General features: G+C 65.6%; 51 protein-coding genes (1 of these 51 running past the window's edge). 24 read left to right on the top strand and 27 right to left on the bottom strand.

The window, feature by feature from the left end:
* On the bottom strand, positions 1-1,919 hold the 5' portion of the coding sequence (gene pbpC / locus B5M41_RS23730; protein ID WP_134650868.1) for a penicillin-binding protein 1C. It extends 166 nt beyond the left edge of the window; 1,919 of the gene's 2,085 nt are visible here — the first part of the coding sequence; its start codon is at positions 1,917-1,919; its stop codon lies beyond the left edge, outside the window.
* A gap of 14 nt (positions 1,920-1,933) precedes the next feature.
* A complete protein-coding gene (locus B5M41_RS23725) occupies positions 1,934-7,384 on the bottom strand; it encodes an alpha-2-macroglobulin family protein (protein ID WP_134650890.1) in 5,451 nt (1,816 codons plus the stop codon).
* A 563-nt stretch (positions 7,385-7,947) separates the two neighbouring features.
* On the opposite strand from B5M41_RS23725, the gene B5M41_RS23720 reads away from it, so the two are divergent.
* On the top strand, positions 7,948-9,114 hold the full coding sequence (locus tag B5M41_RS23720; RefSeq protein WP_134650867.1) for a pyridoxal phosphate-dependent aminotransferase: 1,167 nt from the start codon (positions 7,948-7,950) through the stop codon (positions 9,112-9,114).
* 6 nt (positions 9,115-9,120) lie between these two features.
* Here B5M41_RS23720 and B5M41_RS23715 read toward each other — a convergent pair whose 3' ends face one another.
* Positions 9,121-9,648, bottom strand: coding sequence for an AAA family ATPase (locus tag B5M41_RS23715; protein ID WP_134650866.1), 528 nt, complete (start codon positions 9,646-9,648; stop codon positions 9,121-9,123).
* Positions 9,649-9,752: 104 nt separating this feature from the next.
* Between B5M41_RS23715 and galE the strand changes: the two genes are divergently transcribed.
* Positions 9,753-10,745, top strand: a complete 993-nt coding sequence (gene galE / locus B5M41_RS23710) for a UDP-glucose 4-epimerase GalE (protein ID WP_134650865.1) — start codon at positions 9,753-9,755, stop codon at positions 10,743-10,745.
* Between the two features lie 11 nt (positions 10,746-10,756).
* Here the strand turns inward: galE and B5M41_RS23705 are convergent, their stop codons facing one another.
* The 8 genes from B5M41_RS23705 to B5M41_RS23670 form a co-directional block, all read right to left on the bottom strand.
* A complete protein-coding gene (locus B5M41_RS23705; protein WP_134650864.1) occupies positions 10,757-11,056 on the bottom strand; it encodes a chorismate mutase family protein in 300 nt (99 codons plus the stop codon).
* 324 nt (positions 11,057-11,380) lie between these two features.
* A complete protein-coding gene (gene cydB, locus B5M41_RS23700; RefSeq protein WP_134650863.1) occupies positions 11,381-12,385 on the bottom strand; it encodes a cytochrome d ubiquinol oxidase subunit II in 1,005 nt (334 codons plus the stop codon).
* Positions 12,375-13,793 (bottom strand): cytochrome ubiquinol oxidase subunit I, encoded by a 1,419-nt coding sequence (locus B5M41_RS23695; protein WP_134650862.1) that lies wholly within the window; start codon positions 13,791-13,793, stop codon positions 12,375-12,377. The genes cydB and B5M41_RS23695 overlap by 11 nt, the downstream gene beginning before the upstream one ends.
* A gap of 233 nt (positions 13,794-14,026) precedes the next feature.
* Entirely contained in the window at positions 14,027-15,196 is a 1,170-nt protein-coding gene (locus B5M41_RS23690; RefSeq protein WP_134650861.1) for a M20 aminoacylase family protein, read from the bottom strand.
* 13 nt (positions 15,197-15,209) lie between these two features.
* A complete protein-coding gene (locus B5M41_RS23685) occupies positions 15,210-16,028 on the bottom strand; it encodes an ABC transporter permease (protein WP_134650860.1) in 819 nt (272 codons plus the stop codon).
* Positions 16,025-16,756, bottom strand: a complete 732-nt coding sequence (locus B5M41_RS23680) for an ABC transporter permease (RefSeq protein WP_134650859.1) — start codon at positions 16,754-16,756, stop codon at positions 16,025-16,027. The genes B5M41_RS23685 and B5M41_RS23680 overlap by 4 nt, the downstream gene beginning before the upstream one ends.
* A 70-nt stretch (positions 16,757-16,826) precedes the next feature.
* Positions 16,827-17,609 carry a transporter substrate-binding domain-containing protein gene (locus B5M41_RS23675; RefSeq protein ID WP_134650858.1) on the bottom strand — a complete coding sequence of 261 codons (783 nt, stop codon included), beginning with the start codon at positions 17,607-17,609 and terminating at the stop codon, positions 16,827-16,829.
* 28 nt (positions 17,610-17,637) lie between these two features.
* Positions 17,638-18,411 carry an ABC transporter ATP-binding protein gene (locus B5M41_RS23670; protein WP_134650857.1) on the bottom strand — a complete coding sequence of 258 codons (774 nt, stop codon included), beginning with the start codon at positions 18,409-18,411 and terminating at the stop codon, positions 17,638-17,640.
* A 213-nt stretch (positions 18,412-18,624) separates the two neighbouring features.
* Between B5M41_RS23670 and B5M41_RS23665 the strand changes: the two genes are divergently transcribed.
* The 4 genes from B5M41_RS23665 (at position 18,625) to B5M41_RS23650 (ending at position 23,048) form a co-directional block, all read left to right on the top strand.
* On the top strand, positions 18,625-19,503 hold the full coding sequence (locus B5M41_RS23665; protein ID WP_134650856.1) for a dimethylarginine dimethylaminohydrolase family protein: 879 nt from the start codon (positions 18,625-18,627) through the stop codon (positions 19,501-19,503).
* Positions 19,504-19,590: 87 nt separating this feature from the next.
* Entirely contained in the window at positions 19,591-20,226 is a 636-nt protein-coding gene (locus B5M41_RS23660; protein WP_134650855.1) for a TetR family transcriptional regulator C-terminal domain-containing protein, read from the top strand.
* 27 nt (positions 20,227-20,253) lie between these two features.
* Positions 20,254-21,444 carry a pyridoxal phosphate-dependent aminotransferase gene (locus B5M41_RS23655; RefSeq protein WP_134650854.1) on the top strand — a complete coding sequence of 397 codons (1,191 nt, stop codon included), beginning with the start codon at positions 20,254-20,256 and terminating at the stop codon, positions 21,442-21,444.
* Positions 21,441-23,048 carry a 5-guanidino-2-oxopentanoate decarboxylase gene (locus B5M41_RS23650; RefSeq protein WP_134650853.1) on the top strand — a complete coding sequence of 536 codons (1,608 nt, stop codon included), beginning with the start codon at positions 21,441-21,443 and terminating at the stop codon, positions 23,046-23,048. Before B5M41_RS23655 ends, B5M41_RS23650 begins: the two co-directional genes overlap by 4 nt.
* Positions 23,049-23,102: 54 nt before the next feature.
* Here the strand turns inward: B5M41_RS23650 and mscL are convergent, their stop codons facing one another.
* A complete protein-coding gene (mscL, locus tag B5M41_RS23645) occupies positions 23,103-23,549 on the bottom strand; it encodes a large conductance mechanosensitive channel protein MscL (RefSeq protein WP_134650852.1) in 447 nt (148 codons plus the stop codon).
* A gap of 220 nt (positions 23,550-23,769) precedes the next feature.
* Here mscL and B5M41_RS23640 point away from each other — a divergent pair, with 220 nt between their 5' ends.
* A complete protein-coding gene (locus B5M41_RS23640) occupies positions 23,770-27,270 on the top strand; it encodes a hybrid sensor histidine kinase/response regulator (protein ID WP_134650851.1) in 3,501 nt (1,166 codons plus the stop codon).
* Positions 27,271-27,272: 2 nt separating this feature from the next.
* Here the strand turns inward: B5M41_RS23640 and B5M41_RS23635 are convergent, their stop codons facing one another.
* Both B5M41_RS23635 and B5M41_RS23630 read right to left on the bottom strand, forming a co-directional pair.
* Complete coding sequence (locus B5M41_RS23635) at positions 27,273-27,926, bottom strand: response regulator transcription factor (RefSeq protein WP_134650850.1); 654 nt, start codon at positions 27,924-27,926, stop codon at positions 27,273-27,275.
* 68 nt (positions 27,927-27,994) lie between these two features.
* Complete coding sequence (locus B5M41_RS23630; protein ID WP_134650849.1) at positions 27,995-28,423, bottom strand: hypothetical protein; 429 nt, start codon at positions 28,421-28,423, stop codon at positions 27,995-27,997.
* A 106-nt stretch (positions 28,424-28,529) separates the two neighbouring features.
* Here B5M41_RS23630 and B5M41_RS23625 point away from each other — a divergent pair, with 106 nt between their 5' ends.
* The 3 genes from B5M41_RS23625 to B5M41_RS23615 all read left to right on the top strand — a co-directional run bounded on the left by B5M41_RS23625 (position 28,530) and on the right by B5M41_RS23615 (position 30,278).
* A complete protein-coding gene (locus B5M41_RS23625) occupies positions 28,530-28,877 on the top strand; it encodes a DUF952 domain-containing protein (protein WP_134650848.1) in 348 nt (115 codons plus the stop codon).
* Entirely contained in the window at positions 28,877-29,962 is a 1,086-nt protein-coding gene (locus B5M41_RS23620) for a quinone-dependent dihydroorotate dehydrogenase (RefSeq protein ID WP_134650847.1), read from the top strand. The genes B5M41_RS23625 and B5M41_RS23620 overlap by 1 nt, the downstream gene beginning before the upstream one ends.
* Positions 29,963-30,098: 136 nt before the next feature.
* A complete protein-coding gene (locus B5M41_RS23615) occupies positions 30,099-30,278 on the top strand; it encodes a DUF2934 domain-containing protein (RefSeq protein WP_134650846.1) in 180 nt (59 codons plus the stop codon).
* A 15-nt stretch (positions 30,279-30,293) separates the two neighbouring features.
* Here B5M41_RS23615 and B5M41_RS23610 read toward each other — a convergent pair whose 3' ends face one another.
* From B5M41_RS23610 to B5M41_RS23590, 5 genes are all read right to left on the bottom strand, one after another.
* A complete protein-coding gene (locus B5M41_RS23610) occupies positions 30,294-30,476 on the bottom strand; it encodes a hypothetical protein (protein WP_134650845.1) in 183 nt (60 codons plus the stop codon).
* The gene (locus B5M41_RS23605) at positions 30,473-30,709 is read right to left on the bottom strand and encodes a hypothetical protein (protein ID WP_230640316.1); all 237 of its coding nucleotides are present in this window, start codon (positions 30,707-30,709) and stop codon (positions 30,473-30,475) included. The genes B5M41_RS23610 and B5M41_RS23605 overlap by 4 nt, the downstream gene beginning before the upstream one ends.
* Before the next feature lie 108 nt (positions 30,710-30,817).
* Entirely contained in the window at positions 30,818-32,179 is a 1,362-nt protein-coding gene (locus tag B5M41_RS23600) for an MATE family efflux transporter (protein WP_134650844.1), read from the bottom strand.
* A gap of 27 nt (positions 32,180-32,206) precedes the next feature.
* Positions 32,207-32,695, bottom strand: coding sequence for a CAP domain-containing protein (locus tag B5M41_RS23595; RefSeq protein WP_134650843.1), 489 nt, complete (start codon positions 32,693-32,695; stop codon positions 32,207-32,209).
* Between the two features lie 2 nt (positions 32,696-32,697).
* Entirely contained in the window at positions 32,698-32,964 is a 267-nt protein-coding gene (locus B5M41_RS23590; RefSeq protein ID WP_134650842.1) for a DUF6460 domain-containing protein, read from the bottom strand.
* A 144-nt stretch (positions 32,965-33,108) separates the two neighbouring features.
* Here B5M41_RS23590 and B5M41_RS23585 point away from each other — a divergent pair, with 144 nt between their 5' ends.
* Both B5M41_RS23585 and B5M41_RS23580 read left to right on the top strand, forming a co-directional pair.
* Positions 33,109-34,050: a methyltransferase domain-containing protein gene (locus tag B5M41_RS23585; RefSeq protein ID WP_134650841.1), complete on the top strand. Its 942-nt coding sequence runs from the start codon at positions 33,109-33,111 to the stop codon at positions 34,048-34,050.
* A 55-nt stretch (positions 34,051-34,105) separates the two neighbouring features.
* Positions 34,106-34,741: a YitT family protein gene (locus B5M41_RS23580; RefSeq protein WP_134650840.1), complete on the top strand. Its 636-nt coding sequence runs from the start codon at positions 34,106-34,108 to the stop codon at positions 34,739-34,741.
* A 4-nt stretch (positions 34,742-34,745) separates the two neighbouring features.
* Here the strand turns inward: B5M41_RS23580 and B5M41_RS23575 are convergent, their stop codons facing one another.
* Positions 34,746-35,210 (bottom strand): carboxymuconolactone decarboxylase family protein, encoded by a 465-nt coding sequence (locus tag B5M41_RS23575; RefSeq protein WP_134650839.1) that lies wholly within the window; start codon positions 35,208-35,210, stop codon positions 34,746-34,748.
* 22 nt (positions 35,211-35,232) lie between these two features.
* Entirely contained in the window at positions 35,233-35,730 is a 498-nt protein-coding gene (locus B5M41_RS23570; RefSeq protein ID WP_134650838.1) for an RrF2 family transcriptional regulator, read from the bottom strand.
* 108 nt (positions 35,731-35,838) lie between these two features.
* Between B5M41_RS23570 and B5M41_RS23565 the strand changes: the two genes are divergently transcribed.
* Both B5M41_RS23565 and pdeM read left to right on the top strand, forming a co-directional pair.
* Positions 35,839-38,361, top strand: a complete 2,523-nt coding sequence (locus B5M41_RS23565; RefSeq protein WP_134650837.1) for a ligase-associated DNA damage response DEXH box helicase — start codon at positions 35,839-35,841, stop codon at positions 38,359-38,361.
* 13 nt (positions 38,362-38,374) lie between these two features.
* Entirely contained in the window at positions 38,375-39,100 is a 726-nt protein-coding gene (pdeM, locus tag B5M41_RS23560; RefSeq protein ID WP_134650836.1) for a ligase-associated DNA damage response endonuclease PdeM, read from the top strand.
* Between the two features lie 11 nt (positions 39,101-39,111).
* On the opposite strand, the gene B5M41_RS23555 is transcribed toward pdeM, so the two are convergent.
* Positions 39,112-40,335 (bottom strand): PQQ-dependent sugar dehydrogenase, encoded by a 1,224-nt coding sequence (locus B5M41_RS23555; protein WP_134650835.1) that lies wholly within the window; start codon positions 40,333-40,335, stop codon positions 39,112-39,114.
* Between the two features lie 228 nt (positions 40,336-40,563).
* Here B5M41_RS23555 and B5M41_RS23550 point away from each other — a divergent pair, with 228 nt between their 5' ends.
* Positions 40,564-41,004 (top strand): universal stress protein, encoded by a 441-nt coding sequence (locus tag B5M41_RS23550; protein ID WP_134650834.1) that lies wholly within the window; start codon positions 40,564-40,566, stop codon positions 41,002-41,004.
* 4 nt (positions 41,005-41,008) lie between these two features.
* Here B5M41_RS23550 and B5M41_RS23545 read toward each other — a convergent pair whose 3' ends face one another.
* From B5M41_RS23545 to B5M41_RS23535, 3 genes are all read right to left on the bottom strand, one after another.
* Entirely contained in the window at positions 41,009-41,800 is a 792-nt protein-coding gene (locus B5M41_RS23545) for a TIGR02186 family protein (RefSeq protein WP_134650833.1), read from the bottom strand.
* Entirely contained in the window at positions 41,797-42,723 is a 927-nt protein-coding gene (locus B5M41_RS23540) for a sulfite exporter TauE/SafE family protein (protein ID WP_134650832.1), read from the bottom strand. Before B5M41_RS23540 ends, B5M41_RS23545 begins: the two co-directional genes overlap by 4 nt.
* 458 nt (positions 42,724-43,181) lie before the next feature.
* Positions 43,182-47,060, bottom strand: coding sequence for a peptidoglycan-binding protein (locus tag B5M41_RS23535; protein WP_134650831.1), 3,879 nt, complete (start codon positions 47,058-47,060; stop codon positions 43,182-43,184).
* A 468-nt stretch (positions 47,061-47,528) separates the two neighbouring features.
* On the opposite strand from B5M41_RS23535, the gene B5M41_RS23530 reads away from it, so the two are divergent.
* From B5M41_RS23530 to B5M41_RS23490, 9 genes are all read left to right on the top strand, one after another.
* A complete protein-coding gene (locus B5M41_RS23530) occupies positions 47,529-49,325 on the top strand; it encodes an acyl-CoA dehydrogenase C-terminal domain-containing protein (protein ID WP_134650830.1) in 1,797 nt (598 codons plus the stop codon).
* A 59-nt stretch (positions 49,326-49,384) separates the two neighbouring features.
* Positions 49,385-49,642: an AbrB/MazE/SpoVT family DNA-binding domain-containing protein gene (locus B5M41_RS23525; protein WP_134650829.1), complete on the top strand. Its 258-nt coding sequence runs from the start codon at positions 49,385-49,387 to the stop codon at positions 49,640-49,642.
* Positions 49,642-49,971: a type II toxin-antitoxin system PemK/MazF family toxin gene (locus B5M41_RS23520; RefSeq protein ID WP_134650828.1), complete on the top strand. Its 330-nt coding sequence runs from the start codon at positions 49,642-49,644 to the stop codon at positions 49,969-49,971. Before B5M41_RS23525 ends, B5M41_RS23520 begins: the two co-directional genes overlap by 1 nt.
* 33 nt (positions 49,972-50,004) lie before the next feature.
* Positions 50,005-51,213, top strand: a complete 1,209-nt coding sequence (locus B5M41_RS23515; protein WP_134650827.1) for an acetyl-CoA C-acetyltransferase — start codon at positions 50,005-50,007, stop codon at positions 51,211-51,213.
* Positions 51,214-51,364: 151 nt separating this feature from the next.
* A complete protein-coding gene (locus B5M41_RS23510) occupies positions 51,365-53,575 on the top strand; it encodes an FAD-dependent oxidoreductase (protein ID WP_134650826.1) in 2,211 nt (736 codons plus the stop codon).
* A 335-nt stretch (positions 53,576-53,910) separates the two neighbouring features.
* Positions 53,911-54,120 carry a cold-shock protein gene (locus B5M41_RS23505; protein ID WP_134650825.1) on the top strand — a complete coding sequence of 70 codons (210 nt, stop codon included), beginning with the start codon at positions 53,911-53,913 and terminating at the stop codon, positions 54,118-54,120.
* Positions 54,121-54,249: 129 nt separating this feature from the next.
* Entirely contained in the window at positions 54,250-54,540 is a 291-nt protein-coding gene (locus B5M41_RS23500; protein WP_134650824.1) for a cold-shock protein, read from the top strand.
* A gap of 64 nt (positions 54,541-54,604) precedes the next feature.
* Positions 54,605-54,844 (top strand): 30S ribosomal protein S21, encoded by a 240-nt coding sequence (gene rpsU, locus B5M41_RS23495; RefSeq protein ID WP_134650823.1) that lies wholly within the window; start codon positions 54,605-54,607, stop codon positions 54,842-54,844.
* An 84-nt stretch (positions 54,845-54,928) separates the two neighbouring features.
* Positions 54,929-55,153, top strand: coding sequence for a hypothetical protein (locus tag B5M41_RS23490; protein ID WP_167719318.1), 225 nt, complete (start codon positions 54,929-54,931; stop codon positions 55,151-55,153).
* 9 nt (positions 55,154-55,162) lie between these two features.
* Here B5M41_RS23490 and B5M41_RS23485 read toward each other — a convergent pair whose 3' ends face one another.
* Together B5M41_RS23485 and B5M41_RS23480 are read right to left on the bottom strand one after the other, a co-directional pair.
* The gene (locus tag B5M41_RS23485; protein WP_230640315.1) at positions 55,163-55,588 is read right to left on the bottom strand and encodes a sulfocyanin-like copper-binding protein; all 426 of its coding nucleotides are present in this window, start codon (positions 55,586-55,588) and stop codon (positions 55,163-55,165) included.
* A 70-nt stretch (positions 55,589-55,658) separates the two neighbouring features.
* Positions 55,659-56,087: a VOC family protein gene (locus tag B5M41_RS23480; RefSeq protein ID WP_134650822.1), complete on the bottom strand. Its 429-nt coding sequence runs from the start codon at positions 56,085-56,087 to the stop codon at positions 55,659-55,661.
* Positions 56,088-56,873: the final 786 nt, after the last annotated feature.

The raw sequence follows: 56,873 nt of genomic DNA, 5'->3' as shown, positions 1-56,873 counted from the left end.
AGTTTCAGCACGAGCGGGGCGATGTCGGCGCCCGTCGTGGCGCCGAGTTCGACATGCGCGCCTTCCGGCGGATAGACGATCTGCGGGGCCGGCTCGCGCGCCACGGTCGCGACGAGGCCGTTTGCCGTCGTCGAGAAACGGCGCAGGCTCGCGGGAAGCTCGGACTGGGCGATGCGCACCGCGCCGGAGGGCGCGCGCGGCAGGGGCGTGATGGCAAGGCCCGAGCGGGAAAAGGCCTCGAAGAGGATGGGCGCCGCAGCGCCGTAGCCGGTCAGGCCGGGCACCGCGCCGTTGTCGGCCCGGCCGACCCAGACGCCGAGCACATGGCGGCCGTCATAGCCGACGGACCAGGCATCGCGGTAGCCATAGCTCGTGCCGGTCTTGTAGGCGATGCCGAGACGGCGGCTGCCGGCGGGCGGCGTGACGGCCGAAAGCACATCCGAAACCTGCCAGACGGCCACGGGATCGAGCAGCGGATCGCCGTTGATCACCGCGGCCTCGCCGGTGATGCCGTCGCCGAGCTGCACGGGCATGCCGCGGTTGGCCAGCGCCGCGTAGAGCTGCGTGAGATCGCGCAGCGTGATGCCGAGGCCGCCCAGGCCGATGGCAAGCCCCGGCGTCTCGCCCGGCGGCAGGACCGGCCGCACCTCGGCGCGCCGGAAACGCACCATCATGCGCGTCGGACCGACCGCCTCGAGCAGGCGGACGGCCGGCACATTGAGCGACATCTGCAGCGCCTTGCGCACGCTGACGTCGCCCTGGTAGGTCATGTCGAAATTGCGCGGGCGATAGCCGGAAAAATCGGAGGGGCGGTCCTCGACGATGGTTTCCTGCGCGACGAGCCCCTCTTCGAAGGCAAGGCCGTAGATGAAGGGCTTGAGGGCCGAGCCCGGCGAGCGGCGGATGCGCGTCATGTCGATCCAGCCGGCGCGGCTGCCATCGAAATAATCCGCCGAGCCCACCTCGCCGAGGATTTCGCCGGTGCGGGCATCGGCCATGACCATGGCGATGGAGACCTTCGGCCCAAGGCGTTCGGCCGCCTCGCGCGCGACGGTCTCCAGGCCGTCCTGCACGGTGCGATCGAGCGTCGTGCGGTGCTCCGTCGCCTTCGGCTCCTTGCGCAAGGCAAGCTCCGACAGGTGCGCGGCGAAGGCGGGAAGCTGGCGGCGTCGGTCCGGCACGGCCTCGCCGCCTGCGCGCTCCGCCTCCCCCTCGCCGATCAGCTCGGACACCGCCATGCGGTCCAGCACGCGGGCGCGTGCCGCTTCGGCCGCGGCGCGATGCCGGTCCGGGCGGCGCTTTTCCGGCAATTGCGGCAGGGCGACGAGCAGCGCGGCTTCGGCGACGGACAGGCGCTTCGGCTCCTTGCCGAACCAGGCGAGGCTTGCCGCGCGCACGCCCTCCAGGTTGCCGCCATAGGGCGCGAGCGTCAGGTAGAGATCCAGGATCTCGGCCTTGGACAGCCGCCGCTCGAGCTGGATGGCGCGCGCCATCTGGCGCAACTTGGCGAGCAGCGAGCGGTTTTCGCGCGGCTCGATCAGGCGCGCGACCTGCATGGAAAGCGTGGAGGCGCCCGAGACGATGCGGCCATTGGTGAGGAACTGCCCGGCCGCGCGCAGCAGGGCCAGCGGATCGACGCCGGAATGCGCGGCGAACCGGCGGTCCTCATAGGCGACGAGCATGCGCAGGAACTGCGGATCGACATCGGCGGCCGTGGTCTTCAGCCGCCAATGCCCCTCGGGCGTGGCGAAGGCGCGCAGCAGGCGGCCGTCCCGGTCGAGCACCTCCTTCGACACGATGCCGGCGACATCGACCGGTGGCGGATAGGCACGGTCCGCATAATCCAGCCCCGCGGCAAGCGCGGCGATTGCCGCCGCCCCGCCGAGGGAGCCGATCAGGAGCTTGCGCCAGAGCGCCATCGGCCCGCCCTCTCCTACTCGGCCTTGACGACCTGCATGCGGCCGGTCGCGGTGCGGGCGGAGTATTGCGGACGGTACATGTCCTCCACCTGTGCAGCCGGCAGGTCATAGGTGCCGGGTGTCACGGCGCGCACGACATAGGCGACCGTCACGTCGCGGTTGTTGCCCTCGCTGCGGTTGAAGGCCGCGACGAAGCGGTCGTAGCGGAACTCCGTATGCGCCGTCTCGGTCTCGCCGAGCCAGTCGAAATTGGCGAGCTTCGCACTGTCGACCAGGCTCGGATTGTCGATCTCGAAACCCGCCGGCAGCAGGTCCGTGATGATGATGCGCGATGCCCAGTCGTTGTGCTCGGTCACCTTGAGCACGACGACGTAGCGTTCGTTCTGCCGGGCCTCCGTGATGTTGGCCTCCTCGCCGTCGAGCGTGTAGTAGGTTCGCTCGATGGCGAAGCCGTCGCCGCCTGCCGGCAGCGGATCGGCCGGGGCCGCCACCGTCGTCAGCATGGCCGAGACCGGCTCGCCGGTGCGGTTGGCGACGGTCAGCGGATTTTCCAGCAGCGACTTGCTCGTCATCTGCGCGGCATAGCCGCCGGCGTGTTCGGCGCCGTTGATTTCGAGCTTCAGGTTCTTGTCGGCGTCCTTCACGGAGCGCGCGGCAAGCAGCATCCAGGTCTGCTCCTGCGTGCTGGTCCAGCGCTTGTTTTCCCACTGCGTGCCGACCTGCTTGACCAGTTCGGGAATGATCGTCGGCACGGGACGGGCTTCGGCGGCCAGCGCCAGGATTGCCGCGCCGTCACGCAGCGACGAACCGTAGTCGCTGCGCGAGAGGCTTGCATTCATGATGCTGTCGCGGGACAGGCCGAGCGCATTGGAGAAGAGCGCCATGGACCGCTGCGCATCGCCGTAGAGGCCGAGCGCACCGGCAAGCTGCGCACGGGCGAGCGGCGAGGTGAACTCGGACAGCTTCGTATCGGCGTAGTAGCGCAGGTCGCTGATCGCGGCCTTGCGGTTGCGGGCGAGCACATAGAGCGCATAGGCGATCTCGCTGCCCTGGTTGGAGACATTGACGTCATAGGACAGCGCGTTCTGCAGGTTGGAGAGCGCCTGCAGCATGGCCTGTTCCGGCACGTCGAACTTCTGTTCGCGGGCCCGCGTCAGGAAGTCGGTGACGAAGGCATCGAGCCACAGGTCGCCATAGCCCGGCGACCACAGGCCGAAGCTGCCCGAGGAGGACTGGTTGGCGAGCACGCGGTAGATCGCCTCCTGCACGCGCTTCTGCGTTTCGGTATCCTCCGGCAGGCCGGACTGCTTGGACAGTTCGCTCAGATAGAGCAGCGGCAGCGCGCGGCTCGTCGTCTGCTCCGTGCAGCCATAGGGGTAGCGATCGAGCGACATCAGCAGGGCCGGAATGTCGAAGGCGGCGGCCCGCGACACGCTGAGGCTGACCGAGGCGCCGCCGAGCTGGCTGTCGGCTAGCAGCTGGTCGTCGATGGTCAGGCTGCCATTGGCGGCGATCTCGATGGGCCGGCGCGTGGTAATCGGCATGGCCGCCGGACGCACGGGCACGTTCAGCGCCTGCTCGAGCGACAGGCCGTTGCCGTCGGTGAGCGTCACGGTGACGAGGCCATCGCCGATCTCGCCGCCAATGAGCGGCAGGGTGAGCGCGGTCTTGGCGCCGGGTTCCAGCGTCAACGTCTGGCCCGCACCGGTCTGCTCGACCATGACGGAGGCGTTGTGCGTGATCGCGACCTTGTAGTCGCCGGCCGGCGCATCGGTGTTGACGATGTCGAGCCTCAGGTCCGAACGGTCCCCGGGTGCGAGGAACTTCGGCAGGCTCGCCGTCACCACGATCGGATCGCGGATGACGACGTCCTTGGACGCGCTGCCGACACCGGTCTTCGTCCAGGCGACGGCCATGATGCGGGCCGTGCCGTTGAACTGCGGAATGTCGAAGCTGACCTTGACGTTGCCGTCCGCATCGAGCTTTACGGGACCTGCGAAGAAGGCCACGAGCTTTTCCGTCGGCGGGTTGCCCTGAAGGGCGCCCTCGCCGCCGTCGCCGCCGGTGCGCAGGCGCCCGGTGGCGCCGAGCGAACCGTCGATCAGGCGGCCATAGAGGTCGCGGATTTCCATGCCGAGGCGGCGCTGGCCGAAATACCAGCCAGCCGGATCGGGCGCTTCGTAGCGCGTGAGGTTGAGGATGCCGACATCGACGGCGGCGACCGTGACATAGGCCTCTTCATCCGCACCGGCACCGGCGACCTTCAGCGAAATGTCGAGCGGCTGGCGCGGCAGCGTCTTTTCCGGCACGTCGAGCGAGACGTCGAGCTTGCGATCGGCCGGATCGACCTTCAGCCAGGTGACGCCGATGGCGCGCATGGGCATGCGGCTTTCCTGGTCGGAGCCTGGACGGAAGAGCGTTGCGGTGATGTAGGAGCCCGGCCCCCACGCCTCGGTGACGGGGATGTCCACCTCGCCGCCCTCGGCGCCGATTTCCGCGGTCTGCGTGGAAATCAGGCTTTCGGCCCCCACGGTGATGAGAAGCTGGCCGGCATGGCGCGGCGAGACTTTCAGCTTGGCCGTGTCCCCGACCGCATAATTTTCCTTGTCGAGCGAAATTTCCAGCGCGTCGGGCGTTTCCGTCGACGTGGCGGCGACATACCAGCCGGCATCGAACTCCACGCTCGTCGCCGGGCCATCCGGCTCGGGGCTTTCTACTTCCAGGCGATAGCGGCCCCAGGTGACCGGCACGGAAATCCTGCCGCCGTCGGCGGCGACATCGAGCGTGCCGTTGGCGATCTGCTTCGTCGAGAGAACGGGCTCGTAGCGCCACGAGCTGCCATCGCGGTACCACTGGTAATCCCGTTCGACGGACAGCAGCTTCCAGGGCAGGCCCTGCATCGCTTCGCGGGTGCCCTCCGGCGTCACCGCCACGACGGTGAAGTTCGCGACGCTGTTTTCCGAAAGCTCGCCCTGGAATTCCGGCTTCACGCCGATCATCGGGCCGGACGCCTTGACCGGCAGGGTGAGGCTGCGCTCGACGGCGCGGCCGCCGGCTTCGTTCATGCGCAGCGTCACGAGCGCTTCGAGGCGCTGGGTGGTCGAGGGCAGGTCGTTGACGAGCACGTCGAACGTCGTCTGTCCCGCCTCGTCGAGCACGCCGAGCCCTTCGAGCGGAATGCGGCTTTCCTCGATCGCCTCTTCATCCGCAAGGCCGAAGACATAGCCGGGATAGGCCGGGTCCTCGCGGGTCGGCTTCAGCGCGACATCGCCCTCGATTTCCAGGCCTGCGCCGGGCGCGCCATAGAGGTAACGGCCTTCGACGGAGACGGGCGCGGCAATGCCGGCCTCGATTTCCTTGGCCTCGCTCGTCATGTCGAATTCGATACGATCGGGCACGAAGTCGTCGACGAGGAACTGCTTTTCGGCAATCGCCGTGCCCTTGGGGTCGGTGAAGACCTGCATGGTCCAGGTGCCGCGCATGCTGTTGGCCTGGAGCGCCAGATCGATGGCATGGCCACCGAGAGCCGCGCCGTCGGAGACCATGCGGCGGTCTTCCACCCCGTCCGGACGGTTGAAGACGAAGGTCAGCGGCAGTTTCTCGACGGCGTTCGCCTCGATGTCGCGGGCAAGCGCGGAGGCGTGCACCGTCTCGCCGGCACGGTAGATGCCGCGCTCGGTCCAGGCCAGCACGTCAATGGCGCCCGGAGCGGGGCGGCCGGTCACGCCACGGTCCGACAGGTCGAAGCCGGCGCGCGTCATGTCGAGGAAGACGAAGTCGTCCTCACCCTTCCTGGCGAAGATGACAGCGGGCGTGTTGGCCGCCGTGCCGCGCATCAGGCCGGCGGTGAAGGTGGCGCGACCGTCGCTGTCCGTCGTTGCCGTGCCGAGGATCTCGTTGTTCTTGGCGATCAGTTGCAGTTCGACGCCTTCCAGCGGGCCTGCACTGTCGAGCGAGCGGGCGAAGACGTTGAGGCCGTCGGTGCCGGCATAGGTCGTCAGGCCGACATCGGAAATGACGAACCACTGGGTGGCCTTCGCATCCCATTCGTTGCTGCGGCCGTTGGAGGCGGCGGCGGTCAGCACATAGACGCCCGGCTTGCGCTCAGGCAGCGCCTCGTCGACCGGGAAGCTGGTGACGACGTCCTTGTTGAGCTCCGGCGAGATATCGATCTTGCCCTGCCAGACGAGTTCGCCGCTCTGGCTCTCGATGTTGCTGGCGGAATAGCCGTCGAGCTGGGTGAGGAAGCGGCTTTCGGCAAGCAGGCCGGCAATGGCGCGGTCACCGACGCGGTAGAGCTTCAGGTCGGCGCTGTCGGTGTTGACCGAAACGATCGGAATGCCGCGGCGCACGCTGCCGGGCAGCACGAAACCGTCGCCGGTGAAGCGCACCATGGCGGCGCGGTCCTGCACGTAGATGTCGAGATCGACGGCCGCGGCCAGCGGCTCGTCCACGGCGGACGGCAGGCCCGGGCGGAACGCGATCTTGTAGCGCTGGCCGTGCGTGAGGCCCTCGATGCAGATCTGCCGGTCCTTGGCTTCGACGGCCTTGGGTGCCGCGCCGTCGAGCGTGACGAAGGAGGCATAGTCCGCGCCGGACTTGACCAGCGGTTCGGAGAACTCGACGCAGGCGCGCGGCGTCGCGCTGTCGGAATCGATCGTGTGGTTGACCACGCGGAAGCCCTGGCGCGCGCGCAGGCCGAGATAGGCCGAACGGATCGCCACGTCGTCCTTCAGGTCGAGGCTCGCCTTGTAGGCGTTGATGCCGGCGCGGTAGCTGCCGGATTTGTCGAGCGTGTCGGCGAGCACGGCCAGCGCGCGGGCGCGCGTCTCCGTCGTGCGCGAGAGCTGGTAGGCGTTGATCGCCGCAAGCGCGCCCTGCCCCGCGAGGTAGCTGTTGTTGTTGGCGCGGCCCATGGATTCGGCGGTTTCGATCCACAGGAAGAAATCATCCGGGGCGAGCGACAGCGCGCCCTTGTAGGCGGCCAGCGCCTCGTCGAAACGGCTCGACGCCGTCTCGATGCGGCCGAGCGAGGCCAGGCTTTCGGCACCCTGCCCTTCCTGCCCGCTTGCGAGCGCGAGATTGTCGCGGAACGCGCGGGCGTCGGCCGCCATATATTCGCTGATGAAGGAAAGGGCCGGCGGCGCGCCGATATCGGCGGCATCGTCGGCCTTGACGATCTTGCCGGCAATGGCGCCCTGGAAGTGGTTGAGCTGATTGAAATCGCTCTTCATGAAGCACCACTTCACCTTGGGATTGTAGGTGAAGGCGCGGCAGGACAGGTCGTCGACGCAAGCCGTCTTGCACTGGTCCAGCGTCACATCCTGCACGGTGCGCAGGTCGAAGCCGAAATAATCGCTGTTTTCCGTCGTCACGATGGTGCGTGTTTCCGCGGCATGGGCCGGGATGGATGGTGACGCTACGGCGGAGAAAAGAAGTGCCGAGAAACCGAAGATTGCGCGCATAGACATCAAGTCCTCCTACCGCTGCCCGTCTCGCTGCCGCCACTGTCGTGGAGCGTGCCCCGGCTTGTCAATCGAAAGACGACGACATCGGGGGCAATCACCCACAGCTCGCACTGAGACCACGAGGAAGACGTTTGGCATGCACACTTCCATCGCCCCGAAAGACGAATTTTTTCACGGCCTGGAATTTTAACCTTTTGTTAACCATATAGGCACAGACTTCACATCACCGACGGACCGGACCCTGTCATACCGCTGTTACAGCGAGCCGATAGACCTGCCGTCAGACACGAAAGTCGTGTTTCGCAACGCCGTGACCACGGATGTACTGGCACTGCGCGAAGCACTTCCCCGGCCCGGCCGGGATGAGGAAGCGAGGGGCCACCCTCGCTTTTTTCATGTCTACGACACGGCGGAAGGGCCCTGCCCCGCGCGGCCGTCCCATCACCGAATTCGATGCATGTGTCAAAGAAACGCGCGTGAATGGTGCTGCAAAACCGGTTAGAGCTTGGTGACCTTGCCCCGAAGGGCACGTCTTGTCGCGATTTTCCGGAGAGATTTGCATGACCATCGCCGAAAGCCTCAGCCCCCGTTCGCTGCGTGCGCCGGAGAGCGGCATCGTCGAAGTCGTGAATTATGCGCGCGGCCGCGAGGGGCTGATCCCGCTCTGGGTGGGCGAAGGGGACCTGCCGACGCCGGATTTCATTGCCCGCGCGGCCTCCGATGCCCTGATGCGCGGCGAGACCTTCTACACCTGGCAGCGCGGCATTCCCGAACTCCGGGCAGCCCTGTCGCGCTATTATGCCCGGCGCTTCGGCATCTCGCTGCCGGCCGAGCACTTCTATGTCGTCGGCTCCGGCATGCAGGCCATCAAGCTCGCCATCGAAGCGCTGGTCTCTCCCGGCGACGACATGGTCTACCTCACGCCGGCCTGGCCGAATTTCGCGGCGGCGGCCGAGCTTTCCGGCGCCAATCCCATCGCGGTGCCGCTCGATTTCGCAAACGGCCGCTGGCAGATCGATCTGGCCCGCGTGGAGGCCGCCATCACGCCGAAAACCCGCGTGCTCTTCATCAACACGCCATCCAATCCGACCGGCTGGACCGCAACGCGCGAGGACCTTTCGGACCTGCTTGCGATGGCCCGCCGCCATGGCCTGTGGATCATGGCCGACGAGATCTACGCGCTCTACCACTATGCCGGCGGCCGCGCGCCCTCCTTCCTCGACGTCATGGAAGAGGGCGACCGCGTCATCTTCGTCAACTCCTTCTCGAAGAACTGGTCGATGACCGGCTGGCGCGTCGGCTGGATCGTCGCGCCACCGGAAATGGGCCAGGTCATCGAGAACCTCGTCCAGTATTCCACCTCGGGCGTGCCGCAATTCCTGCAACAGGGCGCCATTACCGCGCTCGACGAGGGCGATGCCTTCGTGCAGGCCAATATCGACAAGGCGGCGAAGAACCGCGACACCTTCTGCGACGCGCTGATCGCGACCAACCGGGTGGAAACGCTGAAGCCCGACGGGGCGCTCTATGCCTTCCTGAAGATCGACGGCGTCACGGATTCGCGGCGTGCCGCCCTCGATATCGTCGACCGCACCAATGTCGGCCTCGCCCCGGGCACCGCCTTCGGGCCGGGCGGCGAATTGTTCATGCGCGCCTGCTTCCTGCGCGACCCCAAAGACATCCTGGAAGCAGCCGACCGGCTGGCACGGTACATCGCGGCAAGCTGACGGCCCTCACAGCCGGGCAAGCACGAAATCCGCCCGCGCCTCCACCGGAACCTTCGGCAGCACGACCGTTTCGTATCCGAGGCGCGGATAGGCCTGTTCCAGCTGCGCATATTCCTCCAGCGCGGCATCGAAGCCGTGCCGGCGCTCCGCATCCCCGGCATAGATTTCCGGCCATGGCGGCGTGAGGAACACCTTGCGGTGATAGCGGTGGGCAGCGGCTACGCTGTCCAGAACCCGCTCGCCGCCGTGTGCCTCCAGCGCGCAGGCCGCATCGATGAGCCCGCGGTCGAAGAAGACGAGGCCGGGATGGTCCTGCATGCGGGCCCGGTCCGCCAGCGCGAGATCGATGGCACGGCGGGCAAAGGCGGCCATGTCGCGCCACGGCAGGGCGCTGCCGCCCGCCGCCAGTTCCGCCTGCACGATCCGGCGGCCGGGTTCCTCGACCGTGGCATGGCCGCGCCGGCGCAATTCGTCGAGCAGGGTCGATTTTCCGCCGCCGGAGCAGCCGGACAGCACGATGAAGCGATCGGACATGCTGCATCCCTCATATTGGTGTGCCGGCACCGTACAATAAGCGGTTGCGTCTTCCGGGCTGGCAGAGTGATATGCCTGAAATTCAGGCGATTCGGAGATTTTCCATGGCGGTTCTTGTCACAGGCGGCGCGGGCTATATCGGCAGCCATATGGTCTGGGCGCTGGTGGATGCAGGCGAAGACGTCGTGGTGCTGGACCGCCTGTCCACGGGCTTCCGCTGGGCGGTGGCGCCCGAGGCGCGGTTCTACGAGGGCGACATCGCCGATGCCGCGCTGCTCGCCACGATCTTCGCCGAAAACAGCATCGACGCCATCATCCACTTCGCCGGCTCGATCATCGTGCCGGAATCGGTCGCCGATCCGCTCTCCTACTACGAAAACAACACCGTCAAGTCACGCGCCTTGATCGCCGCCGCCGTCGCGGCGAAGGTGCCCTATTTCGTCTTCTCGTCCACGGCCGCCGTCTACGGCACGCCCGACGGCACCGAACCCGTGCTTGAAAGTGCGGCCCTGCGCCCGGAATCGCCCTACGGCTCCTCCAAGCTGATGACGGAGATCATGCTGCGCGACACCGCCGCCGCCCATGACTTCACCTATACGGCGCTGCGCTACTTCAACGTGGCCGGTGCCGATCCGCGTGGCCGCACCGGCCAGTCGACGGCGGGCGCGACGCATCTCATCAAGGTGGCGAGCGAAGCCGCACTCGGCAAGCGCGACGGCATGGATGTCTACGGTACGGACTACCCGACCCCCGACGGCACCTGCATCCGTGACTACATCCACGTCTCCGATCTTGCCAATGCGCATCTGAAGGCCCTGCAGCGCATGCGCGCCGGCGGCGGCTCGATCGTCGCCAATTGCGGCTATGGGCGCGGCTTCTCCGTGCTGGAAGTGCTGGAGCAGGTGAAAGCCGTCTCCGGCAAGGATTTTCCCGTCCGCATCGCCGGCCGCCGCCCGGGCGACGCGGTTCTGATCGTCGCCAATCCTTCGGTCGCGATGAAGGAACTCGGCTGGACGCCGCAATATGACGACCTGCCCTTCATCGTGCGGACCGCGCTCGAATGGGAAGACCATCTGGGCAAGCGCAACCAGCGCTGACCCGCGGCACTTCAGCCCTCGCCGAGTTGCGCCTTCTCATAGGCGATGGCGTGCTCGATGAGTTGTGCCCAGATCTCCTCGTAGAAATCGCCGTCGAGGCCATGGGCCTGCGCGTTGCGGTTGGCATTGTCGCGCACTTCCTTCACGCGCGCCGGGACATCGGCGGGAATGCCAAGGCCCGCCTTGATCTCAGCGGCGCGGCGGATGAAGCTCCAGCGTTCCTCGAAAAGCGCCATCAGGGCTTTGTCGACCCGATCGATGTTTTCCCGGATTTCCGCCATCGTCGTGCAGTCTGCCGCAGTCTTCGCCATTCCGGTCTCCTTCATGAGCACCCGGATAGCAGAGGAACGTTTGGGGGGAAAGGCATCTGTCGGTGACGGGACACAAGGCCACATGCAGGCCCGGGGCGTGAGCGGAAGGAGGGTGCGGTCCTGTCTTCTGCTGGCGGGCCTGCATGCTGGCCGACGCGGAACCTAAAGCGGCAAGCTGGCGTCAGGCTGGAGCGATTGACGTTACGTGAAGTCAGGTTCCGATCGCCAGCTTGATGACGAAACCGACGGCGGTGACCGTCAGGACGCCGGCCATCCACAGCGCCACGAACCACAGCAGTTTGCGGCCGAGCGAGCGTTCCGCCATCAATGATACCCCTCCTCCGGATCGACCTTTCCGCGGAACACCCAGTAGGCATAAACGGTGTAGCCGAGGATCATCGGTACGAGCACCAGCGCGCCGACGATGAGGAAGGCAAGGCTCTCATGCGGTGCCGCCGCCTCCCAGATCGTCAGCGAGGCCGGCACGATATAGGGATAGAAGCTGATGCCGATGCCGGCGAAGCCGAGCACGAAGAGACCGAGCGCCGCCACGAACGGCCAGGCATCGTGCAGGGTCTTCAAGCCGTAGACGAGCAGCGCGAAGCATCCCAGCACGAGTGCGGGCACGAGCACGCTGAAGATGACGGTCGGCCAGCCGAACCACCGCTCGAAATAGAGCGGCTCGGTAAACGGCGTCCAGAGGCTGAAGATGCCCATGGCGGCGAGCGTGCCGATGCCCGCCCGCATGGCATAATGACGGGCGCGGGCGGCGAGATCGCCGCTCGTCTTCATCACCAGCCAGGTGGCGCCGAGCAGCGCATAACCGACAAGCAGCGCGAGGCCCGTCGCGATGGAGAACGGCGTGAGCCAGTCCCACCAGCCGCCGGCATAGGCGCGGTTCTCGACGTCGATGCCCTGCACCAGCGCCCCGAGCGCCACGCCTTGCGTGAACGAGGCGACCATCGAGCCGCCGGCAAAGGCGAAGTCCCACAGGAATTCGCCACGCCGCGTGCGCCAGCGGTATTCGAATGCGACGCCCCGGAAGATCAGACCGAGCAGCATGAGGATGAGCGGCATGTAGAGCGCCGGCAGGATGGTGGCATAGGCCAGCGGAAAGACCGCCATCAGCCCGCCCCCGCCGAGCACGAGCCACGTCTCGTTGCCATCCCACACGGGCGCGACCGAATTCATCATGACGTCGCGGTCATGCTTTTCCTTGAAGAAGGGAAACAGGATGCCGACCCCGAGGTCGAAACCGTCGAGAATGACATAGGCAAGCACCGCGAAGGCGATGATCGCCGCCCAGAGGAAGGGAAGGTCAAGCGCCATGGTGCTGGCTCCCGGGTTTGGTGGCAATGGCAGGGGCCGGCGTGATGCCGGCGGAGCGTATCGGCCCCTCCCCGAGGTCTGGCATCGGATCGCGCGGCAGGCGGCCCATCAGGCGCAGGATATAGAAGGTGCCGGCACCGAAGATCAGGAAATAGACCACGATGAAGGCGATCAGCGATGTCGCGACGGCGGGTGCCGCGATGGGCGCCACCGACTGCGAGGTCAGCAGATGGCCATAGACGGTATAGGGTTGCCGGCCGACCTCGGTCGTCACCCAGCCGGCGAGCACGGCGACGAAGCCGGCCGGTCCCATCAAAACGGCGGCGCGGTGCAGCCAGCGGTTCTCGCCAAGCGTGCCGCGCCAGCGACACCACAGCGACCAGAGGCCGAGGCCGAGCATGGCGAAACCGATCCCCACCATGATCCGGAAGGCCCAGAAAACGATGCCGACCGGCGGATGAAGCTCGCGCGGCACCGTATCGAGGCCGGCAAGCGGCGCGTTCAGGTCATGCTTGAGAATGAGGCTCGACAGTTTGGGGATTTCGACGGCGTAATCCACCCGCTGCTCGGCGGAATTCGGAATGCCGAACAGGATGAGCGGCGCGCCGTCGGGATGGCTCTGGTAATGCCCTTCCATCGCCATGACCTTGGCAGGCTGGTGCTCGAGCGTGTTGAGGCCGTGCATGTCGCCGGCAAAGATCTGGATCGGCGCGACGATCGCCGCCATCCACATGGCCATGGAGAACATCTTGCGGGCGCGCTTGGGGGCGTCGCCACGCAGCAGGTGAAAGGCGCCGACGCCGCCGACCACGAGGGCCGTCGTCAGGTAGGCGGCCAGCACCATGTGCACCAGCCGGTAGGGGAAGGAAGGATTGAAGATCACCGCCCACCAGTCGACAGGCACGAACTGGCCGGCGTCGTTGACGGAAAAGCCCGCAGGCGTCTGCATCCAGGAATTGGCCGCGAGAATCCATGTCGCCGAGATCAGCGTGCCGACGGCGACCATGAGCGTGGCGAAGAAATGCAGCTTCGGACCGACGCGATTGAGCCCGAACAGCATGATGCCGAGGAAGCCTGCCTCCAGGAAGAAGGCCGTCAGCACCTCATAGCCCATCAGCGGCCCGATGACGGGGCCGGCCTTGTCGGAGAAGACGCTCCAGTTCGTGCCGAACTGATAGGACATGACGATGCCGGACACGACGCCCATGCCGAAGGCGAGCGCAAAGATCGTCTTCCAGAAATTGAAGAGCGCGAAATAGACCTCGTCCTTCGTCCAGAGCCACAACCCTTCCAGCACGGCCAGGTAGCTTGCAAGCCCGATGGAGAACGCCGGGAAGATGATGTGGAAGGACACCGTGAAGGCAAACTGAAACCGTGCAAGCAGCGTTGCGTCCAGGGATTCAAACATCGGGCCGGCCTTTCTGAAGACGTCGCAACGCTTCGGGCGCTGCGTCTCTTCAAGGATGTTCCCCTGCCTGGCAAAGGTCAATTCCGCCCGCCTGCCCGCATTGCCGCACCGCGACAATCACACGCGTGCGGCATTTCGCACCGCCACGAACCCTTCCTTCAAACGCACGAAGTGCCAAATGTTTCCGTAAGGTGCTACGAACGTTGCAGGCCGATCGGCCGGGGATTACCTGATCACGCCGGGCGAAGATAATGCTCCGCCAGTTCCGTCCAGAAGGCGGCGCCGACGGGCAGCAGGTCGTCGTTGAAGTTATAGGCGGGATGGTGGAGCGAATGGTCGTTCTCGCCGCTCTTGCCGCCGAGGAAGAAATAGGTGCCCGGGCGTTCCTTCAGCATATAGGCGAAATCCTCGCTGCCCATGAAGGGGCGCTCGAGATCGACGACCTTGTCGGCGCCGGCAAAGCGGATGGCAAGGTTCCGCACCAGATCCGTCTCCGCCTTGTGGTTGATGGTCGCATCGTAGAAGCGCTGGTAATTCACCGTCGCCGTCATGCCGTAGCTTTCCGCCTGCCCACCGGCGACGAGACGGATGCGGCGCTCAAGCTCGTCGCGCACATCGGCATCGAAGGAGCGGATGCCGACCACGATCTCGGCGCGGCTGGGAATGATGTTGCTTGCCGAACCCGAATGGAACGAACCGACCGTGACCACCGTCGGATCGATCGGGTGGATGTTGCGCGACACGATGGTCTGGAGCGCCATGACGATGGAGGCGCCGCAGACGATGGGATCGAGCGTTTCCTGCGGTTCCGCGCCGTGGCCGCCGCGCCCGTTGACGGTGATGCGCGCCTCGTCCACCGCCGCCATGATCGGGCCTTCGCGCAGCGCGAACTGGCCGAAGGGAAGGCCCGGTTCGTTGTGAAGGGCAAAGACAGCATCGCAGGGGAAGCGGTCGAACAGCCCCTCTTCCACCATGATCTTCGCGCCGCCGAAATTCTCCTCTGCCGGCTGGAAGATGAGATGCACGGTGCCGTCGAAATTGCGCCGCTCGGCAATGGCCTTCGCCGCGCCGAGCAACATGGCCGTGTGGCCGTCGTGCCCGCAGGCATGCATCTTACCCGGCGTCTTGCTGGCATAGGGAAGGCCGGTTTCCTCCAGGATCGGCAGGGCGTCGATATCGGCGCGAATGCCGATCGACTTGCGGCTCGTGCCGTTGGTGAGCGTTGCCACGAGGCCCGTCCTGGCGATGCCGCGCGACACCGTGTAACCGTAGCTTTCGAGATGGCGCGCGATCACATCGGAGGTACGCACCTCCTCCAGGCCGAGTTCGGGATGCTCGTGCAGGTCGCGGCGAATGGCCACCATTTCGGGCATGTTGTTGATGAGCGTCGTATGGATCGTCATGTCGTCACCGGTATCAGGCGCCCCGTGTCGGGATCCTGCTTTCGAAATAGCGGAAGCCCACCACGAGAAGCGCGGTCAGGCAGAGATAGATGAGCGCCAGGAGCAGCAGAGGCTCGTAGGTGATGTAGGTCTCCTGCCGCACCTTGGAGACGACGGCATAGACGTCGATCACGGTGATCGTCGCAACGAGCGGCGTCGCCTTCAATTGCAGCACCGTCTCGCCGTTCAGCGTCGGCAGGGCGCGATGGATGGCGCGCGGCAGCCAGATGCGGCGGAAGACGGTAAAGGGGCTCATGCCATAGGCGCGCGCGGCTTCCAGCTCGCCGGGCGGCACGCCGGCAAAGGCGCCGCGCATCACCTCGCCCTCATAGGCGGCGAAGGAGATGGTGAGGGCTGCCACCCCATAGGGCCATGCCTCGCGCAGATAGGGCCAGAGGAAGGAATTGCGGATTTCCGGAAACTGCGGGAAGAGCGAGCCGAGGCCGTAATAGAGCAGCCACAGTTGCAGCAGCAGCGGCGTGCCACGGACGATGGTACAGAACCCCTTCGCCAGCATCTTCAGCGGCCACGGCCCGGTGACCTGCACGAGGCCGATCGGCACCGCGAGCAGGAAGCCGAGGATCGACGTCACGAACAGCAGCATGAGCGTGACGCCGACGCCATGGACGAGACGGCCGGAATATTTCGGCACCCAGTCCCAGCGCATGAACCAGACGATGCAGAAGACGAGCACGGCGGCGATCGCCATCAGCACGATGCGGTGCGGCTTGAAGAAGCTCTGCCTGGTCGGCAGTTCGGTCAGCGCCATGGCGGCGACGGTCGGATCGCTCATCGCACGGTCTCCGGCATGCCGCGCCGGTAATGGCGCTCGATGAAGCCGATCAGCACGTTCGAAACCAGCGTGATCATCAGATAAAGCGCCCCTGCCGCGCAGAAGAAGAGCAGATAGGCCTTGGTGCTGCCCGCCGCCTGGCGGGTCACCAGCGTCAGCTCGCTGAAGCCCACGACGGCCAGAAGTGCCGTATCCTTGGTGGCGATCAGCCACAGATTGGAGAGGCCGGGAATGGCGTGCGGCAGCATGGCCGGCAGGGTGATGCGCCGCATGATCTGCAAGGGCGACATGCCGTAGGCGCGCGCGGCCTCGATCTGCCCGGCCGGCACCGCCTTGATGGCCCCGCGCAGCACCTCCGTCGAATAGGCGCCCTGCACGACGCCGATGACGAAGATGCCGGCAGCAAGGCCGCTGATATCGACGGGCCCCCAGCCGGCGGCGCTCGACAGCCGGTTCAGCACATCCGTGCCGGCATAATAGAGAATGAGGATCAGCACGAGCTCCGGCACCGCGCGCACCAGCGTGGTGTAGACCTCCAGCAGGTCCCTGGTGACGGGGCCGCCGTAGAGCTTGCCCATCGCGCCGCCCGTGCCGAGCACCAGCCCGAGCGCATAGCCGCCGATGGCGATCTGCACGGACTGCCACAGACCTCCCAGAAGCACGCCGCCCCAGCCGGGCGGGTCAAGCGCAAGCAGGCTCCAGTTGATCAGCGATCCGGCATCGGCCATGGGGTCACGTATCCGTTCGGGTAGGAATCGCGGCGGTGCCGGGCACCGCCGCGGTGGTCATCGGAAACGATCAGCCCCCGTAAACGTCGAAATCGAAATACTTCTTGGTGATCTCGTCATAGGTGCCGTTGGCGCGGATGGCCTTGATCGCGGCGTTGATCTTTTCCTTCAGCTCCGTCTCGCCCTTGCGCAGGCCGACGCCGACGCCCAGCCCGAGGATTTCAGGGTCGTCCTTGACGTTGCCCTTCAGGTCGCAGCAGGCAGCGCCCTGTTCGGATTTGAGGAAGGCGGACAGCGCGATGGAATCGGCCTGCACCGCATCGATGCGGCCGGCCGCGAGGTCGTTGTTGGCCTCGTCCTGCGTCTGGTATTCCTTCACGGTCGCGCCGTTCTCGCCGAAATACTTGTTGGCATAGACCTGGTGGATGGTGGCGACCTGCACGCCGATGGTTTTGCCCTTCAGTCCCTCCGGCGTCGCTTCGAAGCTTTCGCTCTTCGGGCCGATGACGGCCGTCGGGGTGTTGTAATACTTGTCGGAGAAATCGATCGTCTGGAGGCGTTCGGCGGTGATCGACATCGAGCCGATGATCATGTCGATCTTGTTGGAGGTCAGCGCCGGGATGATGCCGTCCCAGGCGACGGGCGTGATCACGCAGTCGAGCTTGGCTTCGGCACAGATCGCCTTCATGAAATCGACTTCCCAGCCTTCCCAGTTGCCGGAGGCATCCGGCGAGGTGAAGGGCGGGTAAGGCTCGGCGGCGAAGCCGACACGGACCTGCTGGGCCGCAGCGCCCGAAACGGCGGCGATACCGATGGCGGCGGCAAGGGCGATTGTCTTCAAGGCATTCTTCATGATCTTCCCTCTGTTGGTCTTGTGATTTTCAGTGGATGGAGCTGATGAACTTCTTCAGCCGCTCCGATTTCGGCGATCCGAACAGTTCGTCCGGCGGACCCTGTTCCTCGATGACGCCGTTGGCCAGGAAAACGACATGGCTCGCGACGTTGCGGGCAAACTTCATTTCATGCGTGACGAGGATCATCGTGCGCTTTTCCTTGGCGAGATCGCCGATGACGGAAAGCACTTCGCCCACCAGTTCCGGGTCGAGCGCGGAGGTGGGTTCGTCGAACAGCATGACATGGGGCTGGATGGCGAGCGCGCGGGCAATCGCCGCACGCTGCTGCTGGCCACCCGACAGGAAGGCGGGATAGGCATCGCGCTTCTCATGGAGGCCGACGCGGCGCAGCAGCGTCTCGGCGCGGTCGACCGCCTCGTCCTTGCGCACGCCGAGCACATGCACCGGCGCCTCGATGACGTTTTCGAGGATCGTCATGTGCTGCCACAGATTGAAGCTCTGGAACACCATGCCGAGGCGGGAGCGGATGCGCTGCACCTGCTTGCGGTCGGACGGCAGCTGCCCGCCATGGCCGTCCTTCTTCATGGCGATGGTCTCGCCATGGATGGTGACCGAACCGGCGCTCGGCAGTTCCAGCATGTTGATGCAGCGCAGCAGGGTCGACTTGCCCGAGCCCGAGCCGCCGATGATGGCGATGACGTCGCCCTCATGCGCGGTGAGCGATACGCCCTTGAGAACCTCCAGCGGTCCGAAGCGTTTGTGCAGGTCCCTGACCGCGATTGCCTCGGCACGCTCCATCATCGCGCGTTCGCCTCGCGCGCACGGAAAGTCGATGCATGACTCATGCCAATTCCCCTGTTTTTTCAACGTTCCCGCGGGCATCTTCGGCCCGTCGTTTCCTTTGTTAAAGTCATCGTGGCACTTGTTAAGAAATTGTTCAAGCGTATAATAATCGTTACGCCGACTTTTATTCCGGCGCCCGTCCATCGATCCCGTTTCCGCCAGGAGTATTGAATGACCGCCTTCGGTTCGCAGGAAATGTCCGCCCCTCTTCAGCGCGTTCTCATGCGCCGCCCCGGCGCGAGCCTGCGCGCCGCCGATCCTGCCAAATGGCATTACGGGCCGACCTTCGATGGCGAGCGCGCGGTCGCACAATATTCGGCCTTCGCGGAGATGGTGGAACAATCCGGCACCGAAATCATCTGGCTGGAGGACGATGGCGACGGCCTCGCCGACGCGATGTTCACGCACGACCCGTCGCTGATGTCGGATCACGGCGCCATTCTGCTGCGCATGGGCAAGCCGTTGCGTGTCGCCGAAACTGCGCTGCACGAAAAGGCCTATGCCGAACGGCAGATTCCCATCCTCGGCCGCATCACGGGCGATGGCACCGTCGAGGGCGGCGATTGCATCTGGCTCGATGCGAAGACGCTCGTCATCGGCCGCGGCGTGCGCACCAACCAGGAGGGCATCGACCAGATCACGCGCATCCTCGCACCGCATGGCGTGAGCGTGCTCGCCTACGACCTCCCGCTCTGGCAGGGCGAAGAAGCGTGCCTCCACCTGATGAGCGTGATGAGCCCGCTAGCCGACAATCTCGCGCTGGTCTTCGCGCCGCTCCTGCCCGCCGCCTTCTACCAGCTTCTGAAGAAGCGCGGCATAGAGCTCATCGAAGCCCCGGCCGACGAGTTCCATGCCAGCAACGGCCTGTCGCTCAATGTCTTGCCGACGAAGCCCTACGAGGTCATCATGGTCGACGGCTTCCCGGCCACCAGGGCGGCGATGGAAGCCGCCGGCTGCACCGTCCAGACCTTCGAGGCGGACGCGCTCTGCATCGCCTGCGAAGGCGGGCCGACCTGCCTGACGCGGCCGGTGCTGCGCCGGGCGGCCTGAAGCAGATCAGCCAGCGCATTCGGGCGGACGTGTTGTGGACACCGCCCGGGCCGAGAGCCAGAACGAGAGCCAGAACGAGAGGATGACATGGCCCGCCGGACCTTTCATCGCGCCCCCGAGGCCGAGCGCCGCCACGACCTGATCGAGGCGACGCTCGACTGCATCGCGGAATACGGCCTGCAAGGCGCGACGGTCCGGCAGATCGCCATCAAGGCCGGCGTCACCGCCGGCCTGATCCGGCACTATTTCCAGTCGAAGGAGCACATCCTTCAGGAAGCCTATCGCGTCGTCATCGCGCGGCTGACCGAAAAGGCCGAGCGCGTCACCGGCGACGCCGAAACCCGGCTGCGCGACTTCATCGTCATCAACCTGACGGAACCGGTCGCCAACAGCCGCAGCCTTTCGCTCTGGGCCTCGTTCATCAGCCGGGTCAGCGTCGATCCGGAACTGGCGGCAATCCATCGCGAGGGCTATCTGAGCTTCCGCGATGCGCTCGAAACCCTGCTTGCGGACTTTCTGGCGGAGCGCAACGTCGATGCCTCGCCGGAGCGCTGCCGCCGGCTGGCCATCGCCATCAACGGCCTTCTCGACGGCCTCTGGCTGGAGTGCTGCCTTGCCGGCGAACTCTTCGGTGAAAGCGAGCTCGTCGAGATCGCGCTGACATCCATCGAAACGCTGCTCGGGCTGCCGCTGAGACCGGCCGATGCCGGGCCGCGATCCTAGACTCATCATTCCATGCGGAGGACAGCCATGCGCTACGCATCCATCACAGACCGGCTCGCGAATCTCGGCTCCGAGAAATGGGCGATCCATGCGGAGGCACGGCGCATGAAGGCCGAGGGCCGGCCGATCATCGAGCTGACCATCGGCGAGCCGGACGTGCCGCCGGATGCGACGCTTCTGGCAGAGGCGGTGCGCGCCATGCATGCCGGCCGCTACCGCTATTCCAACGGGCGCGGCGAGCCGTCCGTCGTCAGCGCGCTGGTGCGCAAGTACGCCAAGCGCCGGGGCGATGTCACGGAGGAGAACGTGCTCTGCTTTCCCGGCACGCAGACCGCGCTTTTCGCCGTCATGCTGGGCCTCGTCGAGGCCGGCGACGCCGTCCTTGTCGGCGATCCGCTCTATGCGACCTATGAAGGCGTCATCCGCGCGACCGGCGCAGCACAGATCACCGTGCCGCTGCGCCCGGAAAACGGCTTCCACATGAAGGCCGCCGATCTGGAGGCCGCCATCACGCCGCAATGCCGCGCGGTGCTACTCAACACGCCGCACAACCCGACCGGCGCGGTGCTGACAACGGACGAGATTGCCGAGATCGGCGCGGTCTGCCGCAGGCACGACCTGTGGATCGTCTGCGACGAGGTCTATGAACAGCTGATCTTCGGCGCCGCCTTCGCCTCGCCCTTCGACAATCCGGACCTGGCCGAGCGCACCATCGTCGTCTCCTCCATCTCGAAATCCCATGCGGCACCCGGCTTCCGCAGCGGCTGGGCCATCGGCCCGGCAGAATTCTGCACGCGCCTGCTGTCGGTTTCGGAAACCATGCTGTTCGGCGGGCAGCCCTTCATCGCCGACATGACCGCCCATGCGCTGGACAACCCCATCGGCACCGCCGCCACGATGCGCGAGACCTACAAGGCGCGCGCCGCCCGCTTTACCAAGGCCCTGTCACGCGCCCCGGGCCTCGTGCCCCTGCCGCCGGAAGCCGGGATGTTCATCGTCGTCGATGTCTCCGGCACCGGCCTGAGCGGCGAGGACTTCGCCTGGGCGCTGCTGCGCGAGGAGGACGTCGCCGTCATGCCGGGCTCTTCGTTCGGCGAAGAGGCGAAGGGTTTCATCCGCCTCAGCCTCACCGTCCCCGATACCCATATAGACGAGGCCTGCACGCGCATCGCAGCGCTTGCCGCCCGCGCCACAAGCCCGAAGGAGCGCTACGCATGACCACCAAGACCGTCGGCGAAGTTCTGGTCGACCTGCTCGAAGCCAATGGCGTGGATGTCGTGTTCGGCATTCCCGGCGTGCATACGGTGGAGCTCTATCGCGGCCTCGCCGCCTCGAAGATCCGCCACATCACGCCGCGCCACGAACAGGGCGCGGGCTTCATGGCGGACGGCTATGCGCGCGTCTCCGGCAAGCCGGGCGTCGCGCTCGTCATTACCGGCCCGGGCCTCACCAACACGATCACGGCGATGGCGCAGGCACGGCAGGATTCCGTTCCCATGCTGGTGATATCGGGCGTCAACAAGCGGGATTCCCTCGGCCACGGGCGCGGGCTGCTGCATGAACTGCCGGACCAGCAGGGCATGATGAAGACGCTCGCCCTCTATTCGCACACCCTGCTCAATCCCGCCGACCTGCCGCTCGTCGTGGAGCGCGCCTTCGCCGTTCTCCTGTCGGGCCGTCCCGGCCCCGTGCATATCGAAATCCCGACGGACGTGATGGCAAAGCCCATCGAGACCGGCAGTTTCAAGCCGGCGGTCGCGACACGCCCGCGCGCGGACGCCGAAACGCTGCAGCGCGCCGCGATCCTCTGCACCAATGCCTCGCGCCCTGTCATCCTGGCCGGCGGCGGCGCGGTGACGGCGGAAGACGAGATCCGCGACCTTGCAGAGCGCATCGGCGCGCCTGTGGTGACCACCGTCAACGCGCGCGGCATGCTTGCCGGCCACCCGCTGCGCGTGCCGGCCAGCCCCAGCCTCAAGGCCGTGCGCCGCCTGCTTTCGGATGCCGATCTGGTCATCGCCTTCGGCACCGAGTTCGGCCCGACCGATTACGACATCAATGTCGACGGCGGCTTTCCGCGGCTCAAGTCGCTGATCCGCGTCGACATCGACGCCGCCCAGCTCGCCCGCACGCCGCAGATGGGCCTCTCCGTCTTCTCCAGCGCCAAGACGGCCGCTGCGGGCATGCTCGGTTTCCTCGAAGGCCACAAGCCGATCGGCAACGGCAACCAGCGCGCGGAAGCCGCCCGCAAGGGGTCGTGGGGCGAACTGACGGCGAAGATGCAGGCCGAAGTCGGCGTCATCGACGCGATCTGGCGCACGCTGCCCAGGGCGATCATCGTCGGCGACTCGACCCAGGCCGTCTATGCCGGCAACTACTATTGCGATGCGCCGCGGGCCCGCAGCTGGTTCAACGCCGCGACCGGCTACGGTGCGCTGGGCTTTGCGCCGCCCGCCGCAGTGGGCGCCGCGCTCGCCGACCCGGCCGCGCCGATCGTCTGCCTTGTCGGCGACGGCGGGCTGCAATTCTCGCTTTCGGAGATCGGCTCCGCGGTCGATGCCGATGCCCGCGTCATCTTCCTCGTCTGGAACAATGACGGCTATCAGGAGATCGAAAACTACATGATCGAGGCCGGCATCACGCCGGAGGGCGTCAAGCCGTCCGCGCCCGACTTCATCGCCATCGGCACGGCCTACGGCGTGCCCTCGGAACGGCTTGCGGATGTCCGCGACCTGCCGGAGGCACTGGAGCGGGCAGCGGCCCGCAAGGGCCCGAGCCTTGTGGAAATCCACCAGACCAGGACGGCCGGCGCGACGGCCTGACAAACGAAAAGGCCCGGTCTCCCGGGCCTTTTCTCATGCTCGTGCCAAGTGGCCTCAAACGGCCGGGCGGCTCTGGCTCTTCAGGAGATCGCGGATCTCGGTGAGCAGTTGCACGTCTTCCGGCGGCGGCGCGGCCTCGGGCGTGCCGGCGGCCTTTTCCTTTTCCAGCGATGCGCGCATGCGGTTCACGCCCTTGATCATCAGGAAGATGATCCAGGCGAGGATGAGGAAGTTGATCAGCACGGTGATGAAGTTGCCGTAGGCGAAGACGGCGCCCTGCTCACGCGCGGCAGCCAGCGACGTCGCCGTGACATTGCCCGACAGCGCGATGAAATAGTTCGAGAAATCGAAACCGCCGCCCGTCAGCGCGCCGACGATCGGCATGACGAGGTCGTTGACCACGGATTCGACGATCTTGTTGAAGGCAGCGCCGATGATGACACCCACGGCGAGGTCCATCACGTTGCCGCGGGCGATAAACTCCTTGAACTCATTGAGCATGAGGGCCTCCTTTTGCTGCGAATGACAAGGAAACTAATCGAGTTTTACTTTCGATGGAACTGCGAATTGTCAATCGCCTGACGGTTACACACCGCCATTTCGCGGGCAGCCGTCGCAGCCTGCCTTCGCGCGGCCTTGCATCTACGCCCAACGCATCATTTGCTTCCTTGCCGCTTTCGCCTATTCTCCGGCAAAAGGCCGAAGGACTGCGGGAGGAAGCATGCCGGGCTCGCTGATCATCGCGCTCGCGCTCGCCTATCTGCTGCTGCTTTTCGCGGTCGCAAGTTACGGCGACAGCAAGGCCCGGCGCTCCGAACGCGCGTCGAAGGGCCGGCCGCTCGTCTATGCGCTGAGCCTTGCGATCTACTGCACCTCCTGGACCTATTTCGGCGGCGTGGGCCTCGCCACCACGCATGGCCTTGAATTTCTCGGCATCTATATCGGCCCGATCCTGATGTTCACGCTCGGCATGCCGTTGCTGCGCCGCATCGTGACACTCGCCAAGTCCGAGCGCCTCACCTCGATCGCCGATTTCGTGGCCGCCCGCTACGGCAAGAATCCGGGTGTCGCCGCCGTCGTCGCGCTCATCTCGCTGATCGGCTACATTCCCTATATCGCGCTGCAATTGAAGGCCGTGTCGAGCTCGGTCGCCGCAATGGTCGACACGACCGGCTTCGGCATCGCCGCTTCCGGCGGCCTCATCGACCTGCCGCTGGTCGTTTCGCTGTTCCTTGCCTGTTTTGCCATCGTCTTCGGCACGCGCCACACGGATGCGACCGAGCATCAGGACGGGCTCATCCTCGCCATCTCCATGGAATCGGTGGTCAAGCTCATCGCCATGGCCTCGGTCGGCTTCTACGTCATCTTCTTCATGTTCGACGGTCCCGGCGATCTCTGGCAGCGGGCGTCCGAAAGCGTGCCCGTGATGCAGGCGCTGACCTACGAGACGCCCCTTGCGCGCTGGATCCTGCTGATCGTGCTGTCGGCCTTCGCCATCGTGATGCTGCCGCGCCAGTTCCACGTCACGGTCGTGGAAAACCGCACGATGGGGGAATTGCGGACGGCCGGCATCCTCTTTCCGCTCTACCTTATCGCCATCAACCTCTTCGTCCTGCCCGTCGCGATCGGCGGCGTGCTGACCTTCAACGGCCAGGGCGATGCCGATCTCTACGTTCTCACCCTGCCCTTCGCGCTCGATCAGCCGCTCCTGACCCTGATCGCCTTCATCGGCGGCTTTTCGGCCGCCACCGCCATGGTCATCGTCGCCTCGGTGGCGCTGTCCATCATGGTGTCGAACGACATCGTCATCCCGGTCGTGCTGAGGCGCAACCTCATCGGCGGCGTCGAGCAGCAGGACGACCTGTCGCGCATGCTGCTGCGCATCCGCCGTCTCGCCATCTTCTTCGTGATCCTGCTCGGCTACGCCTATTACCGCGCGACGACCGCCAATGCCGGGCTCGCCTCGATGGGCCTGCTGGCCTTTGCCGCGGTGGCGCAGGTCGCGCCCGCGCTGCTCGGCGGCCTGTTCTGGCGCAATGCCAATGCACGCGGCGCGATGGCAGGCATGATCTGCGGCCTCGTGGTGTGGGCCTACCTGCTGTTCCTGCCCAGTATCGGGGTTGCCGACAACGCCTATGTCGCCGAGACCATCCTCGGCTTCCTCTTCCCCGGCACCACGCTCTTCACCGGCGAGGCCGCGGATCCGCTGGTCAATGCCACGCTGGTCGCCATGATGGTCAATGTCGGCGCCTATGTGATCGGCTCGCTGACGCGCAATCCGACATCGCTGGAGCGTCTTCAGGCCGGCACCTTCATCCGCTCCAAGCCCCGCCTGGAGCGCGCCTTCCGCGGCCGCCGCACCAAGGTCACGGTCCGGGACCTCAAGACCACCATCGCCAAATATCTCGGCGAGGAGCGCATGCAGCGCTCCTTCCACACCTATGAGCGGCAGGTCGGCCGGTGGCTGGAGGACAATGCGCCGGCGGACGCCGCCATCGTGCATTTTTCCGAACAGCTTCTCGGCAGCGCCATCGGTTCGTCCTCGGCGCGCCTCGTGCTCTCGCTCGTGCTCCAGCGCATCGATGACACGCCGACGGATACCGACTGGCTGCTCGACCAGGCCAGCGAGGCGCTGCAGTACAATCAGGACATGCTCCAGACCGCGCTTGGCCAGATGGACCAGGGCATCGCCGTCTTCGACAGCGACGGCAATCTCACCGTCTGGAACCGGCGCTTCCGCCAGTTGCTCGACCTGCCGGAATATGTCGGCCAGGTCGGCTTCCCGCTCGCCGATATCGTCGAGATCCTCGTCGAGCGCGGCGATATCGCGGAGAACGACAGGGAAACCGCGATTTCGCGCATCATGACCTTCGACGAGGCTTTCCCGCTGGTGCTGGCCGGCGGCGAGCGCATCGTGGAGGTTCGCACCAATGCCATGCCGGAAAAGGGCTTCGTTTCCACCTATACCGACATCACCGACCGGGTGGCGGCCGATCGCGCGCTCAAGCAGGTCAACGAGACGCTGGAACATCGCGTCGCCGAGCGCACGGCGGAACTCACCCGCGTCAACACGGCGCTGGCCGAGGCCCGCGCCGCCGCCGAGGAAGCCAATATCGGCAAGACACGCTTCTTCGCCGCCGCAGGCCACGACATCCTCCAGCCGCTGAATGCCGCCCGGCTTTACTCCTCCTCGCTGGTCGAGCGGCTGGGCGATACGGAAAACCGGGAGATGATCCACAACATCGATTCCTCGCTGGAATCGGTGGAGGCGATCCTCGGCGCCGTGCTCGACATTTCGCGCCTCGATACCGGAGCGATGAAGCCGCGGGTGCAAACGGTTCTTCTCAAGGACCTGCTGAAACGCATCGAGACCGATTTCGCGCCCATCGCGCGGGCCAAGGACCTGAGCTTCAAGGTGCTGCCGAGTTCGCTCGCCATCCGCACCGATCCGAACCTGCTGCGTCGCGTCGTGCAGAACCTCGTGTCCAACGCCATCAAGTACACCCAGTCCGGCAAGGTGCTCGTCGGCGTGCGGCGCAAGGGCGGGCATGCCGTGATCCAGGTGCTGGATTCCGGCATCGGCATTCCCGCATCGAAGTTCCGCACGGTCTTCAAGGAATTCGCCCGCCTCGACGAGGGCGCCCGCACGGCGCCGGGCCTCGGGCTCGGGCTCTCCATCGTGGATCGCATCTCGCGCGTGCTCTCGCATCCCGTCGAGTTGCAGTCCACACCCGGGCGCGGCACCAGCTTCAAGGTCCGTGTCCCCATCGACGCCACGGCAAGCCGGCCCGTGGCCGAAACGTCGGCACGCGCGCCGGTGAGCGAAGAGCCGCTGAAGGGCCTGCGGGTGCTGTGCATCGACAACGAACCCAGGATCCTTGATGGCATGCGTCTGCTGCTGTCCGGCTGGGGCTGTACCGTGACGCTGGCGGATTCCGTCGCGGCGGTCGACGCGGTCATGGCGGAGGGCGCGGCCGGATTCGATGCCGTCATCGCCGACTATCACCTCGACGACGGGACCGGGATCGCCGCGATCGCGACGCTGCGCAAGGCGCTCGGCCGCGAGGTGCCGGCCCTGCTCGTCACCGCCGACCGTACGCCGGATGTGCGCGCCGAGGCGGAACGCGACAATATCCTCGTGCAGAACAAGCCTGTCCGCCCTGCCTCGATGCGGGCCTGGCTCACGCAGCTTTCAACGGTGGAGCGCGCGGCCGCGGAGTGACGTCAGGCCGCCGCCTGCGCGGCGCCGATCTTGCCGAGCTGGATGACCGCCTGGGTGCGGCTGTCGACATTGAGCTTCAGCAGAATGGCCGAGACATGGGCCTTGATGGTCGCCTCGGATACGCCGAGCTCATAGGCGATCTGCTTGTTGAGCAGGCCTTCGGCCAGCATGGCGAGCACGCGCGACTGCTGCGGCGTCAGCGTGCGCAGGCGGGCGATGAGGTCTGCCACCTCGCCGTCCTGTTCGGGCGCGCGCACATAGCCGCCCGGCGTATAGACATCGCCTGACAGCACCGAGCCGATGCCTTCGCGGATATCGTCGATGGAGGCGGATTTGGAAATGAAGCCGGACGCGCCGAGATCGAGCGCCCTGCGGATGGTGGCGGGATCGTCGCTGGCGGAAACGATGACGACGGGCAGGCTCTGGAACTCGGCCCGAAGCGCGATCAGGCCCGACAGGCCGCTGACGCCGGGCATGGCGAGATCGAGCAGTAGCAGGTCGGCATCCGGACAGGCTTCGGCGGCCTTGCGCGCGGCCTCGAAATCCCCCGCCTCGACGATATCGGGATTGCCCGCCATTCCGGTCAGCGCCTGTTTCAGCGCGCCGCGGAACAGCGGATGGTCATCCGCAATGATGATCGTGAGTGCCGATGCCATGCGCTCCCTCCCAAGAGTTGATGGACCCTGCGACGGAACAGGCGCGGCTTGGCCGGCAAAACGCTCCGTCAGGTCTTCTGCGGGACCGCGTCCTTCCCGGGGGCTGGCTCCTCCTTGCCGTCCTCCAGGTTTTTCACGATCCCCATGAACCTTTGCATCATCTTTTCCATGATGCTCATGGTCCGGTCAATCTCTTCATCCGATGGTAGAGCAGGTTTTGCGGTTGACTGGCCGGTTGCAACCGCTTTTTCCAGCGCTTCGACGCGCTTGGTCAGGAGATCGAGTTCCTTTTCGAAGGCCGCGCGCTCGTCGGCGGCCATGCGGCAGACGATCTGCCCGTCCTTTTCCTGGCAGAGCGAAAGGTCGCCCGAGGCGGTATCGAGCCGCACGAAGCCGGTATCCGTCTTCTCCATGCGGTAGCGGCCTTCGCCTTCGGCATGGGCGGCGCCGGCGGCGAGCGCGGCAACGAGGGTCAAGGGAAGAGCAGAAATTCGCATGCAAAATCCTCCAGGAGCCGGTTTGCCGGGCTGTGGCCGGTGGACATTCGCCGTTCTTTGCGGCAAGCGCTAGCATGGAACGCGCCAGCCGGGAGAAACGGACGAGATGACCAAGACAATCTACAAGATCGTTCCGTCAAGTCTGTGGCAAAAAGCGAAGGCGGCCGGAATATTTAAAGGCGCGGCCATCGACCTCTCGGACGGCTACATCCATTTCTCCACCGCATCGCAGGCGAGAGAAACCGCCGCACGCCATTTCGCGGGCCAGGGCGACCTTCTCCTCGTCGCGGTCGACGGCGATGCGCTGGGCGATACGCTCGTCTACGAACCCTCGCGCGGCGGCGATCTCTTTCCGCATCTTTATGCCGCGCTTCCTCTCTCCGCCGTCCTCTGGGAGAAGCCCCTGCCGCTCGGGCCCGACGGCGCCCACCAGTTTCCGGAGATGCCGCTCTGATGTCATTGCTTTCCTCGCTCGGCCGCAAGGGCCTCTTCCTGTTCGACCCGGAAACCGCGCACGGCCTTTCGATCGCGGCGCTGAAGACCGGCATCGTGCCCGCCTGCCCGGCCAAGGCCGATCCGCGCCTCGCGCAGACCGTCGCCGGGCTCAATTTTCCCAATCCGCTCGGCATGGCCGCCGGCTATGACAAGAACGCGGAGGTGCCCGAAGCCCTCATCCGCCTGGGCTTCGGCTTTGCCGAGGTCGGCACGCTGACGCCGCGCGCGCAGGAGGGCAATCCCAAGCCGCGCATCTTCCGCCTCGTCGCCGACGATGCCGTGATCAACCGGCTCGGCTTCAACAATGCCGGCCATGCCGCCGCGCTTGAACGGCTGAAACGCTGCCGGCGCGATGCGCTGATCGGCGTCAATATCGGCGCCAACAAGGACAGCGCGGATCGCATCGCGGATTATGTGGCCGGCATCCGCACCTTCTACGATGTCGCCCGCTATTTCACCGCCAACATTTCCTCGCCCAACACGCCGGGCCTGCGCGACCTGCAGGCAAAGGAAAGCCTGCACGCACTGCTGTCGTCCGTGCTGATGGCGCGGGCCGAGGAAGCGACCCGCAGCGGCCGGCAGGTGCCGGTCTTCCTCAAGATCGCGCCCGATCTCACCGAAGAAGGCTTGGACGATATCGCCGAGGTGGCGCTCGCCCATCCGCTCGACGGGCTGATCGTTTCGAACACGACCCTCTCGCGCGAAGGGCTGCGCGACACAAGCCAGGCCGGCGAGGCCGGCGGGCTTTCCGGCAAGCCGCTCTTCGAGAAATCGACCGTCGTGCTCGCCAAGATGCGCCGGCGCGTCGGCGACGACCTGCCGATCATCGGCGTGGGTGGCGTTTCGGATGCGCAGACCGCGGCGGAGAAAATCCGCGCGGGCGCGAACCTCGTGCAGCTCTATTCCTGCATGGTCTATGCCGGTCCCACCCTGCCGGGCACAATCGTCAGCGGCCTCTCGCGCCTGTGCGATCGCGAGCAGGTGTCGTCGATCTCGGCGCTGCGCGGCAGCCGTATGGCGCACTGGGCCGACCGCAACATCTGACGACCGCTACGGAACCAAAGCCCCTCCTGATGGATTCTTGGTGAGGCGGGTGGAGTGTTCGGMAAAAGCGGTTCACATCGACGGTAGCCTGCACCGAGCCCGCCATAATGGCCGAATGGCCAAGGAGGGACACACCATGGAAGACCAGGACGACAGGATTCGCAGAAGGGCTCATGAAATCTGGAAACAGGAAGGCAGCCCCGAAGGGCGGGAATATTCCCACTGGCTGCGCGCCCGAGCGGAGATCCGCGAAGAGGATGCCAACACCATCACTCAGGATCTATACAGGGTCGCGCAGCTGAACAGGTCGTTTTGAAACGGCGGTGAACGCTCAGCGTTGATTGGAACGGATTTCGTCCAGTTTACCGATAACCACCGCTATCGCGAAGCAAACGGACCCGAGGCCGAAGGATATGGTTCCGAGAGTCAATCTTGGAACCGCTTCGGCCTCCACAATGAACAACAGACCGATGGCCATCTGGATCAGCGCGAGGACGAAGACGGCGATCTTCATTTGATCACCGCAGCGCAGTCGAACTTGATGGCGTCCACCTCGCCGGAGGCGACGTTGTATTCACTCATCTGCAGAAACGAGCAGACGTAGATCTTTTCCTCGTTCTGCAGGAAGACATAGTTTCCGCTCGTCGATTTGATTTCATATCCCTGTGCGGCGAGATCCAGAATGGTTGGCCGTGTTTGGGCGCTGGAAGCGGACGTCATCGCGAGAAAAACGACGATCGCGGTCAAAAGGCTTTTCATTTTCATCATACACTCTGTCTTGGTTTCGTGTGTTCCGGGGAGCAAACGAAACGCAGAGTAGTCGGGGCGAGGCAGGGTTCAACCCTGAAATCGCCTCTAGACGCGGCTTTGCCCGGCAAATTGCCGCCCCGCCAGCGCCGGCAGGCGCAGCGCCAGGAACAGGCCCCGGAAGGCGAGAAACAGGTTGAGCGCCAGCCACAGGCCGTGATTGCCCAGGAGCGGCACGAACAGCGCCAGCGCCAGGAGATAGCCGGCAAAGGCCGCCAACATCATGTTGCGCATCGCGCCGGACCATGTCGCGCCGATAAAGACCCCGTCCATCTGGAAGGCGAGCGCGCCGGTGACGGCCGTCAGCGCGGCCCAGGGCAGGTATTTGGCCGCTTCCGCGCGCACGCTTTCCGTCGTCGTCAGCAGGCCGATGACATCGGTGCCGAAGACGAGGAACAGCAGCGTCGTCACGATGCCGAGACCGAAGGACCAGAAGAGCGTGAGCTTCACGGCGCGGTCGAAGGCCGGCCGGAAATTGGCGCCGAAGGCCCTGCCGACGAGCTGTTCGGCGGCATTGGCAAGGCCGTCGAGATAGTAGCCCGCGACGAGGAAGATGTTCATCAGCACGGCATTGGCGGCCAGCACCAGCGGACCCATGGACGAGCCGATGCGCGTCATGATGGCGAAGGCGCCGATCAGCACGAAAGTGCGGATCATGATGTCGCGATTGAGGGAAAACAGCGCCTTCAGCCGTTCGCGCTCGAAGACTTCCGCCCGCGCGGGCCGCTGCGCCCGGTCGAAGCGCGACACGACGAGCGCCAGGCCCGCCAGCATGCCGGTCGTCTCGCCGACGACGGCGCCCCAGGCGATGCCGGCAATGCCCCAGCCCCACCAGAGGCCGAGAACGATCGACAGGACGATGTTCACCCCGTTGATGATGGCCTGCAGCATCAGCCCCGTCATGCCCTGCCCGCGCCCCAGCACGAAGCCGAGCAGCGCGTAATTGCCGAGCGCCATGGGGGCGGCGAGCGCGCGGATGAGGAAATAGGTCGAGGTCACGGCCGCGACATCCTGCGACGGCGCCATCAGGAACAGGCCGGCGGAAAGCAGGAACGGCGAGAGCAGCGCGATCGCCAGCCCGCAACAGAGCGCGATGATGAGCGAACGCCAGTAGACCGCCTGCTCCTCGCGCCGGTCGCCGCGGCCGAAGGCCTGCGCGACGAGGCCGGTGGTGGAGGCGCGCAGGAAATTGAAACTGCCGAGCAGCAGGTCGAACAGGACGGCGCCCACGGCCATGCCGGCCAGCGCATTGGCCGAGCCGAGCCGCCCGGCCACGGCCGTATCGGTGAGCCCGATCAGCGGCGTGGTGAGAAAGCCGAGCGTCATGGGTATGGCGATGGAAAGCACCAGCCGGTGCGTCACCTCGAAGGGGCCGGCGCCTTCGTTTTCACCTACCGCCGATGCATTCATGCCCTGCCCCCCGGTGGCTCTACGTGTTCAGCTCGACAGGACCATCGCCCAGTACGGCCGGTTGCCGGAGGCGGGATTGGAGACGACCGCCACGCCGAGGCCGCGATAGCCGGCACCCAGCATGTTCGTCAGGTGCCGGGGCGAGCGATACCAGGCATCGAAGGCCGCCGCCGCCGTGCTTTGCCCGACCGCGATATTCTCGGCCGCCGGAAGCGGCACTTCCATGCCCTTCATGCGGTTGAGGAAATTCGCGCCGAGGCCGATATTGTGCTCCATCTTGCCGGCAGACGCCATGCGGCTCGCCTGGTCCATCGCCGCACGCTGCGCCTGTCTGTCGATGGCAAGCGGCGGCAGGCCGCGCTCTGCCCTCAGCTTGTTGACGAGGGCGAGCGAGGCGGCCGTCTGGTCGCTGCCCGTCCCGGCGGAAGGCGCAAGAACGCTGGTGGTGGAACAGCCGGCGGCGAGCGCGGCGATGGCGGCCGCGGAGGCGGCAAGGAAGGTGCGGCGTGTCAGCATGGTCAGCGCTTGTAGCTGAACAGGCGGATGAGGATGAAGATCGGCACGACGATGACGGCACCGAGCAGGAGATAGTCGCCGAGCCGGCCGAGCGTCTTGAAGCCGGTGTTCCAGAGATCCAGCACGAAATCGCGGGCGGCGAAGAGGATATCGTCGGGGTAGAGCCCGAAGATCGACATCAGGAAGCCCACGGCCACCGACAGGATCAGGAGCTTGATGATCACGCGCAGCGGCGAGTCGCCGAGGAACCCGTTCACGCCATTGGACATCCGCTGATTCTCCATAAATTCGTCTGCACTCCAGATAAGCCCTTGCCGATCCGGCGGCAAGCGAAGCCTCCGTGTGAGAATTCACTTGCCTTTTGTCATGGCCCTGCCATGTAGCGGCATCCGCTTCCCGTTTCCGAGCCCCCAATGACGAGCCCGCATTTCTCCTCCGGCGATCTCATCGCCGACCGCCGCGCCGATTACGCCCGCATGTTCGCGGAATCGGGGGAGTATGCGGAGGCTGCGGAGCTGATGGAACAGGCGCTCGAACAGGTGCCCGGCTGGGCCGCCGGCTGGTTCCGGCTGGCCGAATATGCCGAGAAATCGGGCCAGAAGGAGGCGGCCGCCACGGCGCTGCGCACGGTCGTCGCGCTCGACCCGGCGGATATTTTCGGCGCTGGCCTCAAGCTGGCCGTGCTCGGCGTCACGGATGCGCCCGCCGCCCCGCCGACGCCCTATGTCGAACGGCTCTTCGACGACTATGCCGACCGTTTCGACACCGCCCTTGTCGAGCGGCTGGAATACACCGTTCCGCAAACGCTCGCGGCCCTCGTGCGCAAGCACACGGGAGACGATGCGCGGTTCGGCCTCGTCTCGGATATCGGCTGCGGCACGGGCCTGTTCGGCGTGGAGATCCGCGGCAATGCCGTGCGCCTCGAAGGCTTCGACCTGTCTGCCGGCATGTTGGCCAAGGCCAGCGAAAAGGCGGTCTACGATCACCTCGCCCAGGCCGACCTGTCGCTGCCGGCCCCCGCAAGCGGCCTCTTTGCCGATGGACCGGAGGGGCGCGCCGATCTCGTCAGCGCCGCCGACGTGCTGATGTATCTCGGCGACCTCGCGGAAGTCTTTCCGAGCGTTGCCCGCCTTGCGCGACCGGGCGGGCTCTTCGCATTTTCGGTCGAGGATGGCGGGCCGGGCGAGACGCCGTTGCTGCGGCCCTCGTTGCGCTATGCCCATCCGGAAGGCTTCATCCGCCGCAGGCTTGCCGAAAACGGCTTTAACCTGCTGACGCTGGAACGCAGCGTGATCCGCCGCGATGCCGGCGAACCCGTGCACGGCCTTCTCTTCCTCGCGCAACGCCAGGCATAGGCTTGCGTCCGACGCGCGGCGCGATACAACAACAAGACACGAGCGGAGATCGGCCATGGACGGCGACAAGCGGCGTTTCGGCTTCTGGAATCCCACCCCCACGCGCCACACGCCGCTGGAGGATGCGCAGGGCCTGCTTGCCAGCAGCATGATCGCCGCATTGGGCCTCGCCCTCATGAGCAGCGCCGGGCTCGTTGCGAGCGGCACCGCCGGCGTCGCCTTCATCCTGCATTACCTGACGGGCTACAGCTTCGGCCTCTTCTACACGGTCGTGAACATCCCCTTCTATCTGCTCGGCCTCAAACGCCTTGGCCGCGCCTTCACCGTCAAGACGATTATCGCGGTATCGCTGACTTCAGTGATTACCGAAATGCAGCCGCATTTCGTGCGCATCGAGAGCATCCATCCCATGTGGACGGCGGTGCTCGCCGGCATCCTGCTCGGCTTCGGCCTGCTCGGGCTCTATCGCCACCGCGCCAGCCTGGGCGGCGTGGGCATTCTCGCCGTCTATCTTCAGGATCGCTTCGGCATACGCGCCGGCCTCGTGCAGCTTGCCTTCGATATCTTCGTGCTGGTCGCCGCCTTTGCGGTCGCGGCCCCGTTCATCGTGCTCTGCTCGGTCGTCGGCGCGGTGGTTCTCAATCTCTTCCTGACCGTCAACCACCGCGCCGACCGCTACATTGCGATGTGACGCGTCATGCCGCCTTCGTCGATGCGTCCAGCGGGTGCTGGTTGCGGAAGCTGACGGCGACACGGTTCCAGATGTTGATCGTGCCGATCGCGATCGTCAGCTTGGCGATTTCGGCCTCCGTGAAAAAGGCCTTCAGCGGTTCGTAGGCCGCGTCAGGCGCTCCGGTGTCGGCGACGCGCGTCACGGCCTCGGTCCATTCCAGAACGGCGCGTTCGAGCGGGGTGTAGACCGGCGATTCGCGCCACACCGACAGGAGGTTGATCCACTGTTCGGACAGGCCGTGGTGGCGCGCTTCCTTCACATGCATGTCGACGCAATAGGCGCAGCCGTTGATCTGCGACGCGCGCAGCTTGATCAGATGGATCAGGGCCGGGGCGAGGCCGGAATCCCGCGTGATGTAGGTCTCCAGCCCCATGATCGCCTTGTAGGCATCGGGCGCCACCTTGTAGCCGTTCAGTCGCTCCTGCATGGTCGTTCTCCTGTTGTGGGCGTCATGCGCCCTGTTTGCGTTCATGAATGGCCAGAAAGGCGCAGCCGCGCGCCGCAATCGAGCCGTCGTCGCCTGCCGCCACGTCGGCGAGGATATCGGCCACCGTCACGCGCCGCAGTTCGGCGCGATAGGCCTTTTCCGCGCGCAGCATGGCGGCATTGATCTCGCACGGCCGCGTCGGCTTGCCCGGCAGCGGATTGGGACCGCGCTGGCGGATTTCCAGACAGCGGAAGGCAGGTTCCGGCCCCTCGACGGCCAGCACGATATCCAGAAGCGTGATCTGCTCGGCCTTGCGCGCCAGACGGTAACCGCCCCGGGGGCCGGGCAAGGTGGAGAGCAGGCCGGCCCCGGACAGGGCCTGGAGATGCTTCAACAGATAGCTCGTCTTCACGCCGTGATACGCCGCGAGCGAAGCGGCCGACAGCACGCCGTCGGCGGACAGCTGCGCGAGCATCGCCACGCTGTGGATCGCCTGTTCGACACCTTCACTGAGCTTCACCGGCACCTCCGATAATCATGGACAATAATTATCCATGATTCTTTTCGGAGTCAATCGCCGGCCTGCGGTTCTTTTCTTTCGGGGAGGATGGACTAGCTTGTCTTCGACATGACCGATTCCGCCGAAGCCGCCCGTGCCCTGCTGCCCGCGACCTTCTCTGCATGGTTCGCAGGCAAGGGCTGGCAGCCGCGCGCCCATCAGATGGAGCTTCTCGCGCGCGCCACGGCGGGCGAGAGCCTGCTGCTCATCGCGCCCACCGGTGCGGGCAAGACGCTGGCCGGCTTCCTGCCGGCGCTGACCGACCTGGCGCGACGCGGCAAGATCCCGCCGGGCTCCGCCTTCACCGGCATCCATACGCTTTACATCTCACCCCTGAAGGCGCTGGCCGTCGACATCGAGCGCAACCTGATGAAGCCCGTCTCGGAGATGGGTCTGCCCATCACCATCGAGACGCGCACCGGCGACACCCCGCAGGCCAAGCGCCAGCGCCAGCGGCTGAACCCGCCCGATATCCTTCTGACCACGCCCGAACAGGTGGCGCTGCTCATCGCCAACGGCGAGGCGGCGCGTTTCTTCAAGGACCTGAAATACGTCATCTTCGACGAGCTTCACTCGCTCGTCACCTCCAAGCGCGGCCATCTGCTGTCGCTCGGCCTCGCGCGCCTGCGCCGCCTTGCGCCCGGTCTCAGGACCATCGGCCTCTCCGCCACGGTGGCCGAGCCGATGGACCTGCGCCGCTGGCTGGTCGCGCAATCGGCCGGCGAGGAGAACCATGCCGGTCTCGTCACCGCGCCCGGCGGCGCAAGGCCCATCATCACCATCCTGAAAAGCGAGGAGCGCGTGCCCTGGTCCGGCCATCAGGCGAAATACGCCATGCCGGAGGTCTATGAGGCGATCAAGCAGCACAAGACGGCGCTGCTCTTCGTCAACACGCGCAGCCAGGCGGAAATCCTCTTCCAGGAACTCTGGAACATCAACGAGGATACCTTGCCGATCGCGCTGCACCACGGCTCGCTCGATGTCGGCCAGCGCCGCAAGGTCGAGCAGGCCATGGCGGAAAACCGGCTGCGCGCCGTCGTCGCCACCTCGACGCTCGATCTCGGCATCGACTGGGGCGATGTCGATCTCGTCATTCACGTCGGTGCGCCGAAGGGCGCCTCGCGGCTCGCCCAGCGCATCGGCCGCGCCAACCACCGCATGGACGAGCCGAGCCGCGCCATCCTGGTGCCCGCCAACCGCTTCGAGGTCATGGAGTGCCAGGCGGCGCTCGACGCCAACTATATCGGCGCGCAGGACACGCCGCCGGTCGGCGACGGCGCGCTCGACGTGCTCGCCCAGCATGTGCTCGGCATGGCCTGCGCAGCACCCTTCGACGAGGACGACCTCTTTGCCGAAGTCACCTCCGCCTCGCCCTATACCGGCCTGCCGCGCGAAAAATTCGGCCGCATCGTGCAATTCGTCGCGACCGGCGGCTATGCGCTGAAGACCTATGAGCGCTATGCCCGCATCCGCAGGACGCCGGACGGCCTCTGGCGCGTCTCCAACCCCGGCGTCGCGCAGCAATACCGGCTCAATCTCGGCACCATCGTGGAAATGCCCATGCTCAATGTGCGCATGGTCAAGCGCGGCGCGAAGGGTGCGGTCGGGCGCGGCGGCGCGTCGCTCGGCAAGGTGGAGGAATATTTCCTCGAAATGCTCTCGCCCGGCGATACCTTCCTGTTCTCCGGCAAGGTGCTGCGTTTCGAGGGCATCCGCGAGAACGAATGCCTCGTCAGCCAGGCTTTCGCGCTCGACCCGAAGGTGCCGGCCTATGCCGGCGGCAAGTTCCCGCTCTCCACCTATCTCGCCGATCAGGTGCGCGGCATGCTGGACGATCCCGCGCGCTGGGGTGCGCTGCCCGACCAGGTGCGCGACTGGCTCGCCTTGCAGCGCGACGTCTCGTCCCTGCCCAGGCGCGACGAGCTGCTGATCGAGACGTTCCCGCGCGGCAGCCGGCACTACATGGTGGCCTATCCCTTCGAAGGGCGGCTTGCCCACCAGACGCTCGGCATGCTGCTGACGCGCCGGCTGGAGCGCGCCGGCCGCCGGCCGCTCGGCTTCGTCGCCACCGACTATTCGCTCGCCATCTGGGCGCTGGACGATCTCGGCCATGCCTTTGCCGTCGAGCGCCCGTCGCTGTCGGCACTCTTCGACGAGGACATGCTGGGCGACGATCTGGAGGCCTGGCTCGACGAAAGCTACATGCTCAAGCGCACCTTCCGCAATTGTGCCGTGATTGCCGGCTTGATCGAGCAGCGCCATCCGGGCAAGGAAAAGACCGGGCGGCAGGTCACCGTTTCCGCCGACCTGATCTACGACGTGCTGCGCAGCCACGAGCCGGACCACATCCTGCTCGAGGCGACACGCAACGATGCGGCGGCGGGGCTTTTGGATATTCAGCGATTGGGCGATATGCTGGCCCGAATCAAAGGGCACATCACCCACCGGCAACTGACCCGCATCTCGCCGCTCGCCGTGCCGATCATGCTGGAGATCGGCAGGGAAACGGTGGCGGGCGAGGCGCAGGATTCGCTGCTGGCAGAAGCCGCGGACGACCTGATCGCCGAAGCGATGGGCGAGCCGGACAGTTAAGAAAGACGAAGGCGTGCAGCGACTGGCATTGGCATCGACGGAGATACAGGATTTCGGCGCGGTTTGCGCGCGCACCGTCATTGCCGGCGTCGAGGCCGTCTGCGATCCGCTGGGTGCGCTCTACCTGCCGGAAACCCGCCTGCTCGTCGTCTCCGACCTGCACCTCGAAAAGGGTGCCGCCTTCGCCCGCCGCGGCATGATGCTGCCGCCCTATGACACGCTCGCCACGCTGAAGGTGCTGGAAGCCGTCATCCGACGGCACGACCCGGCCATCGTCATCAGCCTCGGCGACAATTTCCACGACCGCATCGGTTCCGCCCACCTGCCGGAGATCTTCCGCGCGAAGATCGTGGAACTGGCGCGCGGCCGCGAATGGATATGGATCAACGGCAACCACGACCCCGACGGCACCGTGAACCTGCCGGGCCAGTCGGCCGACGAGCTGCATTATGCCGGGCTCGCCTTTCGCCACGAACCGTCGCTCATAGCGCCCGACGGCGAGATCGCCGGGCATCTTCATCCCGCCGCCACCGTCATCCGCCGCGAAAGGGCGGTGCGGCGGCCCTGCTTCGCCACCGACGGCCGGCGCCTGCTGATGCCGGCCTTCGGGATCATGACGGGCGGGCTCGACCTGCGCCACCGGGCGATGACCGGTCTTTTCGACCGGCCAAGCCTCGTCGCCCACATGCTCGGCCGCGACCGCATCTACTCCGTGCGGTTTGCCAATCTGCGCGGCTGAGCGCCGGCGCCCTAGCGCTTCACCAGCCGCAGGATCGTCGATTCGCCGCCGCCGCGCGGCTCCGTCACGGCAAACACCGAACCGTCGGACGCGACCTTCACGTCGCGGATGCGGGCGTCGAGCGGAACGCGCTCTTCATGCGCCACCTTGTCGCCGTCCATGTGCAGCACCACGAGGCCCTGGCTGACGAGGCCGCCGATGAGGAAGGCACCCTTCCATTCCGGGATCGCGTCGCCATCGTAATAGGCCATGCCGGAAGGGCCGATAACCGGATCCCAATAATAGACCGGCTGCTCGGTGCCTTCGAGCGCGGTGATGCCCTCGCCCACCTTGCCGCCGCTGTATTCGACGCCGTAGGTCACCTTCGGCCAGCCGTAGTTCTTGCCGGCCTCCGGGCGGTTCAGCTCGTCGCCGCCCTTCGGCCCGTGCTCGACCGTCCAGAGACGACCCTGCCCGTCGAGGGTCGCCGATTGCAGGTTGCGGTGGCCGTAGCTCCAGATCTCCGGCAACGCGCCGTCCTGCGTGGCGAACGGATTGTCGGCATGCGCCTTGCCCTCCGCATCGAGACGGAAGACCTTGCCGAAGCCGCTGCCGAGATCCTGCGCCCCGACACGGGTCTCGGCGTCGGACCGTTCGCCGACGGTGACATAGAGCTCGCCCTGCGGCCCGAAGACCAGACGCGAGCCGAAATGCTTGTCGCCGTCATAGGTCGGCATCTGCTGGAAGATGACCTTCACGTCCTGCAACGAGAATTTCCCGTCCTGCTCGGCCAGCGTCGCGGAAGCGACCGACGTGCCGTTACCGCCCTCGCGCGGCTCCGAATAGGAGAAGTAGATGCGGTTGGAGCTTTCGAAATCCGGGGCCAGCGCCACATCGAGCAGGCCGCCCTGCCCGTCGGACATCACCTCCGGCACGCCTTCGATCGCCGGGCTCGCCTCGCCATTCTCCTGCGAAACGACGTGCATGGTGCCAGCCTTGGCCGTCACGAGCATGCGCCCGTCCGGCAGGAACTCCATGGCCCAGAGATGCGGCAGGCCCTGCGCCACCACATCCACGGCGATCTCGGGCGTGCTGTCGGGCAGCGTGGCACGCGTCTGGCCTTCGAAAGCCGGCTTCTGGTCGGGCGCATTTGCCTGGCCGGTTTCGGCGGTGCGTGCGGTCTGGGCAAAGGCCGGCGCCGCAAGAAGCGTGGCGGCAAGCATGGTTCCGGCGAGGAAGAAGCTGGTCGTGCGCATGGTGGTTCCCTTGTTGATCGAGCATGATGGCCCGCTTGGACGCGCGCCACCCTGACGTTGCAAGGGTGCGAAAGCGTGATTTGTTTCAACACATCATTTCAAGAAATGTTTATCGCGCATTCGACGCGATGCGCCCATGGCCGCGACTTGACGAAACCGACAGGGTTGATTTCCATCAAGGCAGGACCCGGCTTTGGCCGTAGTCTGCGCAAAGAGGGAGATCGCGCCATGTACACGCATATTCTCGTTCCCACCGATGGATCGGACCTGTCGACGGCGGCCGTCGACCAGGCGTTGCAGCTTGCCAAGGCGCTCGGCGCCCAGGTCACGGCGCTGACGGTGGCCGAACCGCTGCATTTTCTGCCCGTGACACCCGCCGCGACGGCGAGCCTGCGGATGGATTACGAAACCCATGTCAAAGAGGACGGCGTCCGCATCCTCGGCGCCGTGCGCGAGCGGGCGGCAGCGGCCGACGTGACGGTCGAGACGGTTCAGGAAACGGCCGGCGATGCCTGGCGGGCGATCATCGACACGGCTGAGCGCAAAGGCTGCGACCTCATCGTCATGGCCTCGCATGGGCGGCGCGGCGTCAGCGCCTTCCTGATGGGCAGCGTCACCACCAAGGTGCTCAGCCATTCGAAGGTGCCTGTGCTCGTCTACCGCGCCTGAGCAATCAGTCCTTGCGGAAGACGACGCTCGCCAGCCAGCCTGTCAGCGCCGCGAGGAACACCGAGAACGCGCCATAGGCCAGCGAATGGTCATAGGCCGCCGTCGAGATCATCTGCTCGATACCGGTCTTCATGACCCGCAGGGGCAGCGCCTTTTCCGAGATGAAGACGCCGTCGCGGAAAAGATGCGCGCGCACGATATGGGTGCCGTTGGGCACGTTCGCCGGCAGCTTCACCGTGGCCTTGAACAGGCTGGCGCTGATGAACTGCACGCCGCCCGGATCGCGCTGGTAGAAGCCGCCGCTTTCCTTCAGACGACGGAACGCGTCCCGGAACTCCGTGAGGTTGCTGCCGTCGCCGACGAAGCCGACGGGCGTGAGGCGGATATGCTGGATACCGACGCCCACGCCGTTCAGCACGGCGGGATCGGCGATGGTCTCGACATCGCGCGTGCTCGACAGCGAATAGGATTCCGGCACCAGTTCGAAGGTCATCGAGCGGCGGTTGACCCAGATGCCGAAGACGCGCTCCTTGATGCGCACCGTGTTGTTGTCCTTCGGCCCCTCCAGCGCCACGACGATGTCGTATTTGCGCTGGGCGAGCAAAGCCGGATCGTACCCTTCGATCGCGCCGAAGATCGTCAGGTCCGCGCCGCGGAAATCCGAGGAAATGGCGATCTCGTCGGTGGAGATGCCGATTTCCAGCTTCTCGGGCGCTTCGGCCGGCCTGTCTTCCTGCGCGGCGGCGGGAGACACGAGGCCGACGAAGAGCACGAGGAGCAAAGCAAGGGTTCTCATCGATAGACCCCCTCGCTGATGACCGAGTAGACATCGTCGGGCGTGACCACCAGGTCGACGGCGAGACGGGCGCCGACGGCCAGCACCAGCAGGGCGAGCAGCGCGCGCAGCTGTTCGCCGCGCAGCTTCTGGCCGACCCGCACGCCGTATTGCGCACCGATCACGCCCGCCACCATCAGGATGAAGGCGAGCACGATATCGACGGAATAGTTGGTCGTGGCCTGCACCACGGTCGTATAGGCGGTGACGAAGATGATCTGGAACAGCGAGGTTCCGACGACGACATTGGTGGGGATGCGCAGCAGGTAGATCATCGCCGGCACCATGATGAAGCCGCCGCCGACACCCATGACGGAGGTGAGGATGCCGATGCCGAAGCCCAGCCCGATGACGGGGATGACGCTGAGATAGATCTTCGATTTCTTGAAGCGCATCTTCAGCGGCAGGCGATGCACCCAGTTGTGCTGGCCGGGCCGGCGCAGCGAAACGGGCTGGTTGCTCGCCGAGCGGCGCATGGCGCGGATGCTTTCCAGCAGCATCAACGTGCCGACCGTGCCGAGCAGCACGACATAGAGCAGCGAGATGACGAGGTCGAGCTGGCCGACGCTGCGCAGCAACGCGAAGATCCAGATACCGACGGTGGCGCCCGCCAGACCGCCGAACAGCAGCACCGTGCCGAGCTTCACATCCAGCGTTCCGCGCCGGAAATGCGAGAGCGCGCCGGACATGGACGAGGCGACGACCTGGTTTGCGCCGGTGGCAACCGCGACGACGGGGGGGATATTGTAGAAGATGAGCAGCGGCGTGATCAGGAAGCCGCCGCCGACGCCGAACATGCCGGACAGGAAACCGACGGCCGCACCCATGCCCAGAATGATGAAGATGTTCACCGAGAGCTCTGCAATGGGCAGGTAGACAGTCACAACGGAACCCCGATCGGCAGTTTTGCCCTTGCGGGCTTACCTTGGCAGTCGCTTTTCACCCTATGCCTGCCGCCGCGGCGCCTCTTCGGCAGGCTGCGCATGCAGGAAAGCGCCCCGCCGTTGAAGGGGATGCCCCCGTCACGGCTGGTCACGCCTTGCATCACGCAAGAATTCGTCACACGGCGGCTGCCTTTCGGCCCACCATGGCCGCCGTCACGATGATAACGTTTGAGGAACGGATATCATCCTGAAGCGGCTTCAGATTTGCACCGCATAATTCCGTAAATCAGGGCCGATTTATGGATGGAATCATGCCGTGCATTCAAAATGCCACAGCCTTCTTTACATGGCGTGAACGACACGCTGCTGGCTTTTGTCATGACTGCGGGTTGGGCCTGCGGGCCGGGAAAGTGTCAACCGAAGAGGGCCCCTCTTCGGGGCCCTCGGTCGAAAGCCGGTCAGCCCGGCTGTTTGTTGCGCTTCAGAAGCTCGGTGACGAGCGCATCGTCGATCTCGCCCGTCTGTTTCTGGCCGACGGATTTCTGGAATGCCTTGATGGCCGCCACCGTCTTGTTGCCCATCTCTCCATCCGGCGTGCCGGCATTGAAGCCGTTGTTGTTGAGGATGGCCTGGATGTTGCGGATGGCCTTCTTCATGTCGACGCTGGCGGTCTTGACCGCCGCACCGGCCCATTCGTCCGGCAGTTCGGCGGAGTTGGCCTTTTCATCGAGCGGCTGCGGCTTCCACAGCTCGACCTTCGCCTTGGCGCTGGTCAGCTGCTCGGGGCGCATGGCGTTGGCCACCTCGTCGCGCTTGCCGGCGGCGTCGCGGTCGCCGTCACGGGCGGCGATGGCGAACCACTTGTAGGATTCTTCCAGGTCCTGCTTCACGCCGTTGCCGCGTGCATAGAGGATGGCGAGGTTGAACTGGCTGTCGCGCACACCGAGTTCGGAGGCCTTCTGGAACCACTTCGCCGCGCCGTCGAAATCGGGCGCCGCATTGCCGATGCCGGTGGCGAGCAGGACGGCGAGATTATGCATGGCGCTCGCATTGCCCTTGTTGGCCGCGACCTCGTAGAGCTTGCGGGCATGCTCCAGGTCGCGTTCGACGCCCTGGCCCTTCTCGTAGAGATTGGCGAGCCGGTATTCGGCCGGCGCGAAACCGCGTGCGGCGGCAAGCTCGTACCAGCGGGCGGCTTCCTTGAGATCGACGGCAACGCCGCGACCGTCCGTATAGCGCGCACCGATCTCGAACAAAGCGAGCGGATCGCCGCCCTTGGCCGCCGTGGCGAGCGATGCGGGCGTGATCGCCTCGGGAACGACGATCGCCGCCGTCTGCGTCTGATCGACCGGCGCGGTCTCCTGCGTTGCGTTCACATTGTCCTGGCCGGCCAGCGGCGCCGCTTCCGGCGTCGTCACCGGTTCGAAGCCGGCCGTGTCGGCGTCTTCGGTCACCGAGGGCGTGGTCAGCATGTCCGCACCCCGCGTGGCGGCGGACATTGGTGTCGTGCCGTCGGCGGTGCCCGTGCCGGCAATATTGCGCTCTGCCGGGCCCGGATCGGTCACGGCCTTTTCGCCGGCCACCGGCGCGGTGCCGGCATTCGCCGTTGCCGCTTCGCCCGTTTCGGTGGCGGCGGGCGTGGTGTTCTCACCGCTCACCGCCGTCTGCTCGATGACGACGGGCGCGCTGTCGCCGCGCACCAGCGTGTTGACGAGCGGATAGGACATGATGGCAAGCAGTGCCGCGCCGACGGCCAGAAGGATCGGCCGGCGGTGACGGGCAAAGGCCGATCCCGATGCCGGCTGCGCGTCCTTGGCGGGCTTTTCGCCCTTCTTCGCCGGAGCGACGCGCGACATCGCATCGCTTTCCTCGGCGGCAAGGCGGGCGGCGCGGCGGGCGGCGGCGATGTAATCGGCCTTGTCCGTCTCGGTTGCGGCGCTCGAACGGCCACCGGAAGCCTGGCCGGCGCGCACGCGCTCGAGGATACGGCGGACGTCGGGCGTGCCCGAGCCGGGCTCGAGAAGTTCGTTGGCCACTTCCGGCGCCAGTTCGTCGGCCGCGTCGAGCGACGGCGTCGGCTCGATGTGCTGCCGCTCGACCGGCCGTACGGCCGGCTCCTTGCGGCCGGGCGACAGCCGCCGCTTCAGGCCGGCCAGCAGGCCCTTGGGCTGCTCGTCCCTGGGCTGCTCGTCCCTGGGCTGCTCGTCCTTGGCGCCGTCTTCGGAGAGATCGGCTTCTGCGGCAGAGGCCAGCGCGTCATGCTGCGCCTCGCGTTCCGGGGCGGGGATGTGCTCGACCGCGATCTCCGGGAAGCGGCTTTCCTCATGGTCGTCGACAGGGGCGTTGCGGCGCTGCTGCGTGCCGAAACCGTCGTCGTCGAACGGATAGTCGTGAACGCCGAGGCTGTCGGCGTGGGCGGTCTCCATGGCCGGCATTTCGGCGCGCGGCATGGCGGCGGGCTCACGTCGGCCGAAGCTTTCGCGCGGCGCGTCGAAATCCTCAAGCCGGCCGGCGATCTGCACCAGCGTCTCGTGAAGCGCGTCGAAGGTGCGCGCCGTGCGGTCCTCGCTCGACCGCGTCAGTTCCTCGAGCGCACGCAGGTCGGAAGCAAGGCCGGCGATCGCGTCCATGTCGGTGTTGCCGGCGACGGCCGGGCCGGCGTGGCGATAGGCCTCCATGACGGCCTCGGCGGCCTGGCGGGCCGCTTCGACGATATATTCGTCATTGGTCGCCATGTAATCTTCGATGGTGGCGAGACGGCTTTCGACATCCGACGGCACGCCGCCGAAGGCCGCCGGTGCGGAGGGCGTGCCGATCAGCGTGGAAAGGTGGGCGATCTGCGCTTCCAGCCCGCGCAGCGCTTCATGGTCGCCCGCGGGCGCCGTACGGGTCGCGTCCAGCCGGTCGGCGATGGCGGTAAGGCGTCCCTCGATCTCGGAGAAACGATCCTCCTGGAACGGGCTGCCGACAGGCGTATCGAGCCGGTCGATGCGGCGGGCGAGCGTATCGAGACGCTCGGCCAGCTCGCCGTTGACGCTGCCCTGGTCGAGCGCGTCGATCTTGCGGGAAATGTCGGAGAGGTAATAGGCAAGCTCGTCGCCGCCGACGAGCGGCGTGACCTGCTGGCTCTGCTCCATCATGCGCGACAGCTCTTCGATGCGCTCTTCGAGGCGCAGCGCCGTGCGCTCGTTCGACAATTCCTCGATCCGGCTGGCCAGCGCCTCCAGACGCAGGCCCAGCCCCTGTTCCTGCGCGGGCGCCGGGCGGCGGGCGATCATGTCGAGCTGCCCGGCAAGGTCGGCGATCCGGCCTTCGAGGCGCTGCATCATGCCGGTGTCGGCGGACGCGCCCTGCTGCATGCGCCCGGCCGCCGCAATGGCGCGGGTGATCTCGTCGAGGCGTGCGTCGAGCCCCTCGAACTGCGAGGAGACGGCCGTGACGAAGCGGCCGCCATCCGGCTCGACGCGACGGCCGAGGCCGTCGATCGCGTCGGCGATCATCTCGATCTTGTCTTCCAGCGCGCGGATGGCGGGTGTGGCGCTCATCGCGCTGATCTGGTTCTTCAGCTCGTCGAGGCGATAGGCCAGCGCCACGAGCTCGTCGTCGCGCGCCTGGTCGAAGACCGACAGCTTCTGCTCGACGCCGTTCCAGCGGTCTTCCATGCGGCGCACGGAATCTTCGCGCGCCAGCCCGTCGAGCACGGAGCGCAGCTCGTCGAACTCGACGCGCAGGCCATCCGTGTGGCCGGACTGGCGGCCGAGCTGGTTGATGCCGGTGGCGAGGCGCTGCAGTTCGGCGCGCAGGTCGTCCGTGTTGCCGCGGCCTTCGGCCATCTGGCGGATGCCGCGGATTTCGGAGCGCAGCGTGTGCATCTCGCGTTCCAGCCCGTCGGCGATATCCTTCTTGAGGTCCTGACGCAACGAAACGAGCGCCTTGGCGATATCCTCGACGGAATTGTCGCCGCGCGCCGGCGCGGCGACCGAATGGCTGCCATAGGCGGCCTGCGCCTGCTGGGCGGCGGCATGGTGATCGTTCGAGAGCGGGCGGCGCTCGACACGCTGGACGGCACGCTCGCGCGTGTCGTCGATGGCGCGCTGGCGCTGCAGGATTTCCGAAACCGGATCGTCGCGCAACGGAAGGTTGCGCTGCGGCTCGTAGCGGGACTGTTCGGCGCGCGGCGTATAGCGCTCGGGGGCATAGCGCTCTTCGGCACGCCCGCGCGGATCGCGGCCGCCCATCAGCCCCTCGATGCGGGCTTCCAGCCCCTCGATGGTGCGATTGAGCGCGTCGAGCGAAGACCGTTCGCCATGACGTTGCGGGTTTCGCGATCCGTTCATCTTGCCTCGCTTTGGCGGCCACCGGCCTGCCGGGAGATACCCTTGACGGCGCGGCCCGCCCGGCTGCGCCCTTCCTGCGTTTTGCGGGAAACCGTACCGTCCCTGCCTCACCCGGATCTCCGATCCAGGCACCGCAGAGGAAAGCCGAAATGATTCCCGATCCCACGCCCTCAGGCGCCACAATTCATGAAACGTGGTAAACAAGGGGTTAACCCGCGCGGAATTTTTTTAACGATTTGCTCATAGACTGGCTTTCGCAAGGCGGTGCGCCCCGTTGTGGCACCGCAACCTGCACCGCGCAGCTTCGCCGCGGCTGGACACGACAGCGATCGTTACCCTCCCCGTCCCTGCCCGGAATGATAATTTCGTCGCACCGTGCGTTTTGACGTTTACGCAAACGTCAAAATTTCATACTATCCTTCCCAAGGAGCGGACCGAGGTCCGCGGGATAGGTGAGGAACGCAGACGATGCCGATCTACAAGGCCCCCGTGAATGACACGCTTTTCATCCTGAACGACGTCCTGTCGCTGGAGCGCTACAACAACCTGCCCGGTTTCGCCGACGCGACGGGCGACATGGTGGAGGCCATTGCCGGCGAGGCCGCAAAGCTTGCCGAGGAAGTGCTGTTTCCCGTCAACCTTTCCGGGGATCAGGAAGGCTGCAAGCGCGCGGACGACGCCACGGTGACGACGCCGAAGGGCTTCAGGCAAGCCTACGATCTCTATCGCCAGGGCGGCTGGATCGGCCTCGCCGTGCCGGAGGAATTCGGCGGCCAGGGCCTGCCCTACGTGCTGCATACCGCCGTCGGCGAATATATGTCGTCCGCCAATATGGCGCTCACCATGTATCCTGGTCTCACGCAGGGCGCGATCGCCGCGATCCTCGTGCACGGTTCCGATGAGCAGAAGGCCGCCTACCTGCCGAAGATGGTGGAGGGCACCTGGACCGGCACCATGAACCTGACGGAGCCCCATTGCGGCACCGATCTGGGCCTGCTGCGCACCAAGGCCGTGCCACAGCCCGACGGCTCCTACAGGATCTCAGGCCAGAAGATCTTCATCTCCGCCGGCGAGCACGACATGTCGGAGAATATCGTGCATCTCGTCCTCGCCCGCATCGAGGGCGCGCCGGAGGGCACCAAGGGCATCTCGCTCTTCATCGTGCCGAAATTCATCCTCAAGGACGATGGCACGCCGGGTGAGCGCAACGGCGTCACCTGCGGTGCGATCGAACACAAGATGGGCATCCACGGCAACGCCACCTGCGTCATGAATTACGACGAGGCGACCGGTTTCCTCATCGGCACGGAGAACAAGGGCCTCAACGCCATGTTCGTCATGATGAACGAGGCCCGGCTCGGCGTCGGCCTTCAGGGCCTGTCGATCGCCGAAATCGCCTACCAGAACGCCGCCCAGTATGCCCGCGAACGTCTCCAGGGCCGTTCGCTCTCCGGCGCCAAGAACCCGGACGGCAAGGCCGATCCGCTGATCGTGCATCCCGATATCCGCCGCACCCTGATGACCATCAAGGCCTGGACGGAGGGCGGCCGCGCCTTCACGCTGTGGACGGCCCTGAAATCGGATATCGCCCATCGTTCCGCCGATGAGGCCGAGCGCCAGGCGGCCGACGACATTCTCGGCCTGATGACGCCCATCCTCAAGGGCGTGCTCACCGACAAGGGCTTCGACCACGCCGTCATGGCCCAGCAGGTCTTCGGCGGCCACGGCTATATCGAAGAGCACGGCATGAGCCAGTATGTGCGCGATGCGCGCATCGCCATGATCTACGAGGGCGCCAACGGCATCCAGGCGCTCGACCTCGTCGGCCGCAAGCTCGGCATGAACGGCGGCCGCGCCGTCATGGCGCTGTTCAAGGAAATCGGCGATTTCTGCGAGGAGAACCGCAGCGACGAGAAGCTTGCGCCTTTCACGAAGGGCCTCAAGAAGGGCTTGAACGACCTTCAGGCCTCCACCATGTGGTTCATGCAGAACGCCATGGCCAAGCCCGACAATGCCGGCGCCGGCTCGACCGATTACATGCACCTCTTCGGTCTCGTCGTCATCGGCTACATGTGGGCGAAGATCGCCAAGGCCGCGGAAGCGGGCCTCGCCGGCGGTGCCGGAGAGCGGGAGGATTTCCTGAAGAACAAGCTCGTCACGGCAAAGTTCTTCATGGAGCGCCTGATGCCGGAAACCGCCCTGCGCAAGACCCGCATCGAGGCCGGCGCGGACACGGTGATGGAGCTGGCGGCGGAGGCTTTCTGAGCGGATTGTGAGCGGAGGAGGAAAGTTATATATTCGTATAACTTTCCATGGAGGTGACGATGGCAACGTCTACACTGCGCAATGTCGGCGGATCGGTGATGATGACCGTGCCCAAGCCGGTGCTTGAGGAACTTGGCCTTCAGGCCAATACCAAAGTCGAGATCACCGTTGAAAACGGTCGCTTGATCGCTGTGGCTCGTTCCCGCCCCAAATACACACTCGAGGAACTGGTCGCCCAGTGTGACCTTGATGCGCCGCTTTCAGATGAGGACCGTGAATGGCTGAATGATCCACCGGTCGGCCGGGAAGTCATCTGATGAACCGGGGCGAGGTCTGGCACGTCGATCTTGAGCCGACGCAGGGCCGCGAGCAGGCCGGCGCCCGCTATGTCCTCGTGGTGACGGATGCCCTCTTCAACAAGGTCGGCATCCCGATCGTGGCCCCGATCACGTCAGGCGGAGAGTTTGCCCGGTTCCGTGGGTTTGCCATTTCCCTTTCCGGCGCCGGGACGAGAAGCAACGGCGTCGTCTTGTGCAACCAACTGCGCGCCGTCGACCTGAAAGCCCGTGGAGGCAAGTTCATCGAACGGGTTCCTGATTTCATCATGGATGAGGTCCTGGCGCGCGTGACGACATTTTTCGAATGATGGTTTCGGCTGAAAGGCCATAGGGAGAAGAGAATGACCGACGTCTTCATCTATGATCATGTGCGCACCCCGCGCGGGCGCGGCAAGAAGGACGGATCGCTGCACGAAGTGCCGTCCGTGCGGCTTGCCGCGAAGGTTCTGGAAGCGGTGCGCGACCGCAACGGGCTCGACACGGAAAAGGTCGACGACATCATCATGGGCTGCGTCGATCCCGTCATGGACGCCGGCGCCGTCATCCCGAAGGCCGCAGCCTTCGAGGCCGGCTACTCCACGAAGGCGCCGGGCATGCAGATCTCGCGCTTCTGCGCCTCAGGCCTCGATGCCGTGAATTTCGGCGCGGCGAAAATCGCGCAGGGTGCCGACGACCTCGTCGTAGCCGGCGGCGTGGAATCCATGTCGCGCGTCGGGCTCGGCATGTCTGGCGGCGCCTGGTTCATGGACCCCTCGGTCAATTTCCCGGCCTATTTCATGCCGCAGGGCGTCTCCGCCGACCTGATCGCCACCAAATACGGCTTCTCCCGCGACGATGTCGATGCCTATGCCGTCGAGAGCCAGAAGCGCGCCGCCCATGCCTGGCAGAACGGCTACTTCAACAATTCCGTCGTGCCGGTGAAGGACATCAACGGTCTCGTCATCCTCGACCGTGACGAGCACATGCGCCCCGGCACCGACATGCAGGCGCTCGCACAGTTGCAGCCGTCCTTCCAGATGCCCGGCGAGATGGGCGGCTTCGAGGCCGTCGCCATCCAGGCGCATCCGGAAATCGAAGGCATCAACTATGTGCACCATGCCGGCAATTCCTCCGGCATCGTCGACGGCGCCGCCGCCGTGCTGCTCGGCTCGAAGGAAGGCGGCGCGATCCTCGGCAGGAAGGCGCGCGGCCGCATCAAGGCCTTCGCCAATATCGGCTCCGATCCGGCGCTGATGCTGACCGGCCCGGTCGACGTCACGGAAAAGCTGCTCGCCCGCACCGGCATGCAGCTGTCCGACATCGACCTTTTCGAACTCAACGAGGCCTTCGCCGCCGTCGTCCTGCGCTATATGCAAGCCTTCGACATCCCGCACGACAGGATCAACGTCAATGGCGGCGCCATCGCCATGGGCCACCCGCTCGGCGCGACCGGCGCGATGATCCTCGGCACCGTGCTCGACGAACTGGAACGCCGCGACCTCAACACCGCCCTCGTGACACTGTGCATCGGCGCCGGCATGGGCACGGCGACGATCATCGAACGGGTCTGAGAGAGGTAAGCCACGCTCTCTCCGGTCGTCATCCTCGGGCTTGGCCCGAGAATCCACAGCCCGGAGCTGGATGGTCGGGTCAAGCCCGACCATGACGGAGGAGAGGACAGCGTGTGAAGCCAGATAGATTTCAAGGGAGAGGAATCCCATCATGAGCGCATACAAGAACTTCACCATCGAGACCGACGCCGACGGCATTGCGCTGGTCACCTGGGACATGCCCGACAAGTCGATGAACGTCTTCACCGTCGAGGTGATGGACGAGCTGGACAAGATCATCGACCAGGTCGTGGCCGACGGCGCCATCAAGGGTGCGGTCATCACGTCGGGCAAGTCCTCCTTCTCCGGCGGCGCGGATCTCTCGATGATCAAGGCGAGCTTCGACCTCCTGAAGGACGCGCAGGCTGCCGATCCCGCGACCGCCGTGCAGAAACTGTTCGAAACCACGGGCCGCATGACCTGGCTGTTCCGCAAGCTGGAGACCTCCGGCAAGCCCTGGGTCTCCGCCATCAACGGCACCTGCATGGGCGGCGCCTTCGAAATGTCGCTTGCCTGCCACGGCCGCGTCGCCTCGAATGCCAAGTCGGTCAAGATCGCGCTGCCCGAGGTCAAGGTCGGCATCTTCCCCGGCGCCGGCGGCACCCAGCGCGTGCCGCGCCTTGCCAATGCGCAGGACGCGCTGCAGATGATGACGACCGGCTCGTCGCTGACCGGCGCGCGCGCCAAGGCGATGAACCTCGTGCACCAGGTCGTCGAGCCCGACCAGCTCATCCCCGCCGCCAAGCAGATGATCAAGGACGGCCTCAAGCCCGTCCAGCCCTGGGACGAGAAGGGCTTCAAGGCGCCCGGCGGCGGCATCTGGACGCCGGCCTCCGCCCAGCTCTGGCCGGCCGCCCCCGCCATCCTGCGCCGCGAGACCGCCGGCAATTATCCGGGCGCGCTCGCCATCCTGAAATGCGTCTATGAAGGCCTTCAGGTGCCGTTCGAGACGGGCCTGAGGATCGAGCAGCGCTACTTCACCCACATCCTGCAGACGACCGAAGCCTTCTCGATGATCCGGTCGCTGTTCATCTCCATGCAGGAGCTCGGCAAGGGCGCGCGCCGGCCGGCCGGCATTCCCAAGGCGGAGTTCAGGAAGGTCGCCGTCGTCGGCGCCGGCTTCATGGGCGCCTCCATCGCCTATGTGACGGCCGCCGCCGGCATTCCGGTGGTCCTCATCGACCGCGACCAGGAGGCCGCCGACAAGGGCAAGACCCATTCCGAAGGCCTCGTCACCGGTGCCATCGGCAAGGGCCGCATGTCCAGGGAGGACGGCGAAAGGCTGCTGTCCCTCATCACCCCGACCCCCGATTATGCCGCGCTCGCCGATGCCGACCTCGTCATCGAAGCCGTCTTCGAGGACCGCACGGTCAAGAAGGAGGTGACCGAGAAGATCGAGGCCGTGCTGCGCGAGGACGCCATCTTCGCCTCCAACACCTCGACGCTGCCGATCACGGGCCTCGCCAGGAATTCGAAGCGGCCGGACCAGTTCATCGGCATCCACTTCTTCTCGCCGGTCGAGAAGATGATGCTGGTGGAGGTCATCCTGGGCAAGGAAACGGGCGACAAGGCGCTCGCCACCGCTCTGGATTATGTCGCCGCCATCAAGAAGACGCCGATCGTCGTGAACGATACACGCGGCTTCTACGTCAACCGCTGCGTCTTCCGCTACATGGCCGAAGCCTATGACATGCTGATCGAAGGCGTGCCGGCGGCGATGATCGAGAATGCCGCCAAGATGGCCGGCATGCCGGTCGGCCCGCTGTCGCTCAACGACGAGGTGGCCGTCGACCTCTCCTACAAGGTCTTCAAGGCGGCCATCGCCGATCTCGGCGAAAAGGCCGTCGATCCGCGCCACATGGAACTGGTGACCACGCTGGTGGACGGCGAAGGCCGCCTCGGCCGCAAGGCCGGCAAGGGCTTCTACGACTACCCGCCGAAGCCGGCGAAAAAGAAGCTGTGGCCCGGCCTGAAGGACCTCTACCCGCAGCAGAAGCCCGAGGATGTCGATATCCAGGTGCTGAAGCAGCGCCTGCTCGTCACCATCGCGCTGGAAGCCGCCCGCACCATGGAGGAAGGCATCGTCACCGATCCGCGCGAGGCCGATGTCGGCTCCATTCTCGGTTTCGGCTTCGCCCCCTATACCGGCGGCACGCTGTCCTACATCGACGGCATGGGCGCAAAGGCCTTCGTGGCACTCTGCGAGAAACTGGCCGCCCGATACGGCAGCCACTTCCAGCCGACGCCGCTCTTGAAGGACATGGCCGCCAAGGGCGAAACCTTCTACGGCCGCTTCGCGCCGGAGGCGAAGAAGGCCGCCTGAGCGCCCTGCCCGACACGCCATGCAGGGGCGGCCGTCTGGCCGCCCTTTTCTTTTGCGCACCGCGATTTCCGGCCAAAAATAAAAACGCGATTCCGATAAATTGAATTTCCAAAAGAGGCGATCGATCACCGTATTTTCCGGCGGTCCGCGCGAATCCCTCCAGAAAAATTTTGCAAAACCATTGCATTATCGGGAATAAACTTTATATAGATGCCATCGATAACTGCTTGCGACCTTTGCCACCGAGCCCTGCTCTTCGTCAGATTTCCTTTCAAGATCGATCAATAACGGGAAAAACATCTCCCGATTACACTAGCGATGAAAAGGATATCGTTATGAATTCAGGTACCGTAAAGTGGTTCAACAGCACCAAAGGCTTCGGCTTCATTCAGCCTGACGATGGCTCGACCGACGTGTTCGTGCACATCTCGGCTGTCGAACGTGCGGGCATGGGCTCGCTGAACGAAGGCCAGAAGATCACGTACGACATCGTCCGTGACCGCAAGTCCGGCAAGAACTCTGCCGACGGCCTCCGCGCCGCATAAGAATTGTCGTTCCTCCTCGCTGACCACGGATGTACTGGCAGTGAAGAGTTCGAATGACGGGAAGAGGTCGGGGTAACGCCCGGCCTTTTTGTTTCGACAACCTTGCGGGCACCCGCAAAGGAGATTTTCATGAGCCGTAAAACCTACGCCATCGGAGACCACGTCCTGCTCAGGGCCGGCCTTTCCCGCGCGACCACGGGTGAACGGACCTGCCGCATCGTCGGCGTCCTGCCGGCCGATCACGGCGAGGTTCAGTATCGCGTGCGCCTGGAAGGCGAAAACTTCGAACGCCGCATCGTGCAGAGCGATATCGAGGCGGACGACACGATCGCCGGCGCGCCGCGCACGAACGGAAAGCGCGAAGCGCCCCGCGCGGGCAGCCCGTGGCTTAAACCACTCACCATCCGCACCGCACGGTAATCCGGACCGGATTGCCGGCGCGAAATCCCACCGAATGCGGCTATGCCGCGAGAAAGGACATACCTTGCAGGTTCTCGTCAGGGACAACAATGTCGACCAGGCACTGCGTGTGCTGAAGAAGAAGATGCAGCGCGAAGGCCTCTTCCGCGAAATGAAGGCGCGCAGCGCCTTTGAAAAGCCGTCGGAAAAGCGCGTCCGTGAAAAGGCCGAAGCGATCCGCCGCCAGCGCAAGCTCGCGCGCAAGAAGATGCAGCGCGAAGGCCTGCTGCCTGCGCCCAAGAAGGCCGTGCGTCCGGGACGCTGAGACATGCCGACCGGGTGACGACCGCGTCACCCGGCAAACCCGCCCAGAACGATTCAGACCAGAACGGTTCAGAAAGGGGATATCATGGACATGACCAAGGATACGCTTTCCACCCCGGTCAAACCGTCCTCGCAGGCCAAGGCGGCCGCGACGGACAGCGCCGCGCGTACCATCATCGCCAGCGAAGTGACCGCGCGCGAAAAGAAGACCGCACGCCTGCGCGCCCTGCGCATGGAGCAGGAGGCCATCCAGGAGAAGGCCGAGCCGGCGGCCAAGACCAAAAAGGCTCCGGCCGCCAGGAAGCGCTGATCGCGCCGCCTATTTCGTCACGACGAGCCTGGCATGCATGCCGGCCTCGTAGTGGCCCTTGATGTTGCAGAGCAGAAGATAGGTGCCGGGTTGCAGCTTTGCCCTCAGCACCCCATCGGCACCCGGCTTGAGGTCGGCGACCTCGCCCAGGCTCTTCAGCTTCGTCTCGTCCACGCGATGCTTTGCCGCGACGACGGGAATTTTCTGGTCCGGCGATTTCAACTTCACCAGCACCATTTCATGCGCCTCGCCCACCGCCTCGTTGTGGACCTGGAACACGACGTCGCCGGCCTTGATCGTCGGCTGGTCGATCGACAGCGTCATCGGCCCGCCGCCTTCCCCGCCCTCGACGACCTTCACGGTCGTTGCGGCGAAGGCGGGTGCCGCGAGGCAGAGCGTGGCGAGAACGGCAAGCGTGGTCATGCGGTGGGTCATGGCGTCAACCTTTCCTGAAAGCCCGACGCCCTGCTAGGCCGGTTTGCTGACGGGCAACTGAACGGTGCCGTCAGAAGGTGATCGTCACGGATGGAGCGCTCCGCTTATGCGGGCCGTGGAAGACCGCCTCGATATTGTTGCCGTCAGGGTCGAGCAGGAAGGCGGCGAAATAGCCGGGGTGATAGGCGCGCTTTCCCGGCGCGCCATTGTCCGTGCCGCCGGCGGCGAGGCCCGCTTTGTAGAAGGCCTCCACCATCGCCTCGTCCGCAGCCTGGAACGCCAGGTGATGCCGCCCGGTCAGGGCTCCTGTCGCGGCCGCGCTGTCGCTGCCGGAGACGAACAGCTCGTCGAACCAGAAATACTTTTCCTCCGCGCCGCCGAGCGGAATGTTCAGCGCGCCGAGCACCGCCTCGTAGAACCTCCGGCTGGCCTCGAGGTCGCGCACGACGAGCTGGATATGGTCGATCAGCCGGCCGCGATGCAGTTCATTGGTTTCCATCTGCTGTCCTCCTTTTCTCCAACGTCATACTAGGCCGGCAGGCCGCCTCGGCAATATCTGTTTGCGTTTTCCTTCGTCCTGCCCCCATGCAATCCGCCGCAAACCGTGGCGCTGCTTTTTTCCCACACTTCTCTTCTGGCGTCATCCTCGGGCTTGACCCGAGGACCCACAGCCGCATGCGCCGCCGTCCTCGCCGCCCCCCATCCGGGGACGTAAACGCATCGCATCCCCTGATTTTCCAACAAAATCCCGCGCCGATTTCCCCGCCTTCCCCAACCATGCCTACAATCCTCCCATCCCGCCCTCGGATACACCGCAAGGCGTTGCGGCGAGGCGGGGTCGGCGCGGGGCGTGAGGGGATGACGCGAAACCTCATGCACCGGGCCTGCGGAAAATGGTCTCCCTCCGGCGACACGGGGGAAATGGCGGGATGTCGGACCGATCCTGTCGTTTCACGCCCCGAACGGCGCGCCGGGCGTGCCTGTGCGGCACACAAGGGGATCGGCATTGGCGGATGCGTCGGCATCGTCCGCCGGGATGGAGAAAGGCCGGGAGGTGGAGACACCTTCCACGGAGCGCCAAGGCGTGCGCGACGGTTGTCAAACGGCACTGGCCATTCCGGAAACCGGCGAAGGACACCGCCTTTTCGATCCTTGCAGAGAGACCGGAGTCGCGGGCAAAAACCGCCGAACGGGGCGCCGGAAGGTGTCACCTATTCATTCTCAGTCGAGGCAGCTTCCGGCGCCCCGTCCGAATGCTCTTTGAAACCACGGGCGAAACCGCCGC

It is taken from the genome of Shinella sumterensis (assembly GCF_004514425.2).
In the GTDB taxonomy this organism is placed as follows: Bacteria; Pseudomonadota; Alphaproteobacteria; order Rhizobiales; family Rhizobiaceae; genus Shinella; species Shinella sumterensis.
This window is presented reverse-complemented; position numbering and strand designations above follow the sequence as displayed.

Bases quoted from the DNA above. Each gene is read 5' to 3' on its own strand.
- B5M41_RS23485 (WP_230640315.1), bottom strand. From the start codon at position 55,588: ATGACCCACCGCATGACCACGCTTGCCGTTCTCGCCACGCTCTGCCTC.
- B5M41_RS23685 (WP_134650860.1), bottom strand. From the start codon at position 16,028: ATGAGCGATCCGACCGTCGCCGCCATGGCGCTGACCGAACTGCCGACC.
- B5M41_RS23625 (WP_134650848.1), top strand. From the start codon at position 28,530: ATGACCAAGACAATCTACAAGATCGTTCCGTCAAGTCTGTGGCAAAAA.
- B5M41_RS23550 (WP_134650834.1), top strand. From the start codon at position 40,564: ATGTACACGCATATTCTCGTTCCCACCGATGGATCGGACCTGTCGACG.
- B5M41_RS23610 (WP_134650845.1), bottom strand. From the start codon at position 30,476: ATGAAGATCGCCGTCTTCGTCCTCGCGCTGATCCAGATGGCCATCGGT.
- B5M41_RS23575 (WP_134650839.1), bottom strand. From the start codon at position 35,210: ATGCAGGAGCGACTGAACGGCTACAAGGTGGCGCCCGATGCCTACAAG.
- B5M41_RS23660 (WP_134650855.1), top strand. From the start codon at position 19,591: ATGGCCCGCCGGACCTTTCATCGCGCCCCCGAGGCCGAGCGCCGCCAC.
- galE (WP_134650865.1), top strand. From the start codon at position 9,753: ATGGCGGTTCTTGTCACAGGCGGCGCGGGCTATATCGGCAGCCATATG.
- mscL (WP_134650852.1), bottom strand. From the start codon at position 23,549: ATGCTCAATGAGTTCAAGGAGTTTATCGCCCGCGGCAACGTGATGGAC.
- B5M41_RS23715 (WP_134650866.1), bottom strand. From the start codon at position 9,648: ATGTCCGATCGCTTCATCGTGCTGTCCGGCTGCTCCGGCGGCGGAAAA.
- B5M41_RS23725 (WP_134650890.1), bottom strand. From the start codon at position 7,384: ATGCGCGCAATCTTCGGTTTCTCGGCACTTCTTTTCTCCGCCGTAGCG.
- B5M41_RS23630 (WP_134650849.1), bottom strand. From the start codon at position 28,423: ATGCGAATTTCTGCTCTTCCCTTGACCCTCGTTGCCGCGCTCGCCGCC.
- B5M41_RS23515 (WP_134650827.1), top strand. From the start codon at position 50,005: ATGACCGACGTCTTCATCTATGATCATGTGCGCACCCCGCGCGGGCGC.
- B5M41_RS23500 (WP_134650824.1), top strand. From the start codon at position 54,250: ATGAGCCGTAAAACCTACGCCATCGGAGACCACGTCCTGCTCAGGGCC.
- B5M41_RS23720 (WP_134650867.1), top strand. From the start codon at position 7,948: ATGACCATCGCCGAAAGCCTCAGCCCCCGTTCGCTGCGTGCGCCGGAG.
- B5M41_RS23545 (WP_134650833.1), bottom strand. From the start codon at position 41,800: ATGAGAACCCTTGCTTTGCTCCTCGTGCTCTTCGTCGGCCTCGTGTCT.
- B5M41_RS23490 (WP_167719318.1), top strand. From the start codon at position 54,929: ATGGACATGACCAAGGATACGCTTTCCACCCCGGTCAAACCGTCCTCG.
- B5M41_RS23585 (WP_134650841.1), top strand. From the start codon at position 33,109: ATGACGAGCCCGCATTTCTCCTCCGGCGATCTCATCGCCGACCGCCGC.
- B5M41_RS23535 (WP_134650831.1), bottom strand. From the start codon at position 47,060: ATGAACGGATCGCGAAACCCGCAACGTCATGGCGAACGGTCTTCGCTC.
- B5M41_RS23695 (WP_134650862.1), bottom strand. From the start codon at position 13,793: ATGTTTGAATCCCTGGACGCAACGCTGCTTGCACGGTTTCAGTTTGCC.
- B5M41_RS23635 (WP_134650850.1), bottom strand. From the start codon at position 27,926: ATGGCATCGGCACTCACGATCATCATTGCGGATGACCATCCGCTGTTC.
- B5M41_RS23650 (WP_134650853.1), top strand. From the start codon at position 21,441: ATGACCACCAAGACCGTCGGCGAAGTTCTGGTCGACCTGCTCGAAGCC.
- B5M41_RS23670 (WP_134650857.1), bottom strand. From the start codon at position 18,411: ATGATGGAGCGTGCCGAGGCAATCGCGGTCAGGGACCTGCACAAACGC.
- B5M41_RS23675 (WP_134650858.1), bottom strand. From the start codon at position 17,609: ATGAAGAATGCCTTGAAGACAATCGCCCTTGCCGCCGCCATCGGTATC.
- B5M41_RS23640 (WP_134650851.1), top strand. From the start codon at position 23,770: ATGCCGGGCTCGCTGATCATCGCGCTCGCGCTCGCCTATCTGCTGCTG.
- B5M41_RS23530 (WP_134650830.1), top strand. From the start codon at position 47,529: ATGCCGATCTACAAGGCCCCCGTGAATGACACGCTTTTCATCCTGAAC.
- B5M41_RS23520 (WP_134650828.1), top strand. From the start codon at position 49,642: ATGAACCGGGGCGAGGTCTGGCACGTCGATCTTGAGCCGACGCAGGGC.
- B5M41_RS23525 (WP_134650829.1), top strand. From the start codon at position 49,385: ATGGCAACGTCTACACTGCGCAATGTCGGCGGATCGGTGATGATGACC.
- B5M41_RS23655 (WP_134650854.1), top strand. From the start codon at position 20,254: ATGCGCTACGCATCCATCACAGACCGGCTCGCGAATCTCGGCTCCGAG.
- B5M41_RS23480 (WP_134650822.1), bottom strand. From the start codon at position 56,087: ATGGAAACCAATGAACTGCATCGCGGCCGGCTGATCGACCATATCCAG.
- B5M41_RS23620 (WP_134650847.1), top strand. From the start codon at position 28,877: ATGTCATTGCTTTCCTCGCTCGGCCGCAAGGGCCTCTTCCTGTTCGAC.
- B5M41_RS23555 (WP_134650835.1), bottom strand. From the start codon at position 40,335: ATGCGCACGACCAGCTTCTTCCTCGCCGGAACCATGCTTGCCGCCACG.
- B5M41_RS23690 (WP_134650861.1), bottom strand. From the start codon at position 15,196: ATGACGATCCATACGACGCTCATCAACAACATGCCCGAAATGGTGGCC.
- B5M41_RS23705 (WP_134650864.1), bottom strand. From the start codon at position 11,056: ATGGCGAAGACTGCGGCAGACTGCACGACGATGGCGGAAATCCGGGAA.
- B5M41_RS23615 (WP_134650846.1), top strand. From the start codon at position 30,099: ATGGAAGACCAGGACGACAGGATTCGCAGAAGGGCTCATGAAATCTGG.
- B5M41_RS23680 (WP_134650859.1), bottom strand. From the start codon at position 16,756: ATGGCCGATGCCGGATCGCTGATCAACTGGAGCCTGCTTGCGCTTGAC.
- B5M41_RS23510 (WP_134650826.1), top strand. From the start codon at position 51,365: ATGAGCGCATACAAGAACTTCACCATCGAGACCGACGCCGACGGCATT.
- B5M41_RS23580 (WP_134650840.1), top strand. From the start codon at position 34,106: ATGGACGGCGACAAGCGGCGTTTCGGCTTCTGGAATCCCACCCCCACG.
- B5M41_RS23665 (WP_134650856.1), top strand. From the start codon at position 18,625: ATGACCGCCTTCGGTTCGCAGGAAATGTCCGCCCCTCTTCAGCGCGTT.
- B5M41_RS23600 (WP_134650844.1), bottom strand. From the start codon at position 32,179: ATGAATGCATCGGCGGTAGGTGAAAACGAAGGCGCCGGCCCCTTCGAG.
- B5M41_RS23565 (WP_134650837.1), top strand. From the start codon at position 35,839: ATGACCGATTCCGCCGAAGCCGCCCGTGCCCTGCTGCCCGCGACCTTC.
- B5M41_RS23595 (WP_134650843.1), bottom strand. From the start codon at position 32,695: ATGCTGACACGCCGCACCTTCCTTGCCGCCTCCGCGGCCGCCATCGCC.
- B5M41_RS23505 (WP_134650825.1), top strand. From the start codon at position 53,911: ATGAATTCAGGTACCGTAAAGTGGTTCAACAGCACCAAAGGCTTCGGC.
- B5M41_RS23590 (WP_134650842.1), bottom strand. From the start codon at position 32,964: ATGTCCAATGGCGTGAACGGGTTCCTCGGCGACTCGCCGCTGCGCGTG.
- cydB (WP_134650863.1), bottom strand. From the start codon at position 12,385: ATGGCGCTTGACCTTCCCTTCCTCTGGGCGGCGATCATCGCCTTCGCG.